A 56,969-nucleotide genomic window follows, 5' to 3' on the forward strand; every position below is an offset into this window, starting at 1 on the left:
GCGTGTCTCAGGCATGATGAGGCGTTGCTGCAGGATATTTCGCTGCGCCTGCGGAAGGGGGAAATTCTGGGTATCGCCGGGCTGGCCGGCGCGGGCAAAACCGAGCTGTGCAAAGCGCTGTTCGGCGCCAGCAAAAGCCGGGTGCAGCGTGGCGAGCTGAACGGCCAGCCGTGGCGACCGCGCGATCCGGCCGACTCGGTGGGGCGCGGCCTGGCTCTGGTCCCGGAGGAGCGACGCAAAGAGGGCATTTTCATTGAAGAGCCGATCGCGATGAACCTGGCGGTCAGCGCCGATAACAGCTTTTCGCGCTGGAGCCTGTTTGGCCATCGGCAGGCCTGGCGCTGGGCGGAGGAGGTGATTGCCCGCCTCGGCGTGCGCGCTACCGGTCCCGGTCAGACGCTGCGCCGTCTTTCTGGCGGCAACCAGCAGAAGGTGGCCATTGGCAAATGGCTGCGCGGTGATGCCAACGTTTTGATTTTTGACGAACCGACCAAAGGGGTCGATGTGAAAGCGAAAACCGATCTGTTCATGCTGATCGATGGTCTGGCACGGGAAGGCAAAGGGGTGATTTATGCCTCGGGTGAATTCGCCGAGCTGGTCGGTTTATGCGACCGCATCTGCGTACTGTGGGACGGACGGATCGTAGCGGAGATCCCCGGCGCGGAAGCCCGGGAAGAGACACTGCTTTATTATTCAACCGGAGGAGCGGCAGCGTGAGCAAGGCCCTGGCAGTAAACGCGACGGTATCGGGCCGTCAGCGATTTTTTGATTTTCTCTATAAGTGGGGCATGTTGCTGACCGTGGTGCTGCTGGTGGCGGTCTTTGGCCTCGCCTCGGACAACTTCCTTGATCCGTTCAACATCATCAACATTCTGCGCTCGATTGCCATCGTGACGGTGATTGCCATTGGGGTGTCGATTTCCCTCACCATCGGCGGCTTCGATCTGTCAGTGGGATCGACGGCATCGCTGGCTAACGCGCTGGTGATTTCCCTGTTTGTCTGGCATGGCCTGGGGACCACCGAAGCGATTCTGATAACCCTCGCGCTCTGCACCCTGGTGGGGCTGTTTAACGCCTTTCTGATCGTGGTGCTGCGCATTCCTGACATGCTCGCCACCCTGGCCAGCCTGTTTGTGATTCAGGGCGTGGCAATGACCTACAGCTACGGTGGGTCGATTACCGAAAACATGGTTCTGCCGAGCGGCGAGATGGCGGAGGGTACTATCCCGGCGGCCTTTGGCGCGCTGGGGCAGGTGCCGACCATCGTCATTATCATGCTGGTGGTGACGCTGGTCGCCCAGCTGGCGCTGTCGTTCACCACCCACGGACGGCGGATGTACGCCATCGGCGGCAACCCGGAGGCGGCGCGGCTCTCCGGCCTGCGGATCACGCGTTACAAAGTCGCAGCATACGTGATTGCCTCGCTGCTGGCCGGGCTGGGCGGCATTCTGCTGGCCTCGCGCATCGGCTCTTCGCAGGTCAACGCCGGCGGCGGCTATCTGATGGACGCGGTGGCCGCGGCCTGGATCGGCTTTTCGCTGGCGGGCTCCGGTAAACCGAACGCCCTGGGGACGCTGGTGGGGGCGGTGATCCTCGGCGTGCTCTCCAACGGGCTGGTGATGCTCTCGGTGCCGTATTACGCGATGGACATTATTAAAGGGTTGGTGCTGGCTGGCGCGCTGGCACTGACCTATTTTCAGCGCCGTACTTAACATTTTACAGGGTAAACCGCATGAAAAAGATCGCACTCTCTCTGATGACGCTGGGTCTGCTGCAGTCGACGGCGGCGCTGGCCACCGCCCCGACGCCGGTGCCGGCGGCGATTGCCGAACACAACGGCCCGATCCGCATTGCCGTGATCCGCAACCTCGGGTCTGACGATAACACCACCCAGTTTGTCGCCGGGGCGTTGCAGGAAGGCAAAAAGCTCGGTTTCAAAATCAGCACCTTCCTGAGCAACGGCGATGACGCCAAATTCCAGGACTTCGTCAACCAGGCCATCAGCCAGAAATACGATGGCATTATTCTCTCCCAGGGGCGTGACCCGTATTCCACCGCCCTGGTGAAGAAGGCGGTGGACGCCGGGATCAAAGTGGCGGTGTTCGATACCGCGGTAAGCGGTGAGATCCCCGGGGTGACGGTCAGCCAGCAGGATGATGCCTCACTGACCGAGCTCTCTTTTGGCCAGCTGGTGAAAGATTTCAACGGCAAGGCCAACATCGTCAAGCTGTGGGTGGCGGGCTTCCCGCCGATGGAGCGCCGTCAGGCGGCTTACCAGACGCTGCTGAAGCAAAACCCGGGGATTAAAGAGCTGGAGTCGATCGGCGCCGTGTCATCCGATGTGCAGGGCGACACTGCCAACAAGGTGGGGGCGATCCTCGCCAAGTATCCGAAAGGAAAAATTGACGCGATCTGGGGCACCTGGGATGCCTTTAGCCAGGGAGCCTATAAAGCGCTGAAAGAGAACGGCCGCACCGAGATCAAACTCTACAGCATTGATATTTCCAACCAGGATTTGCAGCTGATGCGCGAAGCCGGCAGCCCGTGGAAGGTGAGCGTGGCGGTGGATCCGAAGCTTATCGGCGCGACCAACGTGCGGCTGATCGCCAACAAGATCGCCGGCGAGCCGACGCCAGCCACCTACGACTTCAAGGCGGCAGCGATTCCCCAGGCGCTGCTGGCGGCCCAGCCGGGAGCGGTAAACGTGGCGTCGCTGGGGAAAATTATCCCTGGCTGGGGCCAGACCGAAGACTTTATCGCGCCGTGGTTCGCGACGCTGGAAGCGAAAAACAAATAAAATCAAGCCGGGTGGCGGTGGACGGCGGCCTGGTGCCCTCGCCCCGGCCCTCTCCGCAGGGAGAGGGGGAAAACCATGCCACCGGGCGAGAGGGATCCCCTATGTCAGCATTACCTTCCCCCGAATACAGCCGCAATATGCGGCTGATTGGCCATAGCGATCAGGGCGGTCGTCCGGACGGCGTGCAGCTGATGGTGCACCGCGGATTCGCCTATATCGGCCATATGGTGTCGCAGGGTTTTTCCGTGGTCGATGTTCGCGATCCTACCCGGCCCACCACCGTCAACTATATTGCCGCGCCGCCGGGCACCTGGAACGTGCATCTCCAGGCGCATGACGATCTGCTGCTGGTGATCAACGCCCGGGATCTGTTTGCTGACGCCCGTTTTGCTGATGAGAAGGTGTACTACACCCGCTCGGTGGGTGACACGGTCAGCGATGTGCAGGACAGGGGCTGGAGCGCCGGGCTGCGCATCTTTGATATTTCCACTCCCGCGCAGCCGCGGGAAATCAGTTTCCTGTCGCTTAACGGCATCGGTATTCACCGCATCTGGTACGTCGGCGGGCGCTGGGCGTATGTGTCCGCGCTGATCGACGGTTTTACCGACTACATCTTCCTGACCATCGATCTGGCCGATCCGCGTAAGCCCAAAGTGGCCGGGCGCTGGTGGCTGCCGGGGATGCACCAGGCGGGCGGTGAAACACCGGACTGGCCGCAGGGCAAACGCTATGCGCTGCATCACGCCATTATTGCCGGGGATACCGCCTACGGCAGCTGGCGCGACGGCGGCCTGACGCTGCTGGATGTCAAAGACCGTACCCAGCCGAGGCTGATTAGTCATCGCAACTGGAGCCCGCCGTTCGGCGGCGGAACGCATACCGCGCTGCCGCTGCCGGATCGTGACCTGCTGGTGGTGCTGGATGAAGCGGTGCTCGACAACCAGGAGGACGGCGAGAAGCTGATCTGGCTGTTTGATATCCGCGAGCCAACCAACCCGGTGAGCATCGCCACCTTCCCGCCGCCGGATGAAGCGGATTATGTGGCGAAAGGGGCGCATTTCGGTCCGCACAACCTGCATGAGAACCGGCCGGGGAGCTTTGTCAGCTCAACGCTGATTTTTGCCACGTATCAGAATGCCGGCGTGCGGGCTTACGATATTTCCAACCCGTATCGCCCGCTGGAGACCGGGGCGCTGGTGCCGGCTGCGCCTGAGAGAATGATGGATACCCGTCCCGGCCGCCCGCGGGTGATCCAGTCCTGTGACGTGTTTGTCGATGCGCAAGGCATTATCTACAGCACCGATTACAACGGCGGGCTATCGGTGATTGAGTATCTGGGGTGAGGGTAAGGTAAATGCAAAATTGTGCTTGCATGTCTGCCGGGTGGCGGCTTTCGCCTTACCCGGCCTACGAAAGAGTGCAAGATCAAACCGTTATGCGGCTATCTGTAGGCCCGCGCAAGCGCAGCGCCGCCGGGCAATCCCAGAAAATGGCACTTTTTTTAGGGGGTGCTCCCTCTCCCTGTGGGAGAGGGTTGGGGTGAGGGAAACAGGCGCACTCAGCTGTACTGGCGTACCCGCGCCAGCAGCTCGTCGACGCTGTCGATACGCTCGGCCAGCACGATCAGCGCTCTGCCCAGGGTAATGGCGTGGCGCAGGCACTCATGACGCATGGCGTCGTCCTGGATAGTGTCGATATCCGCGACGTGCGACAGTCCGACGCTGCGGCGGATCAGTTCGCTGCCGCAGAAGCCGACCGCGTCCGCCCACACCTTTTTCAGAAAGGCGGAGGCGTAGCCGGGGTAAGCCAGCGCCGCGTCGCGGGTTTTCTCCGCCGCCAGCGCCTGGAAGCGCTCGGCAAAGGTGGTCCACAGCTGGTGGATGTCGTTCAGCCGCTGCTCGCGCGCGGCGGCGGCATCGCGAATGCCGAGCTGGCCCGGCAGGCCGCAGTAGTTCAGCAGCAGGTTGCCGATGGCGGTGCCGATATCGAAGCCGATGGGGCCGAAGTAGCCGAACTCGGCGTCGATGGCCTTCAGGCTGCCTTCGGCAACGAAGATCGACCCGCTGTGGATATCGCCGTGCAGCAGCGCTTCCGCATGGGCAAAGAAACGGTGCTTCAGCGCCGCCACCGCCAGCTTAAGCTGAGCGTCGTCGCGCAGGGCGGCGACATCGGCCTCCAGCTCCGCCGGGTAGTTATTGCGCTCGTGGATCTGATACGGGTCGTTAAAGAACAGATCCTCGGTGATCTCGCACATCGCCGGGTTAATAAACTGCGCCACCTGCGCCTTTTTCTCGTGGGGATGGAGGTAGAAATCGCTGGTGTGAAACAGCACCTGCGCCAGATAGTCGCCAAGCTGGCGGGCCGCCTGGGGATAGTAGACGTTAGCGATAAGCTCTCCGCGCCAGATGCGGTGGTCGGAAAGATCTTCCATCACCATCACCGCCAGCTCGGGATCAAAGTGATGGATTTTTACCGTGTGCTGCGGGCTGTGCTGATAGTGGGCGATAAGAGTTTGCGCCTCCAGACGGGCGCGGTCGAGGGTCAGCGGCCAGGATTCGCCGACGCAGCGCACGTAGGGCAGAGCCTGTTTGACGATCGCCCGGCTGACGCCCTGGCGATCGAACACTTTAAACACCAGATTGAGGTTGCCATCGCCCACTTCCTGCGCGCTGACCAGCTCAGATGGGTTGTCGATGCCGGCGAACTGTTGCGCGTAAGCCACGGCATCGTGGGCGGTGAAGGTATGGTATTGCGACATTGCCTCGATCCTCGAATTCTGATTAAGCCGTTCAGACGTCTATACTTCTGGATTCCATCCTGACACAATGTGATACAACAACGCAACAGGGATTTAACGACATGCAGACATTACAGACCACCAGCCTGCGGGTGAGTGAAAATCAGCTTTTTATTCTCGACCAGCAGGCCTTGCCGCAGGAAACACGCTGGCTGGCGGCGGATAACGTTGCGCTGCTGGTGGACCATATTCATACCCTGCGGGTGCGCGGCGCGCCGCTGATTGGCCTGTCCGCCAGCCTGCTGCTGGCCCTGCTGGCCCAGCGCGGCCTGAACCGGGATGCACTCCAGCAGGCGCTGGAGACGCTGCGCGCGGCGCGGCCGACGGCGGTCAACCTGATGAATAATCTGGATCGCATGAAGCAGGCGCTGGCCCGGGAGGATTACCCGCAGGCGCTGGAAGCGGAAGCCTTGCGTCTGGTCGAAGAAGATAAACAGCTGTGCGACCGCATCGCTGAGGCGGGCAGTGCGCTGGTGAAGCCCGGCAGTCGACTGCTGACCCACTGCAACACCGGTGGCCTGGCGACCGCCGGGGTAGGGACCGCCCTGGGCGTTATCGCGCTGGCGCACCGGCAGGGAAAAGTGACCAACGTATGGGTTGATGAAACCCGGCCGCTGCTGCAGGGCGGTCGTTTAACCGCCTGGGAGCTGGGCGAGCTGGGCGTGCCCTATCAGCTGATCGCCGATTCAATGGCCGCCAGCCTGATGGCGCAGGGGCAGGTGGATGCGGTGTGGGTCGGCGCCGACCGTATCGCCGCCAACGGCGACGTGGCGAATAAAATCGGCACCTATTCTCTGGCGGTTTTGGCCCATTATCACCAGATCCCGTTTTACGTCGCTGCCCCGCAGACCACCCTCGACCGCTATTGCCCGAACGGGGCGGCCATTCCCATTGAGCAGCGCGCGGCGGCGGAAGTGACCGGAGTGGCGGGCAGCTTTGGCGCGGTACAGTGGGCGCCGACGGGGGCTGCCGTTTACAATCCGGCGTTCGACGTCACGCCTGCTGGGCTGATAAGCGGCTGGGTGCTGGACAGCGGGGTGGTCACCCCGGCGCAGGTCGCCGCCGGGGCGTTTGCGCCGGACAACGGATAACGGACGTCGTGCCGGGCCTGGAAAAAAAGGTTTTCCCGGGCCCGGACAAACACCGCGCCGCTACGGCAGGACCATGGCTACCGCCGGGGCGGATGATCGGTCGATACGCTGACCGAGGGCGGTAATAGCCGCCTGGAAGGGACACAGCGTACCGACGTCGGTCTGACGGCAGCCCGGCTGATGCCACTCCTGACGCAGCATCGGGTGCTGCGCGTCCGGCGTCTGCAGACGACGCAGGTCGTCGAGGCCCTGGGCCTGGAAATAGACCCGCAGATAGCGTTCTCCGCTCTTCGCGTTGCGCCAGCGCTCCAGCACCAGGCTACTGCCCGGCGGGATATTTCCCCGGCTGTAGCCCGGCAGCTGCCAGCTAAAGTTCATCAGCGTGCGCACCATGGCGATATTGGTGTCATGGGCCACTAGCAGCAGCCAGCGTACGTTCGGATTCGCCTCCGGTTTGACGCCATCGAGCATAGCGTTGAGCAGCACCGACCCGCGTTTTTGCGCGGTATACAACACATCGTTACTCAGATCGTAGTTTTCCGTTAACAGCGGCAGCAGGGCGGTGATCTGCCTGGCCTGGGTGATCTTGCCCCACGCCAGCTGGCTGAGAGGCAGGTTTTCACTCCAGCCGAGACGCAGCGTCTCCACCATATTGGCCATCACGCTCAATCCGCTAATGGTGGTCTTCCCACTTTTGCTCTGCTCGACCTGCCACGGGGTATCGAAGATCGGGCAGGGCTTATCGGCCTGACAAACCGCCTGTTTCAATAGCTGGATGGTCGGCGCCAGCGCCTGCCGACGCTGCGCCAGATCCCCGGCCTTCTCTTTCACCGCCGCCAGCTGGCGGGCGGGGTCGGTTTGCGTGGCGGCGAACTTGTCGGTCTGAAACAGGGGATCGGCATCCCCGCTGACATAATGGATAGCGACGCCGCAGCCGGGGAAGGCGCCATCCACCAGCGCCTGGGCGGTCGCTCGCGTCCGCTGCAGCGGGCTGGCGCGCACGTATATCGACTCCGCCGTCGGGCATCCGGCCTGCAGCAGGCCGAGCTGGCGGTAATGCTGGCCTTCCGCACGCCCTTTGTTGACCACGGCGGCATAGCCATGGCCGGTGAGCTCCCCGTCATGGGTGGTCCACTCGGTCCACGGTCGGCCGGTGGCGGCCTCGATGGCTTCCCGGTTGCCGGCCGTCGGCGGACGAATACCGTGGCGGCTGAGCTCGACCACTTTCTCCAGCTGCCAGTCCGCGGCGGCGGCAGATTGCAGCGCCAGCAGCGGCAGCGCGCAGGCGATAAACAGGCGTAACAGCCCCTGATGTCTTGCAGGCATCATATCTTCTTCCTTATTCGTTAATCGGTTATGAGGAGAACGAGGTCTGCCGTTCGACGGCATGGCGCCGGGCGACGATGGCGGCAGTGGTAAAACAGAGTAGCGCGGAACCCAGACCGGTACCCACCCAGAACAGCGCCAACGTGCTGAAATCATACAGCGTTTTGCCGTTTTCAAGGATAGCCGTTTTATCAATAATGATCCCGGTGAGAAACTCGCCCAGGCCGGCGCCGGCGTAGCTGGCGATGCCGATGGTGCCGAGCGCGGCCCCCGCCGCCTTGCGCGAAGAGATATCGACGGCGATCAGCCCGCCGAGGAAGCAGGTCAGGGCGCCAATGGTGGCCCCGGCGATGCCGGCGATAGCGTTGACGCCGATAATCCCGGACGCCTCCAGGGTGGAATAAGCTTTATCCTGCTCGAGAAAGAAGATCCCCCAGGAGTTGACGGCGTAGCGGTCGATGTACATAAAGGCGGAGGCGAGGGCGAGGGTCCACAGCGCCGGGTTGCGCAGCGCCAGCAGCTGGTTTTTAAACACCGAGCCGCGGGCTTCGACCTCCTCCTGCGGTTCATCGCGGATGACGTTGATGGACGGGAAGCCGCTGCTCTGCGGCGAATCGTGCATGAACAGCACCAGCAGCACCACGCCGGCGGCGCCGAGCGCGGCGGTGGACAGGTAGCCCATCTGCCAGCCAAACCCGGCGATCACCGCGGCGATCACCATATAGGTCACCGCCTCGCCGATATTATGCGCCGTCGACCAGATGCCATAGAAGGTGCCGCGCTCCTTAACGCCGTACCAGCGCGCCAGCGAGACCGCGCAGGGGCCGACGCCCATCGACTGCGCCCAACCGTTGATCCCCCAGAAGATGGCCAGCAGCAGGGCGTTGGTGGTCATCCCCATCATCAGGTTCATCCCGGCGCTGAGCAATAAACCGAGGCTCATATAGCGCACCACGTTGGCGTGATCGGCGATAAAACCATTGACCAGTTTGCCGATGGCGTAGCTGAAGAACAGGGTAGAGCCGATCATGCCGAGCTCCGTCGGGGTGATCCCCAGCTCCACCAGCGCGCTTTTGGCGACGGTGAAGGATAACCGGCAGACGTAAAAGGTGACGTAGGCCAGGGTCATGGCGATAAAGGTTTGCCAGCGCACCCGGCGAAAACGGTGTTCATCAAACGCGGCGCCCGCTTTCGGCGGCGACGCCCGGAAAAAAGCGATAATTCCAGACATAGGTGGTTCTCCGCAGGTCGGAGGCCTGACTGATTGATGTGGTTCGTCCGTGAATGAAGTTATCGTTACTGTGTAGAGTACATAATCAGAGATAGCCTGACCCGTAAGGGTTAATGTAATGGTTGTGGGATCATCTTTTTCAGCTGCGGGTAGAGCGTCTGGCTGGCCAGCAGCAGCGGATTGCCGCGCTGGATCCCCTCCTGCGCCAGAAAATCGTTGCTGACGCCGCCCGCTTCGCGCATCAGCACCAGCCCCGGCAGGGCGTCCCACGGGTTCATGTGCGGCTCGTAGTAGCCAATCAACCGGCCCGCCGCCGCCCAGGCGCTCATCAACGCCCCGGAGCCGTTGCGGATAAACATGCCGCCGTCGCTGAGCAGCGCCTGCAGAAACGGCAGAAAGTCCGCCGGGGTGACGCGATGCGAGGTGCCGACGCCCATCACGCCCTCTTTGACCGTCGTCGCGGGGTGCGGACGGATCGGAGCGTCGTTGAGCCAGGCGCCATGGCCCCGCAGGGCGTGAAACAGCTCGCGATGGTTGGGGTCGTAGACCACGCCGATGACCGGTTCGCCGTCGGCGACGATCGCCAGCGACAGGCACCAGGTGTGCAGGCCGTTGAGGAAACAGCTGGTGCCATCGATGGGGTCGACCACCCACAGCACTCGCGCGTCGGGCAGGCGAGCGCCGCTCTCTTCGCCGAGAAAACCATCCTCCGGAAACGCGCTCTGAATGCGCTGTTTGACAAAGGCCTCCACCCGCTTATCGGCCACGCTGACCACATCCTGCAGGTCGTCGCCCTTATGGTCGACGGTCAGCGCCTCGCGCTGTTGATAGTATTCAAACGCCAGCTCAGCCCCCACTTTCGCCAGCTCGCAGGCCAGACGGTAGCGGGCCTGTAGCGCTTCTGATTCCTGAGATTGCATAGTGACTCCCTATTTTGCACACGTGTGCATTTTGCGTGAAAAAAACAGCCCCGAAGGGCCGAATGAGTGTGGCCGGGTTTCGCAGAAGATTCTGTGATCGCTCCAGCATAAAATGATTTTTTCATTTAGCACTATGACGAATAATTAGTTTCACCGGCACTTCGCGATGGCGCGAGGGCAGGCTGAAGCGGGCGATCCGCGTCATTAACAAATCCACCGCGTGGTGGGCCAGCAGGGCGGTATTCTGCTGAACGGTGGTGAGCTGATAGGGCTGCCAGTCCGCCTGCGGGATATCGTCAAAGCCGACGATGGCCGGCAGCGGGGCGGCGGCGTCCCGCAGGCCGTCCTGGGCGCCCAGCGCCAGCATATCGGTGGCGCAAAACAGCGCCTGCATCCCGGGGTTTTCAGCAACCAATTCTCTGGCAGCCTGGTAGCCGGCTTGATAGCCGCCGCTGTCGCAGAAGCGGCTGCTCACCGCCATATCCGACGTCCGGGCGATAAAAGCCTCATAGCGCTGGCGGGTGCTGAAGTTCTCGCGATTTTCGCCAATAAAGCCAACCTGCCGCCAGCCTCGGCGGCTGAACAGATCCGCCACCAGCTTCGCTCCCTGGGCGTTATCGCTGCACACCCGGTCGCAGCCGGCGAGGTCCGCATGGCGGTTGATCAGGGTGACGGGGATCTTGCGCGCCAGATACTCTTCCGCCAGCGACAGCGGCGGCGCGCCGGAGGTGATGATCACCCCGGCGACGTGATAGCTCAGCAGTTGTTTAAGCGAGGGGGCGAGCTGCTGCGGATCGTCAGCGTTCATCAGCAGCGGCATAAAGCCATTGAGCGCCAGCTGATGGACCAGCGGCGCCAGCAGTTTGCTGCGAAACGGGTTGTCGAAACCGGCGGTGACGATGCCGATAAAATTACTGCTGCCGGTGATCATCGTCCGGGCGATGATATTCACCTGATAGCCCAGGGCTTCCGCGGCGCTCAGCACCTTCTGCCGGGTCTTCTCCGACACCGAGGCGCCGGGGGTGAAGGTGCGGGAGACCGCCGAGCGCGAGACCCCGGCCAGTCTGGCCACGTCCTCGGCCTTAATCCATTTTTTATCGCTCATCGTCGTTTCGCGCCGTCTGTTTTCCAGGAAGCCGACGCCCGGGCGGGCGTCGGTCACGCACACTGCCTGAAAAGGTATCACAGAAAGGCGTCGTCGCGCAGCGCCTTGCGCCCTATGCCGGGTAGCGGATGTGCTCCACCTCACGCTGCAAAATCACCTTGCCGTGGCGAATGGAGGTCAGCACCCGTGCCTGACGACGGACGGCCTCGTAGTCGTTTTCCGCATCGAGGATCAGCAGGTTCGCCGGGCGGCCTTCGGCGAGGCCGTAGTTATCGCCCAGACACAGCGCCCGGGCGCTGTTGTCGGTGACAAAGTCGAGACAGCGCTGCAGATCGTCATAGCCGAGCATATGGCAGATGTGCAGTCCGGCATCCAGAATGCGCAGGATATTGCCGTTCCCCAGCGGGTACCACGGATCCTGAATCGAGTCCTGGGCAAAGCAGACATTGATGCCGGCGCGATCCAGCTCCGCCACCCGGGTGACGCCGCGCCGTTTCGGCCAGCTGTCAAACCGGCCCTGCAGATGAATGCTTTCGGTCGGGCAGGAGATGAAGTTGATGCCTGAGGCTTTCAGCAGGCGAAACAGCTTTGAGCAGTAGGCGTTATCATAAGAGCCCATCGCGCAGGTGTGGCTGGCGGTGACCTGCGCCCCCATGCCGCGCACCCGCGCCTCTTCCGCCAGCACTTCGAGGAAACGCGACTGCGGATCGTCGATTTCATCGCAGTGGACATCCACCAGGCGGCCGTAACGCTGGGCGAGGTCCATCAAAAACATCACCGAGCTGACCCCTTTGTCGCGGGTGTTCTCATAGTGCGGAATGCCGCCCACCACGTCGGCGCCCATCTCGATGGCGCGCGTCATCAGCTCTCGGCCGTTGGGATACGATTCGATTCCCTCCTGCGGAAAGGCGACAATCTGCAGATCGATGAGATCGGCGGCCTCTTGTTTCACCGCCAGCAGCGCCTGCAGGGCCGCCAGCGACGGGTCGGTGACATCCACATGGGTGCGGACGTGCTGGACGCCGAAATCGCGCAGCATGCCGATGGTTTTCAGCGCTCGCTGACGGGTGTCCTCCGGGGTAATACTCGCTTTGCGCTGGCTCCAGCGGGTGATGCCTTCAAACAGGGTGCCGCTGCGGTTCCACTCCGGCTCGCCCGCGGTGAGGGTGGCGTCAAGATGGATATGCGGCTCGACGAAGGGCGGGATCGCCAGCCGGCCCCGGGCGTCGATATCCCCGGCGTCGGCAGTCTGCATCGCGGCCTGGGCGGTGATGCGGTGAATCATCCCGTCCTGCAGGTCAAGGGTAAACAGCGCCTCCTGGCGGCGCAGGCGAGCGTTAATAATTTTCATGGTGGGTCCTGTAAATGGTTTTGCGATAAACGCCAGATCACCAGCGCGACCGAGGCGTTGAGATGAAACTGAGGGTGGCTGACCGGGTAGCCGGTCAGTTTTTCAATGCGCTGGATGCGCTGATGCAACGTGTTGCGATGGAGACCCAGCCGGTCGGCGGCCCGCACCACGTTGCCGTTCTCCTGCAGCAGCGTCTCGAGGGTCTCCAGCAGCAGCCACGGCGCTTTACGGCCCGGCTCGATCAGGCAGCCGAGGGTGTCGTGCATAAAATCGTTGAGCAGCGCCGGGTCGCTGACCGCGGACAGCAGTTTGATAAACCCCAGCTGCTGATAGTCGCTGATGCGCTGGGTTGGCCGCAGGGTATCGCACAGATCCAGCGCCTGGCGCGCCTGCGACAGCGCCCGCGGGTAGCCCTGCAACTGCCTGACCGGCGCGGAGAGGCCGCAGAGCAGCGACAAACTCTCCTCTCCGTCCGCCAGCGCCTGCAGCCACTGCTGTAGCCATTTTTTCTGCTGAAAGCCTTCCCCCTCCTCATCCGGCAGCAGGAAAAGGAACATGTTGCTGCGCTCCAGCAGCGGAAAGGAATTGCCCTGCTGGTTGAGCTGCTGCTGCAGCTGCTGACGCACGCTGCGGTGGGCCTGCAGCAGCCAGGCTTCGGCCTGCTCGGGCGGGAACTGGCGAAACAGGCGGGACAACCCCTCCAGACGCAGCGCCGCCAGCCGCAGCGGACGGGTAAAATCGAGCTGCTGGTGCAGGGCGCGCTGATGGAGCATCTGCAGGTCCGGATAGTCGCCGGTGACCAGCTGCATCAGAATGTCGCGCTGCGACTGCAGGACGTTTTCGCTGCGGACCAGCGCGGTGCCGATGCGCTCGGTGACAATCACCATCTTCAGCAGGTAGGGCTGCTCGATCAGCGGCATGCCCAGCTCGTCGGCAAGGGCGATCAGCGTGGCGGGAATGGCGTGGATATAGGCCTCGCCGGTGAGGATCACCATCCCGGCGATGCCGCGCTGTTTGCCCTCCATCAGCAACTGGATCAGGTTGGCTTCATCCCGGGGATGGTTGATGCCGGTGATAAACACCAGCTCGCCGCCCATGATCCACTCGGCGATATGTTCATTTTCCGCCACGTAGTACCAGCGTACGGCCCGCTGCAGCCCTTGCTTTCCCGCCCGCAGACGCAGGGCGGAGAGTCCCTCAAGGGCCAGCAGTTCGCTGACCGTCAGGCTCATGGCTCCTGCTCCGCGACGGCGGCAGGCTGGCGTTTGCTTAGCAGAGTCAGGGCGATATAGACCAGCGCGGAAACGGAGATCCCCACCAGCGGCGCGATCCACGGTGAAAGATAGGCCACCACCGCGCCGGCGGCGTAGGCGCCGAGTCCCAGCCAGTTAAAACGCGGCAGGCGGGCGTTCTGCAGCAGGGGATAGCGCCCGCCGCGGGCGAACCAGTAGTCGGCGAGGATCACCCCGCCGATGGGCGGAATAATACTGCCCAGCAGCACGAGGAAGGGGATCAGCATTTCGTACATCCCGCCAATGGCCAGCACAATGCCCACCCCGGCGGCGGCGAGGGTCAGCGTCCGGCGACGTTCGCTGCGCAGCAGATGGCAGGCTGCGGCGGAGACGTTATAGATGGTGGGGCCCTGGATGGTCAGCAGGTTGAGACAGAGCATGATCACCGCGGCCACCGATAGCCCCTGCAGGATCAGCACTTCAACGATATCGGCCTGTTGATAGACGATAGCGCACCAGGCGCCGGCGACGATCATCAGCCCGTTGCCGATGAGGAAGCTGCCCATGCTGGCGAGAATGGCGGTCCGGCTGGAGTTGGCCAGCCGGGTCCAGTTTGTCGCCTGGGTGGCGCCGCTGGCGAAAGTGCCGAAGACCATGGTGATGGCCGCCGACCAGGTCATGGTGTCGCTCGGCGCAATACGGGTCATCGCCTGCCAGCCGCCGGCGTGGTGCAGCGCCAGATACATGGAGACCATCAGCAGCACAAACATCAATGGCACCGACAGGCGCGACAGCGCGTCCAGCCCCTTGTAGCCCACCAGCGCGGTGACGCAGAACAGAATACCAAACAGCACCATCAACGGCTGGGTCAGCGCCTCGGGCAGAGCGAGGATCTTCACCAACGAGATAGCGACCGTGGCGGTGCCCCAGGCGTACCAGCCCAGCTCGGCAAAGCCAAGAATAAAATCGGCCAGCTTGCTGCCAATCTCCCCGAAGCAGAACCGGCCCATCAGCACCGTATTCAGGCCGCTGCGCGCGGCGATCCAGCCCAGCGACGCGGCATAGAGGGCCAGCAAGGCGTTGCCGATGACGGCTATCCACAGCAGATTGACGATGGAAAAGGAGACGCCGAGTTTACCGCCGGCGAACATCGTGCCGGTGAAAAAGGTAAAGCTGAACAACACCATGGCGATGGAAAATACGCCTTTGCGTCCGGCGGCGGGCGCTTCGACGAGGGGAAAATCATTGCTGTTTGACATCCTGGAACCTCTGGCTGGTAGATGGGCGGTGATAGCCGGAAGTAGCAAGAGATGTGCCAGGAAAAACCGGGCACGGGGAATAGCGCGCGGTGTGCAACATGCACAGTTATTGAAGGATCCCGGAGGGGTAATGCCATTCTACTGTGCATCCTGCCAGGTTTTGCACCAGTCCAGGGCAGAGGAGGGCGGTGAGCGCATCCCTGGCGCCGGAGGAGAATTTTAGCCAGGACGATCCGCCTGTTTTTGGCCAGAGAGTAGTGGAGAATAGTGGTGTACTGAAAATGGTTGGTTAAATCACTATGAATAAAGGTTATTTAATATGCTTTTATGATATAACCATTTGTCTTGTGTGTGTTTCCTGAAATATTGTCCCCTCCGGTTAGCGGTGTTAGTATCGGATAAATAGCCATTTAGACGGCTAAATAAATCATCGCTAACCTAAGGAACTGCTATGTGGCAAGAAAGACTCGCGCAACTGGTCACCACCTGTCATTGGATCGGCGCGAAAGGCTGGGCGCCGGCGACCGGCGGCAATATGTCGGTGCGTCAGGATGATACCTGGTGCTGGCTAAGCGAGTCGGGCCGCGACAAAGGCAGCCTGACAACCGAGGATTTTCTGCAGGTTGAGATCGCCACCAACCAGGCGCCTTCCGGACGGAAGCCGTCGGCCGAGACCGGTCTGCACACCCTGGTGTATCGCCTGTTCCCGGAAGCCAACGTGGTGCTGCATGTGCATACCGTCAACGCCACTGTGCTGTCGCGCATCGAAAAAAGCGACACGCTGGCGCTGCAGGGGTATGAAATGCAGAAAACCCTTAGCGGGCAGCATAGCCATCTCGATACTGTTCCGATCGCCATCTTCGATAATGACCAGGATATTGACGCCCTGGCGGCGCGGATTGCCGATTATGCGCAAACGCGCCCGCTGCGCTACGGCTTTCTGCTGCGCGGCCACGGCCTGACCTGCTGGGGGAAAGATATTCAGGAGGCCCGCCGTCAACTGGAGGGGCTGGAGTTCCTGTTCGAGTGCGAGCTGATGCGCCGCCGCTACGAGCCCTGAGCCGGAGCAGGTATGGATTTTTATCTTGGTATCGATATTGGCACCTCGCGGGTGAAAGCGGTGCTGTTTGATCAGCATTTCACCGCCTGCGCCAGCGCCGCGGAAAATACCTCACCCCGCCTGTCGGCCAATGGCTACGCGGAACAGGATATGACCCAGCTGTGGCATTCGGTGCTGGCTATTCTGCGCCACATTGCCCGCCATCCGGCGCTACAGGCGGGGCGGCTGCGGGCTATCGGCCTCGCCGGGCAAGGGGAGGGGGTCTGGCTCAGCGATGATCAGGGCGAACCGGTGGCCCGGGGATCCTGTGGAGCGATACCCGCAGCCACGAGCTGATGAGCGACCTGCTGCGCCGACCCGGCTTCGACCGCCGCTATTTCGCCGATACCGGCACCCACCTGCAGCCCTGCAATACCAGCCTGCAGCTGTACTGGCTGAAACAGTATCAGCCGGCGCGGCTGGCGGCCGCGCGCTATCTTTTTTTCGCCAAGGACTGGATCCGCTTTCGCCTGACCGGCGTGGCGGCGCTGGAGCTGACGGACGCCAGCAGCTCGTTACTCAATCAGCAGACCGGCAGCTGGTCCTCGGTGGTGATGAACGAGATGGGGCTGAACGAACTGCTGCCGCTGTTTCCCCCGCTGCTGGCCCCGGATGCCCCGGCCGGCACGCTGAGCGACGCGGTGGCGGCGCTGACCGGGCTGCCCGCCGCGACGCCGGTGGCCGCCGGGGCGCTGGATGTCTGTAGCGCCGCGCTGGGCTGCGGCGCGGTCAACGAAGGGGATATCTACACGATCCTCGGCACCACCTGCTGCACCGGGATCGTCTGCCGCGGCCCGCAGACGGTGAACGAGGCGACGCGCTTTGTCACCCATACCGAAGCCGGACAGGTGATCTCCCTGTTTCCGATGCAGGCCGGTACGCCAAACATTGACTGGCTGCAGCAGCATATTTCGCTGGACGCCGATCTGGGGCGCCTGGAGCAGGCGATCGCGGCGGTGGAGCCAGGCAGCGGCGGCGTCTTCTGGCAGCCGTACCTCAATGGCGAACGTGCGCCGTTTTACAGCCCGGACGCGCGGGCCGGCTTTTTCGGCATTAGCCCGCACACCACCCGCGCCGAACTGCAGCGCGCGGTGTTTGAAGGACTGGCCTTCGCCATTGTCGATGCGCTGCAGGGTTATCCGCAGGGCGGCGAGCTGTATCTGACCGGCGGCGGCGCAGCCTCGGCGACCTGGCTGCAGATTATCGCCGACTGTACCGGACGCACGGTGGTCTCCAGCGCCTTTAACGAACTGAGCGCGCGCGGCGCGGCGATCCTGGCGGCCCGTAGCGTCGCGGCGCTGGCCGAGACGCCTCCGCTGGCGCAGACCCGCTATCAGCCGCGCCCTCAGGCGCATGCCCGCTACGCGGCGCTGTATCCCGTTTACCGCCTGCTGCGCGAGCAGATGCTGCCGGTATGGCAGGCCAGACAGGCCGCCCTTCAACCTCTTTCTCAGGACCTACAACCATGAAAATCGTTTTTACCGCCGAGCATGCTGGCGACCTTAGCGCCTTCCACCAGCTGGGCGAGCTGCTGGTGGAGGGGTGGGCGCTGGGCAAACCGAAACTCAGCGCCGGTCAGCTGATTGAGCTGGCCCACGACGCCGAGGTGCTGGTGACCAGCTATGATGAGGTGACGGACGCGGTGATGGCCGCCTGTCCGCGCCTGCAGGTGATCGCCTGCACCCGCGCGAATCCGGTGAATATTGATACCCAGGCCGCCCAGGCGCGCGGCATCCGGGTGCTCTACACCCCGGGGCGCAATGCCGATGCCGCCGCGGAGCTGACGCTTGGCCTGATGCTCAGCCTGGCGCGCCATATTCCGCAATCCCATGCGGCGCTGAAGCGGGGGGAATTCACGCAGGCTGACAATGCCGCCGCCGCCACCCAGCAGGGTCTGCGGCGGGATGTGGTCTGGGACGTGAGCCCGGAAAGCCCCTATGAAGTGTTTAAAGGCAGTGAACTGCGCAATAAAACGCTGGGGCTGGTGGGGTATGGCAACATTGGCCGCCGGGTGGCGCGTATCGCCCGGGCGTTCGGCATGGCGGTGTTGGTGGTGGATCCGTTCGTCGCCGCAGAGGATATCAATGAGCCAGGGCTACAGAAAACGACCCTGGAGGCGCTGTTCCGCGAGGCGGATATCGTCAGCCTGCACCTGAGCAGCGGGCCGCACAGCGACGGGCTGGTGAATGCCGCGCTGTTAAACAGCATGAAGCCCGGCGCGCTGCTGATCAATACCTCTCGCGCGGCGGTGGTCGACGAGGCAGCGCTGATTGATGCCCTGCGCCACGGCCCGCTGGGCGGCGCGGCGCTGGATGTCTATCACCGCGAACCGCTGTGGCGCGATCATCCTTTTGTCATCGAGTTCGATAACGTGATTATCACGCCGCATATCGCCGGAGCCACCCGGGAGAGTATCGCCAAACACACGGCGATGATTGCCGCCGATCTTCAGCGCTATGTCGCCGGGGAGCCGCTGCTGTACCAGTGGCGTTAAGCCGCTTGCGCCGCCGCGTTCTGCAGCGGCGCGGGTCCATCGTCAGGGGCGATGGGCCGCCATAAAAGCCTGGGTCTGTTCCCAGTCCACTACCCCGGCATCCGATCCCATCCCGGTCGCCACCAGCGCGGCCACCGCCGAGGCGACGTCACACGCTGCTTTCACGCTGAGTCCGCGCGCCAGTGCGGCAATAAACCCGCCGCAGTAGCTGTCGCCGCAGCCGGTGGTATCCACCGCCTCGACCGGCCACGGCGCAATATGCTGCGGCCCGCCATCGCGGCCGATAAGCCAGGAGCCGTTCTCGCCGTCTTTCAGAATGCAGGTGCCCACGCCGAGCGCCAGGAAGAAGCGGCCGATGGCCTCCGGCTGCGTCTCTCCGGAGAGAAAGGCGGCTTCCTCCAGCGAAGGCATGAAATAATCCACCGACGGCAACAGGGGCCGCAGTAGTTCGAGGGTCTCTTCATTCGGGGCGATAAGGTCAAAGCTGGTGGTGACTCCGCGCGCTTTGGCCGCCTGCAACAGCCGCGCGCTCTGTCCCTGGTCCATTGCCGCCAGCAGCCCGGTCCCGCCGTGATGCAGGAAACGACAGTCAAGGACGGCGTCAAATTCCGCTTCACTGACAAACAGGGCGTCAGACGCGCCCCGGCAGTGCAGGGCCGGACGTTCGCCGTTGGGGCGAATCGGCAGGATCGTCGCCGAGGTCTCCTTCAGCGCGGTGCGCTGGATAAGCGAGCAGTCGATGCCCAGCCGGGCATAGCTGGCGAGGATAAAGTCGGCCTTTTCATCTTCGCCCAGGCAGGCCACCGCTGCGGTGCGGATCCCGAGCTTCGCGGCGTTGATATTAGCCCCGGCGGCGGTGCCGGCGGGGTTGAGACGAATTTGCTCAATAAAGGCGACGCCGCCGCGCGGCGGGATCGCCACCACCGGGCGCCCGGCGATATCCAGAATAGTCAGGCCGACAAATACGGCGTCAAAGGTTGCCATCGTTCTCCCGTTTAGCGATGCGTTTGGCGCAGGCGCGCCTGCCAGAAGGATAGGGCGAGGGCCACCACCAGAATCACGCCGACCAGCGCGTCCTTCACCAGATAATTGAGCCCCATCAGGTTCAGGCCGTTATCAATAATGGCAAGGAACAGCACGCCGCCGAGGGTGCCGAGGATGCTGACCCGGCCCAGACGGGTAAAGGCAGTGCCGATAAATACTGCCGCAATGGCGTCCATTAGGTAAGACTGCCCGGCCAGCGGGGTAAACTGCCGCAGGTTGGCGGAGAGGATCACCCCGCCGACGGCGCAGAGCGCCGAGGCGGCCACCAGCACGCCGAGCATGGTCAGGCGATCGCGGATCCCGGCGATACGCGCCGCTTCGCTGTTCTGACCGATGGCGCGGACATATTTGCCCCACAGGGTGCGCTCGGTAACCAGCCAGGCCGCCAGCCACAGCGCTAGCACGATCGCTACCGGCGTGGGGATCCCGCCAAGGTTGCCCACCGCCAGGTCGTGATACTCCGGAGCCATCCGCCGATAGGCTATCGCGCCGCCGCCGTCGGTATAGATGCGCTCGGCGCTGCTGGCGATAAACCAGGTGCCGAGCGTGGCGAGGAAAGGACGGATCCGGCAGATGAGGATCAGAAAGGCATTGAGCAGGCCAATCAGCACCCCGCCAAGCAGGGCGCAGCCCACCGCGGCCTGCCACGGCAGATGCCAGGTTTTCAGGGCGACGAGGGCGAAGGCGGCGCCGAAATCGAGCGCGACGCCCACCGACAGATCAATCGCCCCGGCGCTGACGATCAGGGTCATCGCCATCGCCACAATCAGCAGGATCGCGCTGCCCTGCAGCAGGTTGGCCCAGTTATCCACGGTTAAAAATACCGGATTCGCCCAGCCAAACAGGGCGATGGCCAGCAGGGTGATGACGCCAAATCCGGCCCGCGACAGCCAGGCCAGCGGGCTGCTGGCCGTCTGTTCCGCAGACGCAGAGGTTTTCAGGGTGATTTGACTCATGCCTCGCCTCCTTTGTGTCTGACCGCCGAGGCCGCCAGCACCACCAGGATCAGGCCGCCTTTAATGGCGCCCATCCAGAAGATATTGACCCCCAGCAGGCCGAGCCCGTTAGAGAGGGCGTTGACCAGGATTGCCCCCAGCAGCGCCCCCCAGATGGTGACCACCCGACGGCGCGAGAAGGCGGCGCCGATAAAGGTCGCCAGCACGGTCTCCAGCAGCAGCGGCGTGGCCGTCCCGCTGGAGCTGCCGGAGCCCTGGCTGAGCAGCGGCAGAATAGCCAGCCCGGCGGCAATGCCCGCTAACAGCCAGACCAGCAGGGTCAAGCGGCGCACGTTCAGGCCGCTCATCTGCGCCATATCGCGGTTGCCGCCCACCGCCTGCACATGCTGGCCGAAGCGGGAGTGGTGGAGCAGGAACTGGAACAGGATAAACACCCCCAGCAGGTAGACCAGCGGCCAGGGCAGGCCCAGCACGCTGTTGTCGCGAAAGGCGACCATCAGCGGATCGCTGACCGCGATGCGCCGCTGGCCGGTCAACAGATCTGTCAGACCGGTAAACGCCACCGAGGTCGAGAGGGTGGCCAGCAGCGGCGGCAGGCCGGCCGCCAGCACCAGCAAGCCGTTGATCGCCCCGCACAGCAGGCAAACCGCCGCCAGCAGCGCCAGCAGCAGGAGATACGGCGTGTGCCATTCGGCCAGCCCGAGGCTGAGCAGCGCGACGCCGAGCACCGCCGTCGCCGGCAGGGAGAGGTCGATGCCGCCGGAGACCACGTCATCCCCGCCCACGGCGATAACGCAGACCAGGCCGAAACAAAGGATTGCCAGCGGAACGCTCTGGACCAGCATCAGGCTGATATTTTGCCAGCTGAGAAAGTAGGGCGACTGTACGCTCAGCCATACCAGCAGCGCCAGAAACAGGATCAGGGGAAATTTTTCAATCAGCGTCGCCAGGCCCGGACGGCCGCGACGCTGGATAGCAGTACTCATGGTGAAGGCTCCTGTCCGCCGTTGATCGCCACCAGCAGAGCGTCCAGCGTTAGCCCGCGGGTGGGCAGATTGGCCGCCAGCGCGCCGCGCCAGAGGACCAGGATCCGGTCGCATAGTCCGAGCAGTTCGGGGGCGTCGCTGGAGGAGACCAGCACCGCCCGTCCTTGATCGGCCAGCTGGCGCGTACGTTGATAAATATCCCGGCGGGCGCCGATATCGACCCCCAGGGTGGGTTCATCGAGAATAAACAGCCGGGCATCGGTCCCCAGCCAGCGGGCGAGGATCGCTTTTTGCTGATTACCGCCGCTCATGTAGCGTACCGGCAGCCCCGGGCGTCCCGGGCGGATCGCCAGCTGTTCTATCCAGTCGCGCGCTTTCTGCTCGGCGAGACCCCGCCGCTCCCAGCCAAAGGTGGCGGTCTCCGGCAGCGAGGCGAGATTAATATTGTCGGCGGTGGTGAAGGGCAGGATCAGCCCCTGATGGCGGCGGTCGCGCGGCACCAGCGCCATGCCGGCGCGGATCGCCTGCTTTGGCGTACGAATGCGCCGCGGCCGGCCCTCGAGGTGGATGGTGCCGCGTTCCGCCGGGCGTAAGCCGTAGAGTAAGTCGACCAGCACATCGCGTCCGGCGCCCAGCAGGCCGGCGACGCCGACGATTTCGCCCGGCTGAATATCAAAAGAGAGATCCTGCAGCTGCCGCCCGTCGCTCAGCTGGCGCACCGAGAGCAGCGGGGTGGCCCCATTGTCTGCCGCCGGGCGCTGGCGCGGAGTATACAGCTGGTCGATTTCCCGGCCGACCATCATGGCGATCAGCGCCTCGGTATTCTGCAGCAGGTCGCGGTCCGGGTAACCGACCACTTCCCCGTTGCGCAGCACGGTGCCGCGGTCGCAGAGGGTGGCTATCTCATTGAGGTAGTGGGAAATATACAGAATGGCAATGCCCTGGTCGCGCAGGCGCAGGATGGCGGAGGAGACCAGACTGGCCTCCTGCGCCTCCAGGGGGGCGGTGGGTTCGTCGAACACTACCAGCCGCGCTGCGCCGTCGATCAGCGCGCGGGCAATTTGTACCAGCTTGCGCTCGGCCAGGCTCAGGTCGCGCACCAGCCGTTCGGGGTCGATCGCCAGCTGCCAGTTTTGCTGGAAAAATTGCGCCGTAGCGGCCTTCATCCGTCGGCGATCCAGCGCCCCCCAGCGGGTGCGATACTCCTGGCCCAGAAACACCGATTCCGCGACGGTAAAGTGCGGGATCAGGTTCAGTTCCTGGTGGATAACGCGGATGCCGGCGGCTTCGATGGCTGCCGGATTGCCAAGGGGCAGCGGGTGACCGTCGAGGGTGGCGCTGCCACTGTCGGCCTGATAGACACCGGCGAGGATCTTGATCAGCGTCGATTTACCGGCGCCGTTCTCGCCAATCAGGCCATGAATCTCCCCCTGATTGAGGCGCAGGGTAACCGCATTAAGCGCGGTGACGCTGGCAAAACGTTTACCGATCTGCTCCATGACCAGACCAGCGGCGGGGCGTTCCCCGCCAGGATGTTGATTAATCACTGCAGCTCGCCGTATCCCAACTGTTTATACACCGCTTTCGCTTCCTGCGGACCTTTCACCGGAACCACCGGAATAAAGGTTTGCACCGGTAGTTTCTGGCCGGCAAAGTAGCGGGCCACGTTGTCAGCCGAGGTCTGGCCGATCAGATGCGGCTGCTGCGCGACGTTAGCCACGAACGGGCTGCCGGGCTCCGCCATGATCTCCAGGGTCTCCGGACCGGCGTCGATGGCCGTCACTTTCACGTCTTTATCGCGACCGGTCTCTTCCAGCGCCTGGACGATGCCGATGGCCGGTTGATCCCAGCAGGCGACATGGATGGCGTCCAGTTTGCCTTTCGGATACTGGCTGAGTAATTCGAGGGTTTTCTTGCGCGCGTCTTCCGGCGAGTTGGCGAACTGTTCCGCGAGCTCGGGCTGGATAATATGAATATCCGGATAATCCTTAAGGACATATTTCCACTGATCGTAGCGAATTCCGCAAATACGCAGCGCACTGGAGAAGGCGTTAAATACGGCGACGTTGCCTTTGCCGCCTAATTCATCCGCCATGTAGCGGCCGATGGTTGAGCCTAAGGTGTAGTTATCGGAAGTAGTATTGTTGACCGAATATTGAGAAACATGATCTACGGTAAATACCGGGATACCGGCATCACGCAATGCTTTAAATTTTGGTTCAACGGCGCTATCGCCGAGAATACTAATTACCGCGTCCACCTTGCGTGACAGTAAAATATCGTGGTTATTGGCATGCACCTGATTATCGCGGCCGCCATCGACGCCAATGACTTTGCCCCCCAGCTTCTCCACCTCCTCTGTCGCGCCTTTAAAGGCCTCGCGATCCCAGAAATGCTGAGTGCCGACCACGGCAACGCCAATGGTTTTTCCCTGTAAGGAGAGGGCGTCTGCGGCAGCGACGCTCAGCGAGGCAAGGGAAAGCAGTCCCAGCGCGGCAGGCAATAATTTTCTTTTCTGCGACATTGTTATTATGATCCTGTGATGAAGGTGGTTGCGGACCGGTAGCATGACAAGAAGCACCTCGCCACCTCAAATACAAAATAAGTCTAAGTTATGCCAGGAATGTTATATCGCAGAAACGTCAGAGAAAAAGTTTATTTTGTCATGAGGAACCTGAAAATATTTCATGATGGCGGATAGACCTTTTTATTTTGTGGTTTTATTTTTGACTTATTCCGTGTTTATTTAGCGGATAAAGACAATTTTCTTAATATTGTGAGTGCATGGGAAATACGGCGTCTACAGAGAAAAAAAGAAGATTGCGCGGGCTAAAGCTTTTTTTAGCAGAGCAATGTCTGGCCGGGTAAGGATTATTACCCTATTTCCCCGCTTTATTGTAATGAACCTTAAGCTGAGAAGAACGCGGGCGCTATGAAGAAACAGCATAATTATACGGTGATGCACTGGGGAACCTGGCAGGTGGAGAGCCGTGAGGGCGAGATCGTGGCGGTTAAGCCGGTGCCCTGGGATAAAAATCCCTCACGCATCGGCCAGTCGCTCCCCGACGCGGTGACCAGCCAAACGCGCATTCGCCGTCCGGCGGTGCGCGCCGGCTATCTCCAGCACGGGCCGGCGTCACGAGAAGGGCGAGGTAAAGAGCCCTTTGTCGAAGTCAGCTGGGAGGTGGCCCTGGACCTGCTGGCGCGCGAGCTGCGCTCGGTCAAGGCGCGCTGCGGCAATGAGGCGATCTACGGCGGCTCCTACGGCTGGGCCAGCGCTGGACGCTTTCACCATGCGCAGAGCCAGCTGCACCGGTTTCTCAAGGGCTTTGGCGGGTACACCGCCAGCACCAATACCTATAGCAGCGCCGCGGGCGAGCGTATTCTGCCGCATATTCTCGGGCCGCTGAGCCCGCTGCACCGGCAGCATACCCATTTTTCCGAGCTGGCCCGGGAGTGTCAGCTGTTTGTCGCCATCGGCGGACTGCCGCTGCGCAATGCCCAGGTCAACGGCGGCGGCGCCAATGACCATATGCTCCAGTACTGGCTGGATAAGATGCAGGCCAACGGCACCCGGTTTATCAATATCAGTCCGGTGCGCAATGACCTCAGCGCGGTGCCCGACGCCGAGTGGCTGGCCATTCAGCCGGGTACCGATACCGCACTGCTGCTGGCCCTGAGCTATGTGCTGATCGCTGAGTCTCTCTACGACCAGGCGTTTGTTGCCAGCCATACCGTCGGGTTTGCCCCTTACTGCGCTTATCTGTTGGGCGAGCACGATGGCGTAGCGAAAACCCCGGCGTGGGCGGCGGCGATTACCGGCCTGGACGCCCAGCGCATCGCCGACCTGGCGCGGGAGATGGCCCGCCACCGGACGATGGTGAATATCTCCTGGTCTATCCAGCGCGCCCGTCAAGGGGAGCAGGCCTACTGGGCGACGGTGGCCCTGACCGCGCTGCTGGGACAGCTCGGCACCCCGGGCGGCGGCCTCGGGTTTGGCTACGCCTGCACCAACCTGGCGGGCGCGGTGCGAAAAGCGTTTTCCGGCCCGCGCTTACCCGCCGGAGAGAATGCGGTGGACAGCGTTATCCCGGTGGCGCGGCTGTCCGATATGCTGCTGCACCCGGGAGAAACCTATGAGTTCGACGGTCAGCAGCGGCGCTATCCCGATATCCGTCTGGTTTACTGGGCGGGAGGCAATGCGTTTCATCATCATCAGGACATCAACCGACTGTGCGAGGCCTGGCGCCGCCCGGAGACGGTGGTGGTGCATGAGCAGTACTGGACCGCGCAGGCCAAATTCTCCGATATCGTTCTGCCGGCCACCACCTCGCTGGAGCGAGAGGATATCGGCAGCGGCGGTCACGACGGGTTTATGATCGCCATGAGCGCGCAGATCCCGCCGGTGGGCGAGGCGCGTGACGATTACGCTATTTTCTGCGATCTCGCCGATCGGCTTGGATTCGGAGAAGCGTTCAGCGAAGGGCGGGACGCCGGGCAGTGGCTGCGTCATCTCTATGAGGAGTCAAGACCGCGGGCGCAGGAGGAGGGTATTGCGCTGCCCTCGTTCGATGACTTCTGGCAGCAAGGGGTGCTGGAATACAGCGCGCCGGAGCGGCCGCAAATTTTTCTCGCCGATTTTCGCGCCGATCCGCAGCGCTATCCGCTTTCCACGCCCTCCGGCAAAATTGAACTCTTTTCCGCCACCGTCGCCGGGTTTGGCTATCGCGAATGCCCTGGCCATCCGTGGTGGGATGAACAGGAGGCCGCCCGCCAGCGGCAGGAGGCGGCGCGCTGGCCGCTTCATCTGCTCTCCAGCCAGCCGCGCGCCCGCCTGCACAGTCAGTACGACCACGGCAGCGTCAGCCGGGCGACGAAAGTTCAGGGACGCGAGCCGCTGTGGATGCATCCGAGCGATGCGCAGGGAAGGGATATCCGCGAAGGCAGCGTGGTGAAAGTCTATAACGACCGCGGGGCGATTCTGGCGGGGGTGCACCTGAGCGAGCAGATTTTGCCCGGCGTGGTACAGATGTCCACCGGCGCCTGGTATGACCCGCTGGATCCGAAGGAAGAACGGTCGCTCGATAAGCACGGTAATCCCAACGTATTAACCGAGGATCGCGGCAGTTCGCGCCTGGGACAGGGCTGTAGCGCCCAGAGCTGCTGGGTGGAGATCGCCCCGTGGCGAGAGGAGCTGCCGCCGATCACCGCCTTTGATCCGCCGAAGTTTATTGAAGTTTAGGCGTTGTCGCTCGCCGGCGGCGGGGCGGGTAGCCCGGAGAAGGCGCGGTATGCGCCGCCTCCGGCAAAGCCCGCGCCTGGCGGTTTTAGACTGACGACAGTTTGACGTTACGCCAGCCGCGGGTAGGCGCTGGCGATATCGTCGCCGGTAAACTGAGCGATCCAGCCTTCCGGGTTATCAAAAATGCGGATGGCGGTGAAGTTCGGTTCTGAACCCATATCAAACCAGTGCGGAGTGTGGGCGGGAACCGAAATCAGATCGTTCTTTTCGCACAGCACCTGGAACACCTCGTCGCCAATGTGCAGGCAAAACAGGCCAGCGCCCTCGACAAAAAACCGCACCTCGTCTTCGCCATGGGTGTGCTCGTTCAGGAACTTTTCCCGCAGCGCCTCTTTTTGCGGGTTATCGGCGCGCAGGCTGATGACGTCCCAGCTCTGGTAGCCCTTTTCGGCGACCAGTTTATCAATCGCGTGCTGATAGGCGGCAATCACCGTTTCCGGGCTGGGATTTGCGCCGAGGTCGCGGTCGGCCTGCCAGCGCTCGAAACGGACGCCTTTGGCGTTAAGTTGATCCTGAATCGCTTTGGCGTCGGTGCTGTGCCAGACCGGCGTTTGCGGATCGGTCACGGAAAAAAGAGTTAATGCGCTCATGCTGGGATCTGCTCCGGATGAATGTCGTCAAAACGCTGAACCTGAGGGTGATGGCTCGCCGGGTCGCGGTCGCCGCGAACCAGCTGCACAGTGCGCAAACCCGCGGCCTCGGCGGCATCAAGTTCCTGATGGATATCCGACAGAAACAGGATGGTGCCAGGGGCATGGCCCAGGTGTTCAGCAATGTTACGGTAGGACTGCACCTCACGTTTGGCGCCTACCAGGGTATCGAAATAGCCCGTGAACAGATGAGTAATATCACCTTCATCGCTGTAGCCAAATAACAATTTCTGCGCAGCCACCGAGCCTGAGGAATATACATACAGATCAATACCCTGCGCTTTCCATTGCTCCAGCGCCGGCAGTACGTCCGGGTAGAGATGGCCGGTAAAGTCGCCGTTGAGATAGCCGTCGCGCCAGATGATCCCCTGCAGCGCCTTCAGCGCCGTGGATTTACGGTCTTCATCCATAAAGGCGAAGAGGGTAGTGATAAGGTCGGCGGTGCTGGCGGCGGGGGCGTCTGTTTCGCGGCGCAGGTTGTCGAGAATGGTTTTAACCGGTTCAGCGTGCTGCTGAGCGGTCACAAAGCCGGCCAGTCGTTCGCGGGCGTAGGGGAACAGCACGTTATGCACGAAGCGGATATCGCTGGTGGTGCCTTCTATGTCGGTCACGATGGCGCGGATCATGGTTTCTCCAGAGTGGGCGTAGCGTGGAATAACATTAGCATTTAGACGTCTAAGCGTCTTGATTGCCAAATATTAACATCGTGTTATAGTGGCTTCAACAACAGCATTACAATCGGTATAAAAAGAATGAACAATAACCCCTTGATTCCAGAGAGTAAACTTCCTGCGCTCGGCACCACGATTTTTACCCAGATGAGCGCCCTGGCCCAGCAGCATCAGGCCATAAACCTGTCCCAGGGCTTTCCCGATTTTGACGGCCCGCGCTATCTTCAGGAGCGTCTGGCGTACCACGTGGCGCAGGGGGCGAATCAGTACGCCCCGATGACCGGCGTGCCGGCGCTGCGCGAGGCGATCGCCGGGAAGACGGCGGAGCTGTATGGTTACCAGCCCGACGTTAACAGCGAGATCACGGTCACCGCCGGCGCGACGGAGGCCCTGTATGCGGCGATCACCGCCCTGGTGCGCCGCGGCGACGAGGTGATCTGTTTCGATCCCAGCTATGACAGCTACGCCCCCGCGGTGGCGCTGGCCGGCGGCGAGTTACGTCGTATTGCGCTGCAGCCGCCGCATTTTCGCGTCGACTGGCGGCAATTTGCCGCCGCCCTGAGCGAGAAAACCCGGCTGGTGATCCTCAACACCCCGCACAACCCTTCGGCCACCGTCTGGCAGCGCGAGGATTTTGCCGCCCTGTGGCAGGCGATCGCCGAACGCGAGATCTATGTCCTGAGCGATGAAGTCTATGAGCATATCTGCTTTGCTGAGGGCGGCCACGCCAGCGTACTGGCGCATCCACAGCTGCGCGAGCGGGCGGTGGCGGTCTCTTCGTTTGGCAAAACCTTTCATATGACCGGCTGGAAGGTCGGCTACTGCGTGGCCCCGGCGGCCATCAGCGCCGAACTGCGCAAGGTGCACCAGTATCTGACCTTCTCGGTGAATACCCCGGCGCAGCTGGCGATCGCCGACATGCTGCGCGAAGCGCCGGAGCATTATCGTGAGCTGCCGGCGTTTTATCGGGAACGTCGCGATCTGTTTATTGAAGCGCTGCGCCCAAGCCGGCTGGAAATCCTGCCCTGTGAAGGGACCTATTTCCTGCTGGCGGACTACAGCGCCATCTCCGATCTTGACGATGTCAGCTTCTGCCGCTGGTTGACCACTGAGATCGGCGTGGCGGCGATCCCGCTCTCCGTCTTCTGCGCCGATCCGTTCCCGCACAAGCTGATCCGCTTGTGCTTCGCCAAACAGCCGGCGACTCTGCTGGCTGCGGCGGCGCGTTTGTGCCAGCTGTAGTTACTTAATCGTCCACGCCTGGGAGAACTGGCGGCCGGCGAACATTTCTGTCAGGCCGCTAATTTGCTTCAGACGCAGCACTTCATCGGCATCCATCCCCAGCTCTTTGCCGATTTTCTGCGGCGTCCAGCCGAGCCGGGTCAGCTCGCGGACGATCTCTGACATGGCGTGGATTTGGTGGCGACCGCGCGCCCGGTTATGGCGTATGGTCGCTGCCATCAGCCCGTCACGCGAGGCAGCATCACTCGTCAGGCAGGTCACCGGCAAATAGCCTTTTAGCGTTTTTTTCTAGCACGGCTTTGCTGCAGGCCAGCTCATGGCGGTGAAAACCATCGACAATCGTATACGCCTGTGGGCGTTGCTGGATGACGACGACCGGCTGGGTAAAGCCGTCGGCCTCCAGCGACGTTTGCAGCAGACGCTTCTCCGGCGGCGCCACGTTATTCGGGTTGTAATCGTTGGGGGCGACCAGCTCCTGTTTGACCCACAGCACGCAGTCGACGGGCTGCGAGCGGAAGGGGCTGTAGTGGTGGAGCACCTGGCGAAACGCGTTGATAGCCTCAATGCGCGCCTCGTCATCCAGCTTTTGCAGGTAAGCTTCCAGCGCCTGCGTCAGTTGTTGTTGCATAATATCCCCCATTGTTGGCGATGTTTTTCCATGCGTTTACGGTAGCGCTGATAGTGGCTGCTTTTGGTTGGGCTAAACGAAAGCTGACGGCACCAGTAATCGTTATTGAGCAGTACTTTGCAGACTCGCCGCCAGGATGGGATATCTTTGGTGCCAATGTCCGCAGGTTGGGTATCCGGAATATCCTCCATACCTTTTTTCTGGTACCAGCGCAGGTAGACGGCGATTTTATTGCGGTAGTGCTCGGCGGTGGTTTCCGGCATGCTGTCGAGCAGGAACAGGGCGTAGCTTTTCCACGTCAGGTGGTCGGGCTTGTCGATTTTCCGATGACCGTAGAACTGATTATCATGCCCGGCATAGACCCCGCCGCTGTGCGCGCCGCTCACTCGCTGGCACATCGCGGCCCAGCGCTCAGGTTCCAGCACGTGATACAGCCACAGCCCCTGGCGCTGCTCGGGACCAAACGGTTCGCAAATGCGCATATAGCGCAGCGGCACCCCGGCCTGATACATCAGATCGTACAACGGGTTATAGGGCTCGCCGCTTTTGGCAAACCAGGTCCAGATATCGGCGGTTTTCCAGTCATAGAGCGGGTAGATGTACCAGGCATGGCCGCCCGGCGCTGAAGTGGTCCATGGTTTATCGTCGGCGAAGCGCTGTTTACGCTGTGAAGAAATCGTCATAAAGCGATTTAGCGATTCGTCGGCGCGAATGCCCACCAGCACGGCGGCGGGACGACGCTGCGAAAACCACTCGGCGAAGTGGCTGACGAAGGCTTCAAAGCTCATTCCGGGTTGATAAAATGAAAAATAGCCCGGGTGGGTAATGGCCCAGGGCGGCGGCTGGCGTACCCACTCGGTTCCGGGCTCCCAGCATTGCCATTGCGGCTTATACTGCGTCAGGGCATTTTGGGTGGTGAGCGGCAGGGCGACCCAGTAAAAGGTTTCGATGACATCCGCATACAGCGCACGCAGTTTTTCACAGTGGGCGATGGTGCAGGAGAACTGCGCTTCCCAGTCAATAAACAACACGCAGATTTTTTTCCCCTGTAACCGCGCCGCCTGGGCGGTTAAATGCAGCATAACGGTGGAGTCTTTTCCCCCGGAAAAAGAGACACAGATGCGCGAAAAATTATCCATGACCCACTGGATCCGCTGCTCAGTTGCTTGCAGCACCGATTCCGGTAAGGGATATTTAATAAACGACATGACCATTAATCCTTTAATAGTAGAAAATTCCCGTTAGCTCAGTATAAACGATGAGGGGTAGGAAATTAATGGTCGATTATTGTTTCTGGCAGCGGGGGAACAGAAGGGCGTTATTCGCTGTGATTAAATTTGGGCCGTGATGCCTCTCGATCATTCATTAATATGGTGATTAATTCAGTTAAAAAATGATTTTGCGAAGATGCATGGTGGTAATTAATGTAGATCGTGATATCCGGAAAAAGATTATCTATGTTGATGGCGTGAAGCTGCATAGTGGGTGAGATAAAGTCATATAAATAGGAAGGCAAAAAGCCAATTAAGTCGGTTTTATTAATCATGTTAAGAATGGTCATAAAAGAGTCGCTGCGAAAGGCAATATTGCGCGGATTCAGCCAGGCGATGCTGCTTTGCTGCACGCGCTGAATAACGGGATCGTTGGTAATATAGTGAGTGAAAAACTCCTGTGCCAGTGACTCTACCGAGGTAAGCGTTTCGCGTCGCGGATGGCCCGCCCGGCAAACCGCCAGCGTCTGCACCGTCTGATAGGGCTGACAGATCGTGGCGCGGTTGGTAATGGGCATGCGGGTGAACACCAGGTCCGCCTGGCGATACGCCAGCAGCTCCTCAGCCGATTCGGTGGTGGTCAGGTTATGGTGCTCAATTTGCAAGTTCGCCTGATGACAGAGCTGGTTAATCATAACGTGGCTATTGACTGAACAGAACAGCGGGGGGCCATATATCACAATACGTTTACGCAGTTCTGAGCGATTATTTAGATTGATGGTTTTTTCCAGCTGCTCCAGATTTTGCTGTAGATGATAATGAAGATTGACGCAGGCGGTGGTGGGCGTCATTCCTTTGCCAACACGAACAAATAGCGGATCGTTTAACTGCTGGCGCAGACGCTGCAACGACTGACTCACCGCTGAGGGGGTGATAAATAACATCGCCGCCGCTTTGCTGATGCTCAAATGTTGATAGATACATTCGAAAATAACCAATAAATTCAAATCGAACTTTTTCAGATCGTAAAGATTTGCCATTAATGCAGTCCTGTTTATTACCGGTGCGGATTATAATATTCTTAATGATAATGTTTTGTGGCTTAATATTTGCGGTGTGAATTTAACTATTGGCAAATACAGTTAAGTTCTGCTTAATATATCTTATCGTCGACGGTGGCGCCAGCGGTCGCTTCCGCCAGGCGCCATTGCGGGATGGAATTACTCTTTTTCACCCATCATAATATGCAGTTTCTCTTTATCCGGTAGGCCGACCACCTGCTGCAGCATATTATCTTTATTCATATAATAAATCGCCGGCGTCACGTTGGCTCCCAGATCGTCCATCAGCTGCTGGTTGACGTTGAGCATTTTCATTTTCTCCGGCGGAATAACTTTCGGGATCGTCAGAGCCATTTTCCCATTCGATTGCTCGTAATCATGCCAGGTTTTCGCCGGATCGCTGCTGGCGAGAATCGCCGCGGCGGTGGCCGGGCTCTCCGGCTTGATCACCCCCACCAGCAGAGTGCGGATCTGCACTTTACCGGCCTCTACCCAGGGGCGGGATTGCTGCCAGAACTGCTTGCAGTAGGGACAGAAGGGATCGGCAAAGACATACAGCACGATAGGGGCGTCCTTGCGACCATCCTGCAGCCAGTGGGCGCTGGCCATCTTCTTCCACATCTCTTGTCCCGCCGGGGTATAGAGTTCTTTCTGAAACAGCTGCTCGCTGAGGTTGCTGCCGTTCTCATCATACATATAGCCGGAGATCGCGTGTTTACCATCCGGCGTTAGGTAGATGGCGACCCCCATGTCCTGGTATTTGCCCAGCCAGCCTTTCATTCCCCCCGGCGCCTCAAAGGGTTTTATAATGGTAATGCCCTGTTTTTCAATCGCTTTTACCGGAGCGGGGAGTTCCTCCGCATGGCTGCATAACGGCAAAAGGCTGAGTAACAGCAGACGCTTTAACATAAGTATTCCTTGTAAAATCAGCAGGAAAGGGCAAAACGATTGTCGAACCTATCACAGTCATAGGCAAGATCAGCAGAATGACGGATTGCCCTTTGCTGGCGTGGGTGATGTAATCCTGGATGCTGTTACATTAAGGTAATGTAGAGCGCAACACATAGCCAGTCTGACTGGCGCTGAACCTACCCTCGGGTATTTCAGGTAACGGGGCCGCCTGAAAAGGTGGCCTTTTTACTTTTGTCGCGGCAAATGATGCGAAAAACAGCGATTAGCGCTGAACGCGTCGACAGGTTCACAGAGTTGTCTTGTTCCGGTTGTTAGATAACGCTTATTGATTCGATAATGTAAACGCATTGGTCGGGTCAGGAAAAATTCGTTAACTTAGACCTCAACGAAAACACGGAGGAAGTATAGATGTCCTTAATTAACACCAAAATCAAACCGTTCAAAAACCAGGCATTCAAAAATGGTGAATTCATCGAAGTCACCGAGAAAGACACCGAAGGCCGCTGGAGCGTCTTCTTCTTCTATCCGGCTGACTTCACCTTCGTCTGCCCGACCGAACTGGGCGACGTGGCTGACCATTACGAAGAACTGCAGAAGCTGGGCGTAGACGTTTACTCTGTGTCTACCGATACCCACTTCACCCACAAAGCGTGGCACAGCAGCTCTGAAACCATCGCCAAAATCAAATATGCGATGATCGGCGACCCGACTGGCGCCCTGACCCGTAACTTCGACAACATGCGTGAAGATGAAGGTCTGGCTGACCGCGCTACCTTCGTCGTTGACCCGCAGGGTATCATCCAGGCGATCGAAGTTACCGCTGAAGGTATCGGCCGTGATGCGTCTGACCTGCTGCGTAAAATCAAAGCGGCGCAGTACGTTGCTTCTCACCCAGGCGAAGTCTGCCCGGCGAAATGGAAAGAAGGCGAAGCGACGCTGGCTCCTTCTTTAGATCTGGTTGGTAAGATCTAAGTCTGTTTGTGCCCGCCGGCGCTACGCTTGCACGGGCCTACAAGATCGTAGGCCGGGTAAACGGCGTGCCACCCGGCAATCAATGGGCGCTTTCGCGCCCATTTTATTCCAACACCATGATGCAAGCGCATTCAGGCAGCCTGACGAGGCCGCTTGCATGATGATGTTTTAAGCCCAGGAGATAACAATGCTCGACACCAACATGAAAACCCAGCTCAAGGCCTACCTTGAGAAGCTGACCAAGCCTGTTGAGCTGATTGCCACGCTGGATGACAGCGCTAAATCGGCAGAAATCAAGGAACTGTTGGCTGAAATCGCTGAACTGTCAGACAAAGTCACCTTTAAAGAAGACAACACGCTCGCGGTACGTAAGCCCTCGTTCCTGATTACTAACCCAGGTTCCGACCAGGGGCCGCGTTTTGCGGGCTCGCCGCTGGGCCACGAGTTTACCTCGCTGGTGCTGGCGCTGCTGTGGACCGGCGGTCATCCGTCGAAAGAGGCCCAGTCGCTGCTGGAGCAGATCCGTGATATTGATGGCGATTTCGAATTCGAAACCTACTATTCGCTCTCCTGTCATAACTGCCCGGACGTGGTCCAGGCCCTGAACCTGATGGCGGTGCTCAACCCGCGCATCAAACACACGGCGATTGACGGCGGGACCTTCCAGAATGAGATCACCGAGCGTAACGTCATGGGCGTGCCAGCGGTGTTCATGAACGGTCAGGAGTTTGGTCAGGGACGGATGACGCTGACTGAAATCGTCGCCAAAGTGGATACCGGTGCGGAAAAACGCGCAGCGGAAGAGCTGAATCAGCGTGACGCTTACGATGTACTGATCGTTGGCTCCGGCCCGTCCGGCGCGGCGGCGGCGGTCTACTCTGCACGTAAAGGGATTCGTACCGGCCTGATGGGCGAACGCTTCGGCGGCCAGGTGCTGGATACCGTGGATATCGAAAACTATATTTCGGTGCCGAAAACCGAAGGCCAGAAGCTGGCAGGCGCGCTGAAAGCGCACGTCAATGACTATAACGTCGACGTGATCGACTCCCAGAGCGCGACCAAACTGACGCCGGCGGCGACAGAGGGCGGCCTGCATCAGATCGAAACCGCCTCCGGCGCGGTGCTCAAGGCGCGTAGCGTCATCATCGCCACCGGGGCGAAATGGCGCAATATGAACGTGCCGGGCGAAGATCAGTATCGCACCAAGGGCGTGACCTACTGCCCTCACTGCGATGGTCCGCTGTTTAAGGGCAAACGCGTAGCGGTAATCGGCGGCGGGAACTCCGGCGTGGAAGCCGCCATTGACCTGGCGGGCGTCGTAGAGCATGTGACCCTGCTGGAGTTTGCCCCAGAGATGAAAGCCGACCAGGTGTTGCAGGATAAAGTCCGCAGCCTGAAGAATGTCGACATCATTCTTAATGCGCAGACCACGGAAGTGAAAGGCGATGGCAGCAAAGTCACCGGCCTGCAGTATCGTGACCGGGTGAGCGGCGATGAGCATCATATCGCGCTGGCGGGGATCTTCGTCCAGATTGGCCTGCTGCCTAACACCACCTGGCTGGAAGGCGCCGTTGAGCGCAACCGCATGGGTGAGATCATCATCGATGCGAAGTGCGAAACCAACGTCAAAGGCGTGTTCGCCGCGGGCGATTGCACCACCGTGCCGTACAAACAGATTATTATCGCGGCAGGGGAAGGGGCAAAAGCGTCGCTGAGCGCTTTCGACTACCTGATCCGCACGAAAACCGCATAACAAGTCAGACAATAGACCTGCATAACAAAGAGGCTACCCAGGGGTAGCCTCTTTTTTTATACTCTTTTCGTCATTCTTACCTGACGACCATTACCGGGATATGGGCATGGCGGATCACGCTCGAGGCATTGGAGCCGAGCAGGTGGGTACTGATGGAGGGATTGCGTGAGCCAATAACTACCACGTCGGCGTTAATTTCGCTGGCCAGCTCGTTGACCATATCGCGCACGCTGCCAAAACGGACATGTAGCTTGATACGAGACGGGTCAATGCTGAAGTGGCTGACCATCGTCTGCAGGCGAGTCTCCGCCTCATGCTGCAGATGTTCCTCAAACCGCCGCAGGTCGGCGGTAAAACGGCTCATGGTAAAGCTCGCGGAACCCGGTAAGACGTGGAGCAGATGGATCACCCCGTCCTGCTGGGCCAGAAACTCCGCGTGCCGGACGGCTTTATCGCTCAGCGCCATCTCAAAGACATCAACCGGCATAATGATAGTCTTATACATATGCAATCCTCCTTGTTCGTTTGCGTCTATATCAACATATTATATGCGGATATTGTGTCATTCAGGTCGCAAAACTGTCAGCCAGGCAGGCGCAAAGCGTAAAAAAGGGTAAGCGGCGGGAAAACAGCAGAAAGAGGATGTGCGGACATCCTCTGAATAAAGCGCGAAACGCCTCAGGCAGCGGGATTAGCGGTGGAATTCGCCAGCGGCTTCCGGCTGGTACAATAGCTCCAGCACTTCCAGGTGCGTCGATGCGCCGCCCGGCAGCTCCCAGTGAATGGTGCTGCCGACTTTCAGGCCCAGCAGCGCGGCGCCCACCGGCGCGAGGACGGAGAGCTGGCTGGCGCTGTCGGTCACCTGTGACGGAAACACCAGCGTCCGCACGCGCTCTTCGCCGCTGGTTAAATCGCGGAATTTTACCCTGCTATTCATGGTGACGACATCATGCGGCATCGCTTCCGGGGCCAGCATTTGCGCGCGGTCGAGTTCCTCATTCAGGGCATCGGCAACCGGTGAGTTGGCGAAAGCCGGCTGCTCCAGCAGCCTGTCGATACGTTCGGCATCCAGTTCATTAATGATGATTGCGGGTCTGGTCATTGCATACTCCATGTTATCCAGGAACCTGTCCGTAAAAGAAAACCCTCGCCGAAAGGGGCAAGGGTTAAGGTCCTACCATCATACTGAGAGTTGCCGGCAGTTTGAAGTGATGAAACGCACATTCAGCGTGCAACACCATCCGGCGGACGGTGTTTTCCAATCAGCATCCCGCTTTACGCTAGTGGCCAACCTTATCGAGGATAAACTGTGCGCCGCAGTTACCCGGGTGAGGCTGGGGCAGAAAAGCGGAAGTGGCCAGCGGGGCGTTGATGGTCGCGGTGTTGAGCGAGATTTGCATCTCCGTCAGATAGGCCGGATTACCGTTGCAGGTTAGCTTAAACGCCTTCACGCTCTGCGGACCCCAGGCGCGGGCCACGGCGGCGTCGAAGTCGGCGCGGCTGACCGTTTGGCCATAGTGCTTCGCGAGAAAATCCCCCACCGGGCTGCGCTTAATTTCACCGTTTAGTCGCACCATGGCGCCAAAGTAGCTGTCGGGATCGAAGCCGAAGCAGACGCCATGTTTGGCATATTCGTAGCGTTCCAGACAGGAGGTGCCGCCCGATCCCGGCATCACATTATTAAGTTTATTGGCCATCTCCAGCGACAGTCCGGTCTCCGCCGCCTGGCATTTGCGGTTCGCTTTTACCTCCGGCATGTTGGGTACCGGACGCGTGGCGCAGCCGTAGCGCATCCAGCGACGTTCATCCACTCCGCGCGCGGCAATGGACTTTGGCAGCCCGGGCCACAGGCCATGCACGGTCAGAAAGTCGGCTTTATTCGCGGTGTCCTGCTGCAGGCGACACTCTTCCGGTTCGTTGCGATTGCGGTCATACATGCTCTGACAGAATCCGGTTTGCCAGGAGAGGGCAAGGACGTAGCGGTCAAAATCAGCGTATCGCGTCGCGGTGAGCGGTTCAGCACCGGCCTGAGTGGCGGTAAGCACAAGGGCAATCGCGGCGAAATCCTTCCTGAACATTTTTATTCCTGATTATGGATGGCAAAAGATAACGGGGAGTTATTAAAGCATAAAAAAGGCGCCCGCTGGCGCCTTTTCGCGTGGTTAGACCATTAGTGGAGCGCGCTGCCGGGCACCAGGATTTCAGTAGCAACGATCACCACCAGCAGGCCAACGAGCACCGGCACTGAGGTGCGCTTGACCACTTCGAATGGGGAAATCTTCGCCATCCCGGCAACGGCGACCACCACCCCGGAGACGGGCGATATCGTGCGGCCGAGGTTAGAAGCCTGCAGCATCGGAATCGACAGGTAGGCCGGATTGATGCCGGAGGAGTGCGCCAGCTTGGGGATCATCTCAACGAAGGCGTAGAACGGGGCATTACCGGAACCGGTGGTCATCGCCGCCAGCATGGTCAGGATCACCAGCACCAGCATCAGAATAATGCTGGCCGAGCCGAAGGAGGTGGCGATTGAGATCAGACCGTTGATAAAGCCGATAGTGCTTAACCCCTGGGCAAAGACGCCGGCGGCAACCAACAGCATCACTACGCCGGCGAAGGCGTCGGCCATTCCACGGTAGGCGACTTCCAGCCCGCTAAAGACGTTTTTGGTGTTGAAACCGCGCAGGAACTCGAGGATCGCCGCCAGCAGCATGCAGCCAACGAGGATGGTGATAATGTGCAGCTCCGGCCCCCATTTACCGTCAAAGATCAGCACGCCGATGATCGGGGTAAACGGCAGAATGGCATACAGCGCCGGGGCGGTGGTGGTGATGTCGTTGACATCGAGCATCTCGTGAGAAATGTGTTCTTTTTTATCAAGATAGCGCTGCCAGAAAAAGTGGGCGATTGCCATGCAGATAATGGCCGCGATGGAGATCGGCAGCGTGGTTTTAAAAGCAAAGTCGATCAGCGGCATTTCAGCGGCTTTGGCCGCCAGGACGACGTCACCCGAGGTTGGCGAGAGGATAATCGCCGCCGGTGAGGCGCAGATGGCGGCGGCGGCCCCGCGGCTGATACCGACGTTCACCATTACCGGGAACAGCGTCGCCATCAGTAGTACGCCAAGGCCGGTCGCGGAGGAGACGGCCAGCGACATCAGGCAGGCGACAAAATAGGCGGCAATCATCAGCAGATAGGGCGAATTAATATAGCGCAACGGCTTCGACGCTAATTTGACCACCATATCATTAGCGCCAATATGGGTCATATAGGTGGCGAAGCCGCACAGCATCATGATCATCATACCCAAATCGCCGCCGCGGCTCATGAGTAGAATCTTAATGTATTCAATAATATCGGTAGCGGAATAGCCGGTGCTCGCGGTATTACCCGGTAACACTTTATGTCCCAGCAGGGCGCTGACGATCAGTAAGATTAAGCCTCCGACGAACAGCACCCCGGTGGCCGAGTAGCCTTTAATGATATAGCGGGCTACGCCCACAATGACCACGATCCCTATCAGGATCTCAATAAACGTCAGCATTTATTACCCCTAAACCCAAAGAATATGTAGCTAAAAAGCACCACACCAAATTTTAATGTGCGAATGTGCCGAAAAAACGGACAAAACTCGCTGATGCAAATCAATAAAGCGATAAGAACTACACGTCCCCCGTCACGCCTGGATATAATCACCAGATGGATAGTTAAGCCGTTCTGATGGACAGCGGGCGAAAATCAGGAGTTTGCCTTATTTCGTTCAACCTGTATTGAGATTATCTTTGCTATTTTAGGTGGCTTTTAAATCAAAGTGGTAATAGAAAAGTGTTGATGTTACGTCGTTTTTCATTGTTTTCTCTTGGTTTTTTAGGATGGTTATTGGTGTCCGGAAACGCCAGCGCGTCGTTTTCATCGACCCTTAGCGAAGGTTACCATACCTTAAGTAATAACGTAGCGCAGACCTGGAATGAGCCGGAGCACTATGATTTGTACGTTCCAGCCATCACCTGGCATGCGCGCTTTGCCTATGACAAGGAAAAAACCGATAAGTATAACGAACGTCCGTGGGGGGCAGGTTTCGGCGTCTCGCGCTGGGATGAGAAAGGGAACTGGCATGGCCTGTACCTGATGGCGTTTAAAGACTCTTTTAATAAGTGGGAGCCCATCGGCGGCTACGGCTGGGAGAAAACCTGGCGCCCGCTGACGGACCAGAATTTCCACCTCGGCCTTGGCTATACCCTCGGCGTCACGGCGCGCGATAACTGGAACTACATCCCGATCCCGGTGATCTTGCCATTGGCGTCAATAGGTTACGGTCCGGCAACTTTCCAGATGACCTATATTCCCGGCACCTACAATAACGGTAACGTTTACTTCGCCTGGGCGCGCATCCAGTTTTAATTCGCTAAGTCTTAGCAATAAATGAGATAAGCGGAAGGTCTTGTGCAAAAACAAGGACTAAAGCGTTACCCACTAAAAAAGATAGCGACTTTTATCACTTTTTAGCAAAGTTGCACTGGACAAAAGGTACCACAATTGGTGTACTGATACCCGACACAGCATTAGTGTCGATTTTTCATATAAAGGTAATTTTGATGTCTAAGATTAAAGGTAACGTTAAGTGGTTTAATGAGTCCAAAGGATTCGGTTTCATTACTCCGGAAGATGGCAGCAAAGATGTATTCGTACACTTCTCTGCAATCCAGTCCAACGGTTTCAAAACTCTGGCTGAAGGTCAGCGCGTAGAATTCGAAATCACTAACGGTGCCAAAGGCCCTTCTGCTGCAAACGTCATCGCTCTGTAAGCAACGCGTCAGTAGAATATAAAAACCCGCTAATAAGCGGGTTTTTTTTTGCCTGTCTCCTTCGCTTTTAGCGGCTGGCCGCCTGCGAGAAAAGCCAGAAGGCGACCGCCGTCATCGCAAACGAACCCAGCAAATTCACCGCGACGTTGAGCAGCGCCCAGCTTACCCGGCCCTGCTGCAGGAGAAACACCACTTCCGCAGAAAAGGTGGAGAACGTGGTCAGGCCGCCGCAGAAACCGGTGGTAATCAGCAGTTTCCACATCGGGTCAATACCGGTCAGACGATTAAACCACGCCAGCCCGGCGCCAATCACAAAGGCGCCTAACAGGTTGGCCGTTAGAGTCCCAATCGGGATAGCATGGTGCACAGGATTGAGCTTCATGCCGAGCCACCAGCGCAATACGCTGCCGGTGCCGCCGCCAATAAAAACGGCGCAAAGAAGTTGAAACACGGTCGTTTCCTGCTATTTGATGTAAGAGAGTGTCAAGTGTAGCGCGCATCGGGCGCGATTGGCTATCCATAACCTGACGGGAGAAGAACATGCGGGTAGCGGCAGGACAATTTGCCGTCACGCCAGTATGGCGGACGAATGCGCAAACCTGTGTGGCGATGATGCAGCAGGCGGAGCGAGAAGGGGCGGCGCTGCTGGTGCTGCCGGAGGCGTTGCTGGCGCGGGATGACAACGACCCGGATCTGTCAGTTAAATCGGCCCAGCCGCTGGATGGCGCATTTTTGCAGCCGCTGTTGGCCGAGAGCAGGCGTAACAGCCTGACCACGGTCCTGACGCTCCATGTGCCGTCAGGGGAGGGGAGAGCGACCAACACGTTGGTGGTATTGCGGGAAGGCGCAGTGATCGCCCATTATCATAAACTTCATCTATATGACGCCTTCGCGATGCAGGAGTCCCGGCGGGTGGAGTCCGGTCAGCAGATCCCGCCGGTGATTGAGGTGGCGGGATTACGCGTTGGCCTGATGACCTGCTACGATCTTCGCTTTCCGGAACTGGCGCTTTCGTTGGCCCTGAATGGGGCACAGCTGCTGGTGCTGCCCGCTGCATGGGTGAAAGGGCCGCAGAAAGAGCATCACTGGGCGACGCTGCTGGCGGCACGCGCTCTCGATACTACCTGCTATATCGTGGCGGCAGGCGAATGCGGAACGCGCAATATCGGGCTGAGCCGCATCGTCGATCCGCTGGGGACCACTCTGGCGGGGGCCGGGAGCGAGCCGCAGCTGATCTTTGCCGATCTCTCAGCGGATGACCTTGCGCGCGTTCGCGAGCGTTTGCCAGTGCTGCGGAACCGACGATTTGCGCCACCGCAATTATTATGACGTTTTTTTAAACAAGGCTTGATTCACCTTGTTACAGATTGCTATTGTGTCCGCGCGTCAAATACCCGTATTGTTTATCCCAATAATTCGCTGTGCACGTCAGGATGGACATCTCAGCGCTCACTCCCGGAGGGGAGGCTATGGGCCGAAACACGCAGCCCACGCACAGGTGGATTACAATAGGACGGATAAATGCGTGTATGATGGCGTATTCGCAGCTTGTATAGAGAAGAAGGTTAGCTATGGGTGAGATTAGTATTACCAAACTGCTGGTAGTCGCAGCACTGATTATCTTAGTGTTTGGTACCAAGAAATTACGTACGCTGGGCGGCGACCTGGGGTCGGCTATCAAGGGCTTTAAAAAAGCCATGAACGAAGATGACGATAGCGCGAAGAAAACCACCGCAGAAGAAGAAGCGCCGGCGCAGAAGCTCTCTCATAAAGAGTAATTCTCCGGCTGCGTCTCCTGACGGGATGCTGGCGGTACGGCGAAGAGGCCGCGACGTTTATCGTTGCGGCCTTTGTCGTTTTTGTCGACGCCGCGGAGAAAAGATGCAACTAACTGTTACGGACAGGCGAAACGGATGAAGCGGAGAGAGCCGCTGCGCCGAACAGGCGCGCAGCGGCGGAAGCGGTGGGTTATTTAACTTCCATCCCTTTAGCCTGCAGGTCGGCATGATAGGAAGAGCGGACGAAGGGACCGCAGGCGGCGTGGGTGAAGCCCATCGCCATCGCTTCCGCTTTCATCTCTTCAAACTCTTCCGGGCTGACGTAGCGCTGCACCGGCAGGTGGTGACGGCTCGGCTGCAGATACTGGCCTAACGTCAGCATGGTGACGCCATGGCGACGCAGGTCGCGCATCACTTCGATGATCTCGTCGTTGGTTTCGCCCAGACCTACCATCAGGCCGGATTTCGTCGGGATCTCCGGGTGCGCTTCTTTAAAACGCTCCAGCAGCTTCAGCGACCAGTTGTAATCCGCGCCCGGACGTACCTGACGATAAAGACGGGGCACGTTTTCGAGGTTATGGTTGAAGACATCCGGCGGGGTCACCGTCAGAATATCAAGTGCGCGATCCATGCGGCCGCGGAAATCCGGAACCAGCGTTTCGATCTTAATCGACGGGTTTTTCTCGCGAATGGCGCTGATGCAGTCGGCAAAATGCTGTGCGCCGCCATCACGCAGGTCGTCACGGTCTACCGAGGTGACTACGACATAGCGCAGACCCATATCGGCGATAGTTTGCGCCAGCTTTTGTGGCTCGTTTGCATCTGGCGCGACCGGGCGTCCATGCGCGACGTCGCAGAACGGGCAACGGCGGGTACAGATCGCGCCGAGGATCATAAAGGTCGCGGTACCGTGGTTGAAGCATTCTGCAAGGTTCGGGCAGGAGGCCTCTTCGCACACAGAGTGCAGGCCGTTCTTACGCATCGCTGCTTTGATTCCCTGGATACGGGACGAGTCTGCCGGAAGTTTGATTTTCATCCATTCCGGTTTTCTGAGCAGAGCTTCACGCTCAGTTGCCACGTTTTTCACCGGGATAAGGGCCATTTTATCGGCGTCGCGGTACTTAACACCGCGTTCCATCACAATGGGTTTACTCATAGCGTGCGTGTTCCAGTTGCGAGTCACGAAGGAAAGCGAATTAATTCAATGAAATGTTGCAATTATCAACTATTTTTGAATCAAGAGCAGGCAGTATACCATTGAAAAGGGGCAGAAAGCAGCCTGCCTGCCCGGCAAATTGTAAAATAGTTGTTGTTTTATCCTTTTCCCTTCCGTGCGCTACGCCTTAAACGAGCGGATCACCGTCTCGATGATCTCTTTCAGCAATGGCTCTTTCCCGCTCAGCTTATTAAAGTGCAGCGCAACGTCAATCTGCTCTCCACCCAGGGAAGGGAAATCCAGGGTCTGCAGCGGCCAGAGACGGGACACCATGGCGAACAGGCGTTCGGTGGTCAGACCCAGCATATCGCTCCCGGCGATCATCGCCGCCTGGGTCATCAGGTTAAAGGTGCTAAAGCCGCAGCGGCGCTCGCCCATCTCTTCCTGTAGTCGGCGATGGAGGGTGGGGTAGCGCTGGCCTTCCGGCAGCAGCAGCGCAAATTCGTACTCCGCGAGGGTCGTTTCATCCTGCGGACCGTCCAGCGCGGGATGCCCTGCGCGGCAGTACATCTGTACCCGATCCTGATACAGCACATGATGGCTTATCGCCTGGCCGCTGTGCAGGTGGGTATCAATGAGCAGATCCACCTGGCGCTGGTCAAGCTGCCGCGCGGCGTCGACGATGGCGATATTGTGCAACAGGATCTGCGGAAAGGTCGGCTTCAGCGCGCTGGCCAGGCCAGGCATCAGCAGCGCTCCCATCGCTGGCGTAGTGGCGATAGTGATCACCCGCTGCTGGTGCGGGCTACCGGTGATATCCAGCGCGCTGAGGAAAGCTTCCATGCCGCGGCTGATGTATTGATGAAGATGGGTGGCATAGGCGGTGGGGGTAACGCCCTGTCCTTTGCGGATAAATAGCGGATCGGGGAACAGCGCCCGCAGTTTGTTAATTGACTGGCTAATCGCCGAGGGTGTGATATTGAGTATCTTCGCGGCGTTGACGATACCTTTATGTACGTATACCGCTTCAAAGATCGTCAACAGATTGAGGTCAATATTACGCAGGATGCGAAACATTTGACGATCGTAACGTTCATCCTGTCTGTCAGGAGATTCTGACGGAGGCGTATTCTCTGGCACGCGATGAGTCCGGTTGGGAATGATAGGCCAAGTATAGCGGCCCACCGCGTTGCCGTGCGTGACAATTGATTGCAAAAATAACGTGTTACTCGTTTAGCGCCCCGCTGACAGCGGGACGTTGGCCTGCCGCTTAATCCCGGGGAAGATATTCGTGCGGTGGATGATTTAGCAGCGCCAGCAGATTGGCGACCAGTCGCGGAGCGACCGTCTCCGGGGAGGCTGCCGGCTGCCACTGGCGCATTTGCGTCATCTCCATACCGGCATAGCCGCAGGGGTTGATACGCAGAAACGGTGTGAGATCCATGGCGATATTAAGCGCCAGACCGTGGAAAGAACAACCTTTACGGATCCGCAATCCCAGAGAGCAGATTTTGCGTTCGCCGACATAGACGCCAGGGGCGTCGGCGCGGGGGTGCGACTCGATACTATATTCAGCCAGGGTATTGACGACCGTTTGCTCCAGCAGCGTCACCAGCTCCCGCACGCCCAGCTTACGGCGCTTGAGGTCCAACAGGACGTACATCACCTGCTGTCCCGGACCGTGATAGGTGACCTGGCCGCCGCGATCGCTCTGGATCACCGGAATATCGCCGGGCACCAGTACGTGTTCCGCTTTGCCGGCCTGACCCTGGGTGAATACGGGGTGATGTTCCACCAGCCAGATCTCGTCGAGGGTATCTTCATCACGGGCGTCGGTAAATTCATGCATCGCCTGCGAGACGGGTTCGTAAGGTTGCAGGCCAAGCTGCCGGATAAGAATTTTATTGTGCTGCAAAACAACATCTCCGCCGGGAAGAGAGAATTCAGGTTGGGGAGTATATCACAGCCGTACAGAAGGGAATGAGAAGACCCGGCACGGCGGCCGGGTCAGGGAAAAGGTTACAGCACCATCCGAACGATATCGATATTGCCTAACTCTTCGTACAGCGTTTCCACTTGTTCAATGTGGGTGGCGTTGATGGTGATGGAGACCGAGTGGTAGTTACCTTTGCTGCTCGGTTTTACTGACGGCGAGTAATCACCAGGCGCATGGCGCTGTACCACTTCCACCACCTGATCAACCAGCTCCGGCAACGCCTGCCCCATTACTTTGTAAGTAAATGGCGTAGGGAATTCAAGCAGTTCGTTAAGTTTGGTTTTCATGTCAGCTCCGGTGTTACGACAAAATAATAACTCCCACCAAGGGCGGGAGTTATCAGGTTACTTGGATGAATAGTATATGGGGATGGAAATCACACTTTCAAGTGTTCGATTTTTAACCAAACCAGTGGTGGAACATTAATTTAATGTAATCAATAATTTTGCCGAAGAAATTACCTTCCGGAATTTCCTGCAGGACCACCAGCGGACGCTGGTCGATGGTTTTACCATCCAACTGGAAGTTAATGGTGCCGACAACCTGGTTTTTCTGCAGCGGGGCGTGCAGCTCAGTGTTATTCAGCACGTAGCTGGCTTTCAGATCTTTCATTCGGCCGCGCGGAATGGTCAGGTAGACGTCTTTATCCACCCCCAGCGAAGCGCGATCGCTGTCGCCGAACCAGGCCGGTTCGGAGGCAAACTCTTTGCCAGCTTTAATCGGGTTGACGGTTTCGAAGAAGCGGAAGCCCCAGGTAAGCAGTTTTTTGCTTTCCGACTCACGGCCTTTGAACGTCCGGCCGCCCATTACCGCGGAGATCAGGCGCATCTGGCCTTCGGTGGCGGAAGCGACGAGGTTGTAACCCGCTTTGTCGGTATGGCCGGTTTTGATGCCGTCGACGTTCAGGCTGTTATCCCACAGCAGGCCGTTACGGTTCAGCTGGCGGATGCCGTTGAAAGTGAACTCTTTCTCACGATAGATGGAGTACTCGTTCGGTACGTCGCGGATCAGCGCCTGGCCAATCAGCGCCATGTCGCGCGCGGAGCTGTACTGTCCGTCAGCATCAAGACCGTGAACGGTCTGGAAATGGGTGTTTTTCAGGCCCAGAGCGTTTACGTAGTTGTTCATCAGGCTGACGAAGGCGTCCTGGCTGCCGGCGACGTAGTCGGCCATCGCCACGCAGGCATCGTTACCGGACTGTAGGTTAATACCACGGATCAGCTGAGAAACCGGCACCTGCATGCCCGGCTTGAGGAACATCAGAGAAGAGCCTTTGAAAACCGGGTTGCCGGTGGCCCAGGCATCGTTGCCGACGGTGACCAGATCGGACTCTTTGAATTTGCCCGCTTTCATCGCCTGACCGATAACATAGCTGGTCATCATTTTGGTCAGACTGGCCGGGTCGCGGCGGGAGTCGGCATTGTTTTCAGCCAGTACCTTGCCAGAGTTGTAATCGATAAGGATCCATGATTCGGCGTCAATCTGCGGGGCGCCTGGGATCATCGTTTTGATATTCAGGTCATCGGCGCGGGCAGCGGAGGAGAGCGCTGCAACGGAGAGCGCCGTAATGAGTAAACGAGCGGTGAAAGAGGTCTTCATGGTCAGAACAACGGCATCCGTGATGGAGTTAAAAAAGTGCCTTACTATAGCAAATGCTCTGCGGGCCAGCATCCGACATTGCGCATGAGTTTGTTAATGACTTTTACATGCGCGAGGTGAACGGGCGGCCCGCGGCGTTTAGTTGGCGCGAGTAATAAAGGACTGCAGCTGCGCTTCGCTTTGCAGGCGCTGCTGCACGGCGCTGGCCTGTGCTTTATCAGCAAAGGGACCCAGCTGAATACGCCAGACCGCGCCGTTTTGCATGACCCGGCCTGGCACAGAAAACTGCTGGCTCAGGCGCTGCTGATACTGCTGCGCCCGCGTCTGGTCGCTTACTGCGCCCACCTGGACAACAAAATTACCGCTGGCGCTGGAGGTCGCGGAGGACGAGGCCGCCACGGCGCCAGCGGCTGCGGCGGTGGCCGCAGCGGGCGCCACATTACCCTGAATGGAGCCAGGCGCGGTCACTGGCGCTGTTGGCGTGGCGCCGGCGGCAGGAGCCGTCGCGGCGGCTGCCGCTGGTTCGCTACTCTCCAGCACGCCGTTGTTCAGGGGCGTCGGCGCGCCGAGGAAACCGCCGCTGTTCACCGGCGCGCCCACGCTGTCTGCCGGCGTCAGCGTGCTGTTGCTGATCGGGCGAACGTCAGTGGGCGCGGGCTGGCTCATGCCAGCGGCGTCCCCACCGTCCAGATTCGGACGGGCGGGCAGGGCGTAAGTTTGTTTGGCGACGGTGGTACAGGCCATCCCCGGGCCGGAAAGCGAACCGTCAGGCGCGACGATGATGGGGTCGATGCGCACTTTGGTGTTGTTGGAGGTGTTCAGGCGGTCAGCGGATGCGCGGGAAAGCGAGATGACCCGATCGTTGCCATAGGGACCGCGATCGTTAATCCGCACGACGATCATCCGTCCGTTGGCAAGGTTAGTGATCCGCGCGTAGCTCGGGATCGGCAGCGTCGGGTGCGCTGCGGTCAACTGAGTCGGATCGAAGGCTTCGCCGCTGGCGGTCAGGTTGCTGTTGGGTTCCGCGTCATAGATCGCCGCGAAACCGGCCTGAGTAAAGTTGGCCGGATCCTGAACGATTTTGTAGCTTTTACCGTCGCGCTCATAATCCTGATTCGCCGTGGCGTTCGGCGTTTCATACTGCGGATCGGCGCCGCTGATCTCAACCGTCGGGCCATTACAGACGGCCGGCTGTGGAGTACTGACCGTTTTTTGTGCACGTCATCACTCGAACATGCCGCCAGCAGCCCCGCTGCTATGCAGATCCCCAGCCATTGCTTACGCATTGCTAACCCCTTTAAACGCTTTTCGACAACATTTTTCTGTGGGTATGGATCGACATTACGATACCAAACCCGGCCATCAGTACGATCAGGGCGGAGCCCCCGTAGCTCACCAGCGGCAACGGTACGCCCACCACCGGTAAAATACCACTCACCATACCAATATTTACGAAGACATAAACGAATAAAATCAACATTAAACCACCGGCCATGACCCGGCCAAAGGTGGTTTGCGCCTGGGCGGCGATCCACAGTCCGCGCATAATCAGCAGAATATAAAGCGCTAGCAGGATCAGTACGCCAATCAGGCCCAGCTCTTCGGCGAGGACGGCGAAGATAAAGTCGGTGTGGCGTTCCGGCAGAAACTCCAGCTGCGATTGGGTGCCGTGCAGCCAGCCTTTGCCGCGCAGACCGCCGGAGCCAATGGCAATTTTAGACTGAATAATGTGATAGCCGGCGCCCAGCGGGTCGGTTTCCGGATCGAGGAGCATCATCACGCGCTGACGCTGATAGTCGTGCATCAGGAAGAACCACAGGATCGGAATAAAGGCGGCGACCAGCACCACGGCGATACCAATCAGGCGCCAGCTGAGGCCGGAGAGGAACAGCACAAACAGCCCGGATAGGGCGATCAGGATCGAGGTCCCGAGGTCAGGCTGCGCCGCCACCAGCAGCGTCGGCAGGAAGATTAGCACCAGGGCAATGCCGGTGTTCTTCAGCGACGGTGGACAGACATCGCGGTTAATAAACCGCGCTACCATCAGCGGCACGGCTATTTTGGCGATCTCCGACGGCTGAAAGCGCACAATACCGAGATCCAGCCAGCGCTGCGCCCCTTTGGAGATGGCGCCGAAGGCGTCAACGGCTACCAGCAGGATGATACAGAAAATATAGAGGTAGGGCGCCCAGCCTTCATAGACCCGCGGCGGGATCTGCGCCATGACGATCATGATCACCACGCCCATGGCGATCTGGCCGATTTTACGCTCCATCATGCCGACATCCTGACCGCTGGCGCTCCAGATAACCAGCGCGCTGTAGGTCAGCAGCGCCAGCAGGATAAGCAGCATGGTGGGGTCAAGATGGATTTTATCCCATAGCGATTTTTTGTTCGGATTATCCGTCATTATTGATCCTCCCCTGCGGTTACCGCCGGGTTTTCGCTTGGCAGCGTAGTGTTGTTATCGCCCAGCATGATGTGATCGAGGATCTGGCGCATAATCGTACCGACCGCCGGGCCGGCGCCGCCGTTTTCCAGAATCATCGCCACGGCAACCTGCGGGTTGTTATAAGGCGCAAACGCCGTCATCAGTTTATGGTCGCGCAAGCGCTCGGAGATCCGGTGCGCGTTATAGGTTTCGTTGGCCTTCAGGCCGAACACCTGAGCGGTACCTGACTTGGCCGCGATTTTATACGGCGCGCTGGCGAAGTATTTGTGCGCGGTGCCGTTGCCGCGGTTGGCCACGCCGTACATGCCGTCTTTGGCGATTTCCCAATAGCCGGAATGGATATCGCCTACCGGCGGCTCATGGGGCTGGACCCAGGGTACGGGCTTGCCGTCTTCCACGGTGCTCTGCAGCAGATGCGGCACCTTCACCACGCCGTCGTTAATCAGGATCATCAGCGCTTTGTTCATCTGGATCGGCGTGGCGGTCCAGTAACCCTGGCCGATGCCCACCGGAATGGTGTCCCCCTGGTACCAGGGTTTCTTAAAGCGCTTGAGCTTCCATTCGCGGGTCGGCATGTTGCCAGAGCGCTCCTCGGAGAGGTCGATACCGGTGTAGTGGCCGTAGCCAAACTTGCTCATCCACTCTGAGAGACGGTCGATGCCCATGTCATAGGCGACCTGGTAGAAATAGGTATCTGCAGACTCCTCGAGCGCTTTGGTGACGTTCAGATGGCCGTGGCCCCACTTTTTCCAGTCACGATAGCGTTTCTCTGAGCCAGGCAACTGCCACCAGCCGGGGTCGAAGAGGCTGGTGTTGCGGGTGATCACCCCGGCGCTCAGCGCCGAGACGGCGACGTACGGTTTGACCGTCGACGCCGGCGGATAGACCCCCTGCGTTGCTCGGTTGACCAACGGTGTGTTCGGGTCGTTGAGCAGCGCGGAGTAATCTTTGCTGGAGATGCCGTCGACGAACAGGTTCGGGTCATAGCTCGGGGTTGAAACCAGCGCCAGAATAGCGCCGGTACGCGGGTCGGTCACCACCACGGCGGCGCGGCTGCCGGCCAGCAGCGTTTCAATATACTGCTGCAGCTTGAGGTCGAGGGTGAGGTAGATGTCGCGTCCGGCCTGCGGAGGCACCTCTTTCAGCTGACGAATGACGCGGCCGCGGTTGTTCACTTCAACCTCTTCGTAGCCGGTCTGACCGTGCAGAACGTCCTCGTAATAACGCTCTATACCCAGCTTACCAATGTCGTGCGTCGAGGCGTAGTTGGCCAGCTTGCCCTCTTTATCCAGGCGGTCGACGTCTTTATCGTTAATTTTTGAGACATAGCCAATGACGTGAGTCAGCGCCGAATTATAGGGGTAATAACGACGCTTGTAGCCTTTGACTTCCACGCCGGGAAAGCGGTACTGGTTGACGGCAAAGCGGGCCACCTGCACTTCGCTGAGGTTGACCTTTACCGGAATCGAGGTAAAACGATGGGAGCGGGCGCGCTCCTTTTTGAAACCGGCGATGTCATCGTCGGTTAAATCGACGACGTCGCGTAGCGCATCCAGCGTCTGCTGTACGTTATCGACTTTCTCCGGCATCATCTCCAGCTGGTAAATGGTGCGGTTAAGCGCCAGCGGGGTGCCGTTGCGATCGTAAATAATGCCGCGGCTCGGCGGGATCGGCACCAGCTTGATGCGGTTTTCGTTCGAGCGCGTCTGATAGTCGTCGAAGCGAACGATTTGCACATTGTACAGGTTGGCGATCAGAACGCCGGTAAGCAGCAAAATCCCCAAAAAAGCGACCAGCGCCCGGCGCACGAACAGCGAGGATTCAGCCGTATAGTCGCGGAAAGAATTCTGTAATTTCATTCGCTGCTTAGTCTACCCTGATCATCATTACTCACGGTGGTACGGGTGGTTGGTGGTGATGCTCCACGCCCGGTACAGACTCTCGGCCACCAGTACGCGCACCAGCGGGTGAGGTAAGGTGAGGGTGGAGAGCGACCAACTCTGTTCCGCCGCTGCTTTACAGGCGGGAGAGAGACCTTCCGGGCCGCCTACCAGTAAACTGACGTCGCGCCCGTCCTGTTTCCAGCGTTCCAGTTCGCGCGCCAGCTGCGGTGTATCCCATGGTTTACCCGGAATATCCAGGGTCACGATGCGGTTCTTACCGGCAGCGGCTAACATCATCTCGCCCTCTTTTTCGAGGATGCGTTTGATATCAGCGTTCTTACCGCGCTTACCGGCAGGGATCTCCACCAGCTCGAACGGCATATCTTTGGGAAAACGGCGCAGATACTCGCTAAAGCCGGTCTGTACCCAGTCCGGCATTTTGGTGCCAACGGCCACCAGCTGCAACTTCACGCATTAACTCCAGAGTTTTTCCAGCTCGTACAGACGACGGCTCTCTTCCTGCATGACGTGGACCATCACGTCGCCGAGGTCGACGACGATCCAGTCGGCGGCGGCTTCCCCTTCAACGCCCAGCGGCAGCATGCCGGCGGCGCGGGACTCCTGAACCACGTGGTCGGCGATAGACATCACATGACGCGTGGAGGTGCCGGTGCAGATAATCATGCAATCGGTGATGCTGGATTTGCCATGTACATCAATGGCAACGATGTCCTGACCTTTCAGGTCATCAATTTTGTCGATAACAAAATCCTGGAGTGCTTTACCCTGCAAGTGTTCCCCCTGGGTGCGTGAAGATTGATAATCATAAAGAGCCTGACAGTATACCTGAACTGATGAAAAAGTCGGGTGAAATGTCTGTCGGCAGGCGTTCGTGGCGGGCTATCATCCCATCCCTCGCCGCGGATTGCATCGCCATTTTTGTAAAACAATTTCTGCAAACCGGCTTTGGCGGATGCTGCCTGGCAGCGGAGAATAACAGCCTGCTCTGGCCTGTCAATGGTCTGGCGGGAATTCTTCTTGCGGCTGCCAGACGGCCTGGCTATTTAATACCCGCAGGGTGGTGAAATCGTCGCGGATTTCGAGGAGGCTCCAGGCGCCATGGGCAATGGGAAAGTGCCACATCGCCGCCGCAGGCATCTGCAACAGCAGGGCGGTCAGCAGGCTCAGGACGCCCTGATGGCCGACGATCAGCAGATGGTCAAGATGGCGGCAGTCGGTCAGCGTTGGGATAAACTCGCTGACGCGGCGGGCAAAATTCTGAAAGCTTTCGCCGTTGGTGGGGGCCGCATGCTGCCAGTCGGCACACCAGGCGGCATAGTTTTCCGCATCTTCTCGCTGGAGGTCGCGATGATGACGCATCTCCCAGTCGCCGAAAAACATCTCATTGAGCGCGGGATGGCGCTCACGCGGAATAGCGCGGTCGCCAAGCAGCAGATCGGCCGTTGTCCCGGTCCGCGCCAGCTCGCTACAGAATACTTTATCGAAAGGCGCCAGGCGCAGCCGTTCGCCGAGCGCGCGCGCCTGAGCGACGCCGCGCGGCGTCAGGGGCGTTGGGGCATGGCCGCTGTATAACCCGGCAACGTTGGCTTCGGTTTCGCCATGGCGAACTAACCACAATTTCATGAACAGGCTCTGACAGGCGATGAAGAGATGGCGTTACGATAGCGCTTTTTTCACGCCAGGCCCAGCCTGGGGTTAGCAATAGAGTCCCTGCTCGCGGATGTAATCCAGCACGGCGGCAGGCAGCATCTCGGCGCAGGACTCGCCGCGCTCAAGACGCTGGCGGATGATCGTCGCGGAAATATCGAACCACGGCGTCTCAGCCAGGTAGATCACGCCGGAAGGGCGGTTATGCAGAGACTCCACGTCGTGGGTTAAATGGCGATCCAGCCAGCGCTGATCCGCTTCCTGCGCCATGGTCAGCGGGTAACCCGGGCGGCGGCAAACAATCAGGTGGACATTGTCGAGAATGGTTTCATAGTTGTGCCAGGTGGGAAAGGTCAGTAGCGAATCCTGGCCAATGATAAACGCCAGCGGTTTGCGCGGCCCCTGCTCCTGGCGCCACTCCTGCAGCGTTTGCGCCGTCCAGGAGGGGGTATCGCGCCGCAGTTCGCGTTCATCGAGCGTGAACAGCGGTTTATCGGCAATCGCCAGCTTCAGCATGTGCACGCGCTGGGCGCTGGTGGCTTCCGGCTGCGGCCGGTGCGGCGGGACGTTGTTAGGCATGATGATGACCTTGCTCAGGCCAATCTGATTCGCCAGGATCTCAACCGGCTTGAGGTGACCGTAATGCACCGGATCGAAGGTGCCGCCATAGATTGCCTGTAACTGAGTCATATCAACCATCAATAAAAACGTCCGCCAGGGCTTTGTGGCAGAGCAACAACGAAAGACTTTCCAGTTCGGGCCAGACGTCGTGCCCGTAATCCTGTTTAAAGGTGAGCTCCGCGCGGGTCAGAAGGGTCACCGCCTGGCGTAGCTGTTCCCCGCTCAGGCGCGTGAGAGCGTCGCTGAGCAGCTGACGGCGGTTTTGCCAGACCCGATGTTTATCAAACAGCGAGCGCAGCGGCGTGTGCGTCGCCTGGCGCTTGAGGGTAACCAGCAGCAGCAGCTCCCGCTGCAGAGTACGCAGCAGGATCGCCGGCTCGCAGCCTTCAAGGCGTAACTGCTGCAGGACGTGCAGCACGCGCTTACTTTTGCCTGCCAGTAGGGCATCGACCCAATGATAAGGCGTAAAGTGCGCGGCATCGTTTACCGCTTGCTCAACGCGGGGCAGGGTTAGCTTACCGTCCGGCCAGAGCAGCGCCAGACGCTCCAGCGCCTGCGCCAGCGCCAGCAGATTGCCTTCGTAACAGTAGCACAGCAGCTGACTGGCCGCGTCGTCGAGCTGCAGCTGATGCTGTTTGGCCCGGGCGGCCAGCCAGCGCGGCAGCTGCGCGTATTCCGGCGTCTGGCAACTGACCTGGACTGCGCGCTGAGCCAGGGCGGTGAGCCATGCGGCATTCTCCTGGGCTTTGGTCAGCTTATTTCCGCGAACTATCAGCAGCAGGTCGTCGTGCAGCAGGCCAACCAGCGTGGCGAGCTGTTCATTGATCGCCGCGTTGGGGCCGTTTTCCGGTAGGATCAACAGCAGGGTTTGCCGGCTGGCAAACAGGCTCATCGCCTGGCTTAAGGCGAAAATCGCCTGCCAGTCGGTGCTGTTGTCGATTGAAAAAGTATGGTGCTCGGTAAAGCCCTGCGCGGCAGCAGCTTCGCGAATGGCGTCCTGGCTTTCCTGCAACAGCAGGGGATCGTTGCCAAGCAGCAGATAGGCCGCGCGCAGCCCTTCAGTGAGCTGCGCGCGGAGCTGTTCCGGGTACAACCGAATCATCATTGACCCAGCGTGGTGGAGACGCGGTTACCCGAGGAAGACGGCGCCGCGCTGCTGGCGACCGGTTTCTCTTCCTGCTGGGTTGCTTCAACATCCGCTACCTGAACGCTTGGCAGCTTACGAATCAGCTGTTCCGCCGCTTTGTCGTACATTTCCTGGATAATCATATCCTGCTCGGCGTCTTTCGCTAATGCCGCCTGCGGGTTATCAAAGAACGACCGATAGACCTTGGTGGTAATCGGATAGATATCGTGACCCGGGATCAGGACGCTGGCATGAACGGTCATGACCATCTGATACTCCGCCGTACGACCATCCTGGAACACCGATGCGGTATCTTTCTGAATCGACGAGCCATCGAGGCGCAGAGAAGGGACATCTTTACGCAGCGTGCTGGCGTCGATCAGTTCCACGCCGTTAAGACGCAGCTGATTACGTACCGCGCGGCTTAACGGGCCGTTCGGATCGCTCGACTGGAAAATCATGGTTTTCATGGTGGCGGGCACCTTGGTAGTGCTACGCAAATGCCAGCCACAGCCGGCGGTGACGAGCACCGCCAGAGATAACAACATTGTTACCAGATATCGCACGCTTCCTCCCGCGCTTAGCCAACGACCAGATTGAGCAGTTTACCCGGAACGTAAATCACTTTACGCACGGTTTTACCGTCGAGATATTTCGCCACCAGATGTTCCTGGCCGGCGCGCTCGCGAACCTGCTCTTCAGTTGCATCTACCGCAACGGTAATTTTACCACGAACTTTGCCATTGACCTGGACGACGACGAGGGTGCTGTCTTCCACCATCGCGCTCTCATCCGCTACCGGCCACGGCGCGTTGTCGATATCGCCTTCGCCGTTCAGCTCACGCCACAGGGTGAAGCTGGCGTGCGGAGTGAACGGGTTGAGCATACGCACCACCGCCAGCAGAGCTTCCTGCATCAGCGCACGATCCTGCTCATCTTCCTGCGGCGCTTTCGCCAGCTTGTTCATCAGCTCCATGATTGCCGCGATGGCGGTGTTGAAGGTCTGACGACGGCCGATGTCATCGGTCACTTTGGCGATGGTTTTGTGGATATCGCGACGCAGCGCTTTCTGATCTTCGCTCAGAGCCGCCACGTTCAGTGCCGCAACCTCTCCTTTGGTGGTGTGCTCGTAGACCAGTTTCCAGACGCGTTTCAGGAAGCGGTTCGCCCCTTCAACGCCAGATTCCTGCCACTCGAGGGTCATATCCGCCGGGGACGCAAACATCATGAACAGACGCACGGTATCCGCGCCGTAGCGCTCAACCATCACCTGCGGGTCGATGCCGTTGTTTTTCGACTTGGACATCTTGCTCATGCCGGTGTACACCAGCTCGTGGCCCGCCGCGTCTTTGGCCTTCACGATGCGGCCTTTTTCGTCGCGCTCAACGATGGCGTCAACCGGGGAAACCCAGTTACGTTCGCCGTTTTCGCCCACATAGTAGAACGCGTCAGCCAGCACCATGCCCTGGCACAGCAGCTGTTTCGCCGGCTCATCGGAGTTCACCATGCCCGCGTCGCGCATCAGCTTATGGAAGAAGCGGAAGTAGAGCAGGTGCATGATGGCGTGTTCGATACCGCCGATGTAGATATCTACCGGCAGCCAGTAGTTGGCCGCTTTCGAATCCAGCATTCCTTCCTGATACTGCGGGCAGGTGTAGCGCGCATAGTACCAGGAGGATTCCATAAAGGTGTCAAAGGTGTCGGTTTCGCGCAGCGCCGGCTGGCCGTTGACGGTGGTCTTGGCCCATTCAGGATCGGCTTTGATCGGGCTGGTGATGCCGTCCATGACCACGTC

General features: G+C 59.5%; 52 protein-coding genes and 3 pseudogenes (1 of these 55 running past the window's edge). 16 read left to right on the plus strand and 39 right to left on the minus strand.

All coding sequences use genetic code 11. The features are described from left to right. From HMPREF1024_RS18230 to HMPREF1024_RS18215, 4 genes are all read left to right on the plus strand, one after another. On the plus strand, positions 1-717 hold a 717-nt coding region (locus HMPREF1024_RS18230; protein ID WP_009308157.1), incomplete at its 5' end, for an ATP-binding cassette domain-containing protein. Next, a complete protein-coding gene (locus tag HMPREF1024_RS18225) occupies positions 714-1,712 on the plus strand; it encodes an ABC transporter permease (protein WP_002894035.1) in 999 nt (332 codons plus the stop codon). The genes HMPREF1024_RS18230 and HMPREF1024_RS18225, both read left to right, overlap by 4 nt. A gap of 20 nt (positions 1,713-1,732) precedes the next feature. After that, positions 1,733-2,797 carry a sugar ABC transporter substrate-binding protein gene (locus HMPREF1024_RS18220; RefSeq protein WP_002894036.1) on the plus strand — a complete coding sequence of 355 codons (1,065 nt, stop codon included), beginning with the start codon at positions 1,733-1,735 and terminating at the stop codon, positions 2,795-2,797. 101 nt (positions 2,798-2,898) lie between these two features. Further along, the gene (locus tag HMPREF1024_RS18215) at positions 2,899-4,140 is read left to right on the plus strand and encodes an LVIVD repeat-containing protein (RefSeq protein WP_004183365.1); all 1,242 of its coding nucleotides are present in this window, start codon (positions 2,899-2,901) and stop codon (positions 4,138-4,140) included. Positions 4,141-4,355: 215 nt separating this feature from the next. Here the strand turns inward: HMPREF1024_RS18215 and mtnK are convergent, their stop codons facing one another. Continuing rightward, positions 4,356-5,555: an S-methyl-5-thioribose kinase gene (gene mtnK / locus HMPREF1024_RS18210; protein WP_009308160.1), complete on the minus strand. Its 1,200-nt coding sequence runs from the start codon at positions 5,553-5,555 to the stop codon at positions 4,356-4,358. A gap of 101 nt (positions 5,556-5,656) precedes the next feature. On the opposite strand from mtnK, the gene mtnA reads away from it, so the two are divergent. Then, the gene (gene mtnA, locus HMPREF1024_RS18205) at positions 5,657-6,685 is read left to right on the plus strand and encodes an S-methyl-5-thioribose-1-phosphate isomerase (RefSeq protein WP_009308162.1); all 1,029 of its coding nucleotides are present in this window, start codon (positions 5,657-5,659) and stop codon (positions 6,683-6,685) included. Between the two features lie 60 nt (positions 6,686-6,745). On the opposite strand, the gene HMPREF1024_RS18200 is transcribed toward mtnA, so the two are convergent. From HMPREF1024_RS18200 to codB, 7 genes are all read right to left on the minus strand, one after another. Then, on the minus strand, positions 6,746-8,014 hold the full coding sequence (locus tag HMPREF1024_RS18200) for a histidine phosphatase family protein (RefSeq protein WP_004178993.1): 1,269 nt from the start codon (positions 8,012-8,014) through the stop codon (positions 6,746-6,748). 25 nt (positions 8,015-8,039) lie between these two features. Next, a complete protein-coding gene (locus tag HMPREF1024_RS18195; RefSeq protein ID WP_009308166.1) occupies positions 8,040-9,242 on the minus strand; it encodes an MFS transporter in 1,203 nt (400 codons plus the stop codon). 110 nt (positions 9,243-9,352) lie between these two features. Next, entirely contained in the window at positions 9,353-10,162 is an 810-nt protein-coding gene (locus HMPREF1024_RS18190; protein ID WP_009308168.1) for an inositol monophosphatase, read from the minus strand. Positions 10,163-10,283: 121 nt separating this feature from the next. After that, the gene (locus HMPREF1024_RS18185) at positions 10,284-11,234 is read right to left on the minus strand and encodes a LacI family DNA-binding transcriptional regulator (protein WP_072159393.1); all 951 of its coding nucleotides are present in this window, start codon (positions 11,232-11,234) and stop codon (positions 10,284-10,286) included. Positions 11,235-11,379: 145 nt separating this feature from the next. After that, positions 11,380-12,618 (minus strand): cytosine deaminase, encoded by a 1,239-nt coding sequence (gene codA / locus HMPREF1024_RS18180; protein ID WP_009308170.1) that lies wholly within the window; start codon positions 12,616-12,618, stop codon positions 11,380-11,382. Next, complete coding sequence (locus HMPREF1024_RS18175) at positions 12,615-13,850, minus strand: PucR family transcriptional regulator ligand-binding domain-containing protein (protein ID WP_002894159.1); 1,236 nt, start codon at positions 13,848-13,850, stop codon at positions 12,615-12,617. Before HMPREF1024_RS18175 ends, codA begins: the two co-directional genes overlap by 4 nt. After that, a complete protein-coding gene (codB, locus tag HMPREF1024_RS18170) occupies positions 13,847-15,109 on the minus strand; it encodes a cytosine permease (protein WP_002894162.1) in 1,263 nt (420 codons plus the stop codon). Before codB ends, HMPREF1024_RS18175 begins: the two co-directional genes overlap by 4 nt. A 451-nt stretch (positions 15,110-15,560) precedes the next feature. Here codB and HMPREF1024_RS18165 point away from each other — a divergent pair, with 451 nt between their 5' ends. From HMPREF1024_RS18165 to HMPREF1024_RS18160, 3 genes and pseudogenes are all read left to right on the plus strand, one after another. Next, on the plus strand, positions 15,561-16,169 hold the full coding sequence (locus tag HMPREF1024_RS18165) for a methylthioribulose 1-phosphate dehydratase (RefSeq protein WP_002894164.1): 609 nt from the start codon (positions 15,561-15,563) through the stop codon (positions 16,167-16,169). A 12-nt stretch (positions 16,170-16,181) separates the two neighbouring features. Next, positions 16,182-17,677 (plus strand): annotated as a pseudogene (locus HMPREF1024_RS0126065) (FGGY-family carbohydrate kinase). Continuing rightward, positions 17,674-18,702, plus strand: coding sequence for a 2-hydroxyacid dehydrogenase (locus HMPREF1024_RS18160; protein WP_002894255.1), 1,029 nt, complete (start codon positions 17,674-17,676; stop codon positions 18,700-18,702). Before HMPREF1024_RS0126065 ends, HMPREF1024_RS18160 begins: the two are co-directional and overlap by 4 nt. Positions 18,703-18,744: 42 nt before the next feature. Here the strand turns inward: HMPREF1024_RS18160 and HMPREF1024_RS18155 are convergent, their stop codons facing one another. From HMPREF1024_RS18155 to HMPREF1024_RS18135, 5 genes are read right to left on the minus strand one after another with little or no spacing between them, the layout of a single operon-like run. Further along, positions 18,745-19,686 carry a carbohydrate kinase family protein gene (locus HMPREF1024_RS18155; RefSeq protein WP_004147553.1) on the minus strand — a complete coding sequence of 314 codons (942 nt, stop codon included), beginning with the start codon at positions 19,684-19,686 and terminating at the stop codon, positions 18,745-18,747. Positions 19,687-19,697: 11 nt separating this feature from the next. Further along, positions 19,698-20,702, minus strand: coding sequence for an ABC transporter permease (locus HMPREF1024_RS18150; protein ID WP_004191361.1), 1,005 nt, complete (start codon positions 20,700-20,702; stop codon positions 19,698-19,700). Beyond that, on the minus strand, positions 20,699-21,688 hold the full coding sequence (locus tag HMPREF1024_RS18145) for an ABC transporter permease (RefSeq protein ID WP_004147555.1): 990 nt from the start codon (positions 21,686-21,688) through the stop codon (positions 20,699-20,701). Before HMPREF1024_RS18145 ends, HMPREF1024_RS18150 begins: the two co-directional genes overlap by 4 nt. After that, positions 21,685-23,187, minus strand: coding sequence for a sugar ABC transporter ATP-binding protein (locus HMPREF1024_RS18140; protein ID WP_020802199.1), 1,503 nt, complete (start codon positions 23,185-23,187; stop codon positions 21,685-21,687). Before HMPREF1024_RS18140 ends, HMPREF1024_RS18145 begins: the two co-directional genes overlap by 4 nt. A gap of 44 nt (positions 23,188-23,231) precedes the next feature. Then, the gene (locus HMPREF1024_RS18135) at positions 23,232-24,212 is read right to left on the minus strand and encodes a sugar ABC transporter substrate-binding protein (RefSeq protein WP_002894353.1); all 981 of its coding nucleotides are present in this window, start codon (positions 24,210-24,212) and stop codon (positions 23,232-23,234) included. 408 nt (positions 24,213-24,620) lie between these two features. On the opposite strand from HMPREF1024_RS18135, the gene HMPREF1024_RS18130 reads away from it, so the two are divergent. Then, a complete protein-coding gene (locus HMPREF1024_RS18130) occupies positions 24,621-26,930 on the plus strand; it encodes a molybdopterin-dependent oxidoreductase (protein ID WP_004191355.1) in 2,310 nt (769 codons plus the stop codon). A 107-nt stretch (positions 26,931-27,037) separates the two neighbouring features. Here the strand turns inward: HMPREF1024_RS18130 and HMPREF1024_RS18125 are convergent, their stop codons facing one another. Together HMPREF1024_RS18125 and mtnC are read right to left on the minus strand one after the other, a co-directional pair. After that, a complete protein-coding gene (locus tag HMPREF1024_RS18125) occupies positions 27,038-27,580 on the minus strand; it encodes a 1,2-dihydroxy-3-keto-5-methylthiopentene dioxygenase (protein WP_002894357.1) in 543 nt (180 codons plus the stop codon). Next, positions 27,577-28,266 carry an acireductone synthase gene (gene mtnC, locus HMPREF1024_RS18120; protein ID WP_004179015.1) on the minus strand — a complete coding sequence of 230 codons (690 nt, stop codon included), beginning with the start codon at positions 28,264-28,266 and terminating at the stop codon, positions 27,577-27,579. The genes HMPREF1024_RS18125 and mtnC overlap by 4 nt, the downstream gene beginning before the upstream one ends. A gap of 141 nt (positions 28,267-28,407) precedes the next feature. Here mtnC and HMPREF1024_RS18115 point away from each other — a divergent pair, with 141 nt between their 5' ends. After that, positions 28,408-29,553 (plus strand): pyridoxal phosphate-dependent aminotransferase, encoded by a 1,146-nt coding sequence (locus HMPREF1024_RS18115; RefSeq protein WP_020802207.1) that lies wholly within the window; start codon positions 28,408-28,410, stop codon positions 29,551-29,553. Here HMPREF1024_RS18115 and HMPREF1024_RS0126070 read toward each other — a convergent pair. The 4 genes and pseudogenes from HMPREF1024_RS0126070 to dsbG form a co-directional block, all read right to left on the minus strand. Further along, positions 29,554-30,181 (minus strand): annotated as a pseudogene (locus HMPREF1024_RS0126070) (IbrB-like domain-containing protein). After that, entirely contained in the window at positions 30,166-31,389 is a 1,224-nt protein-coding gene (locus HMPREF1024_RS18110) for a phosphoadenosine phosphosulfate reductase (protein WP_002894369.1), read from the minus strand. Before HMPREF1024_RS18110 ends, HMPREF1024_RS0126070 begins: the two are co-directional and overlap by 16 nt. Before the next feature lie 110 nt (positions 31,390-31,499). After that, the gene (locus HMPREF1024_RS18105; protein ID WP_002894372.1) at positions 31,500-32,432 is read right to left on the minus strand and encodes a LysR family transcriptional regulator; all 933 of its coding nucleotides are present in this window, start codon (positions 32,430-32,432) and stop codon (positions 31,500-31,502) included. A 180-nt stretch (positions 32,433-32,612) separates the two neighbouring features. Further along, a complete protein-coding gene (gene dsbG, locus HMPREF1024_RS18100; RefSeq protein ID WP_009308177.1) occupies positions 32,613-33,362 on the minus strand; it encodes a thiol:disulfide interchange protein DsbG in 750 nt (249 codons plus the stop codon). A gap of 411 nt (positions 33,363-33,773) precedes the next feature. Here dsbG and ahpC point away from each other — a divergent pair, with 411 nt between their 5' ends. Continuing rightward, complete coding sequence (ahpC, locus tag HMPREF1024_RS18095) at positions 33,774-34,337, plus strand: alkyl hydroperoxide reductase subunit C (protein WP_002894394.1); 564 nt, start codon at positions 33,774-33,776, stop codon at positions 34,335-34,337. A gap of 187 nt (positions 34,338-34,524) precedes the next feature. Further along, positions 34,525-36,090: an alkyl hydroperoxide reductase subunit F gene (ahpF, locus tag HMPREF1024_RS18090; RefSeq protein WP_002894398.1), complete on the plus strand. Its 1,566-nt coding sequence runs from the start codon at positions 34,525-34,527 to the stop codon at positions 36,088-36,090. A gap of 76 nt (positions 36,091-36,166) precedes the next feature. On the opposite strand, the gene uspG is transcribed toward ahpF, so the two are convergent. From uspG to dcuC, 4 genes are all read right to left on the minus strand, one after another. After that, positions 36,167-36,595 (minus strand): universal stress protein UspG, encoded by a 429-nt coding sequence (gene uspG / locus HMPREF1024_RS18085; protein WP_002894401.1) that lies wholly within the window; start codon positions 36,593-36,595, stop codon positions 36,167-36,169. Between the two features lie 186 nt (positions 36,596-36,781). Further along, positions 36,782-37,192: a nucleoside diphosphate kinase regulator gene (rnk, locus tag HMPREF1024_RS18080; protein WP_002894404.1), complete on the minus strand. Its 411-nt coding sequence runs from the start codon at positions 37,190-37,192 to the stop codon at positions 36,782-36,784. A gap of 178 nt (positions 37,193-37,370) precedes the next feature. Beyond that, a complete protein-coding gene (gene rna, locus HMPREF1024_RS18075; protein ID WP_009308178.1) occupies positions 37,371-38,168 on the minus strand; it encodes a ribonuclease I in 798 nt (265 codons plus the stop codon). Between the two features lie 92 nt (positions 38,169-38,260). After that, the gene (gene dcuC / locus HMPREF1024_RS18070; protein WP_004142371.1) at positions 38,261-39,634 is read right to left on the minus strand and encodes an anaerobic C4-dicarboxylate transporter DcuC; all 1,374 of its coding nucleotides are present in this window, start codon (positions 39,632-39,634) and stop codon (positions 38,261-38,263) included. Positions 39,635-39,972: 338 nt separating this feature from the next. On the opposite strand from dcuC, the gene pagP reads away from it, so the two are divergent. After that, the gene (gene pagP / locus HMPREF1024_RS18065) at positions 39,973-40,491 is read left to right on the plus strand and encodes a lipid IV(A) palmitoyltransferase PagP (RefSeq protein ID WP_002894414.1); all 519 of its coding nucleotides are present in this window, start codon (positions 39,973-39,975) and stop codon (positions 40,489-40,491) included. A 194-nt stretch (positions 40,492-40,685) separates the two neighbouring features. Then, entirely contained in the window at positions 40,686-40,895 is a 210-nt protein-coding gene (gene cspE, locus HMPREF1024_RS18060) for a transcription antiterminator/RNA stability regulator CspE (protein ID WP_002439184.1), read from the plus strand. 67 nt (positions 40,896-40,962) lie between these two features. On the opposite strand, the gene crcB is transcribed toward cspE, so the two are convergent. Continuing rightward, positions 40,963-41,346: a fluoride efflux transporter CrcB gene (gene crcB / locus HMPREF1024_RS18055; RefSeq protein WP_002894459.1), complete on the minus strand. Its 384-nt coding sequence runs from the start codon at positions 41,344-41,346 to the stop codon at positions 40,963-40,965. An 89-nt stretch (positions 41,347-41,435) separates the two neighbouring features. Here crcB and HMPREF1024_RS18050 point away from each other — a divergent pair, with 89 nt between their 5' ends. Together HMPREF1024_RS18050 and tatE are read left to right on the plus strand one after the other, a co-directional pair. Continuing rightward, on the plus strand, positions 41,436-42,224 hold the full coding sequence (locus HMPREF1024_RS18050) for a deaminated glutathione amidase (protein ID WP_009308179.1): 789 nt from the start codon (positions 41,436-41,438) through the stop codon (positions 42,222-42,224). A 242-nt stretch (positions 42,225-42,466) separates the two neighbouring features. After that, a complete protein-coding gene (gene tatE / locus HMPREF1024_RS18045; RefSeq protein WP_002894464.1) occupies positions 42,467-42,673 on the plus strand; it encodes a twin-arginine translocase subunit TatE in 207 nt (68 codons plus the stop codon). 190 nt (positions 42,674-42,863) lie between these two features. On the opposite strand, the gene lipA is transcribed toward tatE, so the two are convergent. From lipA to leuS, 15 genes and pseudogenes are all read right to left on the minus strand, one after another. Then, positions 42,864-43,829 carry a lipoyl synthase gene (gene lipA / locus HMPREF1024_RS18040; RefSeq protein WP_002894467.1) on the minus strand — a complete coding sequence of 322 codons (966 nt, stop codon included), beginning with the start codon at positions 43,827-43,829 and terminating at the stop codon, positions 42,864-42,866. 180 nt (positions 43,830-44,009) lie between these two features. Then, positions 44,010-44,969, minus strand: coding sequence for a YbeF family transcriptional regulator (locus HMPREF1024_RS18035; protein ID WP_020803604.1), 960 nt, complete (start codon positions 44,967-44,969; stop codon positions 44,010-44,012). Positions 44,970-45,099: 130 nt separating this feature from the next. Beyond that, a complete protein-coding gene (gene lipB, locus HMPREF1024_RS18030; RefSeq protein ID WP_002894472.1) occupies positions 45,100-45,744 on the minus strand; it encodes a lipoyl(octanoyl) transferase LipB in 645 nt (214 codons plus the stop codon). A gap of 104 nt (positions 45,745-45,848) precedes the next feature. Next, a complete protein-coding gene (ybeD, locus tag HMPREF1024_RS18025; RefSeq protein ID WP_002894474.1) occupies positions 45,849-46,112 on the minus strand; it encodes a DUF493 family protein YbeD in 264 nt (87 codons plus the stop codon). Positions 46,113-46,224: 112 nt separating this feature from the next. Beyond that, entirely contained in the window at positions 46,225-47,424 is a 1,200-nt protein-coding gene (gene dacA, locus HMPREF1024_RS18020) for a D-alanyl-D-alanine carboxypeptidase DacA (protein WP_002894539.1), read from the minus strand. Positions 47,425-47,562: 138 nt separating this feature from the next. Next, a pseudogene (rlpA, locus tag HMPREF1024_RS0126075) lies at positions 47,563-48,710 on the minus strand (endolytic peptidoglycan transglycosylase RlpA). An 11-nt stretch (positions 48,711-48,721) separates the two neighbouring features. Continuing rightward, on the minus strand, positions 48,722-49,834 hold the full coding sequence (gene mrdB / locus HMPREF1024_RS18015) for a peptidoglycan glycosyltransferase MrdB (protein WP_002894613.1): 1,113 nt from the start codon (positions 49,832-49,834) through the stop codon (positions 48,722-48,724). Beyond that, entirely contained in the window at positions 49,834-51,735 is a 1,902-nt protein-coding gene (mrdA, locus tag HMPREF1024_RS18010) for a peptidoglycan DD-transpeptidase MrdA (RefSeq protein ID WP_002894617.1), read from the minus strand. The genes mrdB and mrdA overlap by 1 nt, the downstream gene beginning before the upstream one ends. 27 nt (positions 51,736-51,762) lie before the next feature. Beyond that, complete coding sequence (rlmH, locus tag HMPREF1024_RS18005; protein ID WP_002894620.1) at positions 51,763-52,230, minus strand: 23S rRNA (pseudouridine(1915)-N(3))-methyltransferase RlmH; 468 nt, start codon at positions 52,228-52,230, stop codon at positions 51,763-51,765. A gap of 3 nt (positions 52,231-52,233) precedes the next feature. Continuing rightward, the gene (gene rsfS, locus HMPREF1024_RS18000; protein WP_002894623.1) at positions 52,234-52,551 is read right to left on the minus strand and encodes a ribosome silencing factor; all 318 of its coding nucleotides are present in this window, start codon (positions 52,549-52,551) and stop codon (positions 52,234-52,236) included. 222 nt (positions 52,552-52,773) lie between these two features. Then, entirely contained in the window at positions 52,774-53,403 is a 630-nt protein-coding gene (locus tag HMPREF1024_RS17995) for an adenosylcobalamin/alpha-ribazole phosphatase (protein ID WP_004191320.1), read from the minus strand. A 72-nt stretch (positions 53,404-53,475) separates the two neighbouring features. Next, positions 53,476-54,126, minus strand: coding sequence for a nicotinate-nucleotide adenylyltransferase (nadD, locus tag HMPREF1024_RS17990; RefSeq protein WP_004176879.1), 651 nt, complete (start codon positions 54,124-54,126; stop codon positions 53,476-53,478). Continuing rightward, positions 54,119-55,150, minus strand: coding sequence for a DNA polymerase III subunit delta (gene holA, locus HMPREF1024_RS17985; protein ID WP_002894692.1), 1,032 nt, complete (start codon positions 55,148-55,150; stop codon positions 54,119-54,121). The genes nadD and holA overlap by 8 nt, the downstream gene beginning before the upstream one ends. Next, on the minus strand, positions 55,150-55,740 hold the full coding sequence (lptE, locus tag HMPREF1024_RS17980; RefSeq protein ID WP_009308182.1) for an LPS assembly lipoprotein LptE: 591 nt from the start codon (positions 55,738-55,740) through the stop codon (positions 55,150-55,152). Before lptE ends, holA begins: the two co-directional genes overlap by 1 nt. A gap of 14 nt (positions 55,741-55,754) precedes the next feature. Beyond that, positions 55,755-56,969, minus strand: the 3' end of a protein-coding gene (gene leuS / locus HMPREF1024_RS17975; protein WP_004147581.1) for a leucine--tRNA ligase. Its footprint extends 1,368 nt past the window's final position; the window shows 1,215 of its 2,583 coding nt (coding positions 1,369-2,583); its start codon lies beyond the right edge, outside the window; the stop codon is at positions 55,755-55,757.

The sequence above is a fragment of the Klebsiella sp. 4_1_44FAA genome (assembly GCF_000238715.1).
Lineage (GTDB): Bacteria > Pseudomonadota > Gammaproteobacteria > Enterobacterales > Enterobacteriaceae > Klebsiella > Klebsiella pneumoniae.

Excerpts from the sequence above, each read along its gene's own strand:
- dsbG (WP_009308177.1), bottom strand. The coding sequence starts at position 33,362 with ATGTTAAAGCGTCTGCTGTTACTCAGCCTTTTGCCGTTATGCAGCCAT.
- HMPREF1024_RS18130 (WP_004191355.1), top strand. The coding sequence starts at position 24,621 with ATGAAGAAACAGCATAATTATACGGTGATGCACTGGGGAACCTGGCAG.
- HMPREF1024_RS18165 (WP_002894164.1), top strand. The coding sequence starts at position 15,561 with ATGTGGCAAGAAAGACTCGCGCAACTGGTCACCACCTGTCATTGGATC.
- HMPREF1024_RS18220 (WP_002894036.1), top strand. The coding sequence starts at position 1,733 with ATGAAAAAGATCGCACTCTCTCTGATGACGCTGGGTCTGCTGCAGTCG.
- mtnC (WP_004179015.1), bottom strand. The coding sequence starts at position 28,266 with ATGATCCGCGCCATCGTGACCGACATAGAAGGCACCACCAGCGATATC.
- dcuC (WP_004142371.1), bottom strand. The coding sequence starts at position 39,634 with ATGCTGACGTTTATTGAGATCCTGATAGGGATCGTGGTCATTGTGGGC.
- HMPREF1024_RS18125 (WP_002894357.1), bottom strand. The coding sequence starts at position 27,580 with ATGAGCGCATTAACTCTTTTTTCCGTGACCGATCCGCAAACGCCGGTC.
- HMPREF1024_RS18200 (WP_004178993.1), bottom strand. The coding sequence starts at position 8,014 with ATGATGCCTGCAAGACATCAGGGGCTGTTACGCCTGTTTATCGCCTGC.
- mtnA (WP_009308162.1), top strand. The coding sequence starts at position 5,657 with ATGCAGACATTACAGACCACCAGCCTGCGGGTGAGTGAAAATCAGCTT.
- HMPREF1024_RS18190 (WP_009308168.1), bottom strand. The coding sequence starts at position 10,162 with ATGCAATCTCAGGAATCAGAAGCGCTACAGGCCCGCTACCGTCTGGCC.
- uspG (WP_002894401.1), bottom strand. The coding sequence starts at position 36,595 with ATGTATAAGACTATCATTATGCCGGTTGATGTCTTTGAGATGGCGCTG.
- ahpF (WP_002894398.1), top strand. The coding sequence starts at position 34,525 with ATGCTCGACACCAACATGAAAACCCAGCTCAAGGCCTACCTTGAGAAG.
- rna (WP_009308178.1), bottom strand. The coding sequence starts at position 38,168 with ATGTTCAGGAAGGATTTCGCCGCGATTGCCCTTGTGCTTACCGCCACT.
- mtnK (WP_009308160.1), bottom strand. The coding sequence starts at position 5,555 with ATGTCGCAATACCATACCTTCACCGCCCACGATGCCGTGGCTTACGCG.
- HMPREF1024_RS18175 (WP_002894159.1), bottom strand. The coding sequence starts at position 13,850 with ATGAGCCTGACGGTCAGCGAACTGCTGGCCCTTGAGGGACTCTCCGCC.
- tatE (WP_002894464.1), top strand. The coding sequence starts at position 42,467 with ATGGGTGAGATTAGTATTACCAAACTGCTGGTAGTCGCAGCACTGATT.
- HMPREF1024_RS17995 (WP_004191320.1), bottom strand. The coding sequence starts at position 53,403 with ATGAAATTGTGGTTAGTTCGCCATGGCGAAACCGAAGCCAACGTTGCC.
- HMPREF1024_RS18135 (WP_002894353.1), bottom strand. The coding sequence starts at position 24,212 with ATGTCGCAGAAAAGAAAATTATTGCCTGCCGCGCTGGGACTGCTTTCC.
- ahpC (WP_002894394.1), top strand. The coding sequence starts at position 33,774 with ATGTCCTTAATTAACACCAAAATCAAACCGTTCAAAAACCAGGCATTC.
- ybeD (WP_002894474.1), bottom strand. The coding sequence starts at position 46,112 with ATGAAAACCAAACTTAACGAACTGCTTGAATTCCCTACGCCATTTACT.
- cspE (WP_002439184.1), top strand. The coding sequence starts at position 40,686 with ATGTCTAAGATTAAAGGTAACGTTAAGTGGTTTAATGAGTCCAAAGGA.
- HMPREF1024_RS18110 (WP_002894369.1), bottom strand. The coding sequence starts at position 31,389 with ATGTCGTTTATTAAATATCCCTTACCGGAATCGGTGCTGCAAGCAACT.
- lipA (WP_002894467.1), bottom strand. The coding sequence starts at position 43,829 with ATGAGTAAACCCATTGTGATGGAACGCGGTGTTAAGTACCGCGACGCC.
- codA (WP_009308170.1), bottom strand. The coding sequence starts at position 12,618 with ATGAAAATTATTAACGCTCGCCTGCGCCGCCAGGAGGCGCTGTTTACC.
- HMPREF1024_RS18155 (WP_004147553.1), bottom strand. The coding sequence starts at position 19,686 with ATGGCAACCTTTGACGCCGTATTTGTCGGCCTGACTATTCTGGATATC.
- HMPREF1024_RS18215 (WP_004183365.1), top strand. The coding sequence starts at position 2,899 with ATGTCAGCATTACCTTCCCCCGAATACAGCCGCAATATGCGGCTGATT.
- mrdB (WP_002894613.1), bottom strand. The coding sequence starts at position 49,834 with ATGACGGATAATCCGAACAAAAAATCGCTATGGGATAAAATCCATCTT.
- rnk (WP_002894404.1), bottom strand. The coding sequence starts at position 37,192 with ATGACCAGACCCGCAATCATCATTAATGAACTGGATGCCGAACGTATC.
- HMPREF1024_RS18105 (WP_002894372.1), bottom strand. The coding sequence starts at position 32,432 with ATGGCAAATCTTTACGATCTGAAAAAGTTCGATTTGAATTTATTGGTT.
- HMPREF1024_RS18150 (WP_004191361.1), bottom strand. The coding sequence starts at position 20,702 with ATGAGTCAAATCACCCTGAAAACCTCTGCGTCTGCGGAACAGACGGCC.
- dacA (WP_002894539.1), bottom strand. The coding sequence starts at position 47,424 with ATGAAGACCTCTTTCACCGCTCGTTTACTCATTACGGCGCTCTCCGTT.
- mrdA (WP_002894617.1), bottom strand. The coding sequence starts at position 51,735 with ATGAAATTACAGAATTCTTTCCGCGACTATACGGCTGAATCCTCGCTG.
- HMPREF1024_RS18145 (WP_004147555.1), bottom strand. The coding sequence starts at position 21,688 with ATGAGTACTGCTATCCAGCGTCGCGGCCGTCCGGGCCTGGCGACGCTG.
- HMPREF1024_RS18050 (WP_009308179.1), top strand. The coding sequence starts at position 41,436 with ATGCGGGTAGCGGCAGGACAATTTGCCGTCACGCCAGTATGGCGGACG.
- holA (WP_002894692.1), bottom strand. The coding sequence starts at position 55,150 with ATGATTCGGTTGTACCCGGAACAGCTCCGCGCGCAGCTCACTGAAGGG.
- codB (WP_002894162.1), bottom strand. The coding sequence starts at position 15,109 with ATGTCAAACAGCAATGATTTTCCCCTCGTCGAAGCGCCCGCCGCCGGA.
- HMPREF1024_RS18140 (WP_020802199.1), bottom strand. The coding sequence starts at position 23,187 with ATGGAGCAGATCGGTAAACGTTTTGCCAGCGTCACCGCGCTTAATGCG.
- HMPREF1024_RS18195 (WP_009308166.1), bottom strand. The coding sequence starts at position 9,242 with ATGTCTGGAATTATCGCTTTTTTCCGGGCGTCGCCGCCGAAAGCGGGC.
- HMPREF1024_RS18160 (WP_002894255.1), top strand. The coding sequence starts at position 17,674 with ATGAAAATCGTTTTTACCGCCGAGCATGCTGGCGACCTTAGCGCCTTC.
- nadD (WP_004176879.1), bottom strand. The coding sequence starts at position 54,126 with ATGGTTGATATGACTCAGTTACAGGCAATCTATGGCGGCACCTTCGAT.